The organism is Bradyrhizobium sp. NP1, from assembly GCF_030378205.1.
GTDB lineage: Bacteria > Pseudomonadota > Alphaproteobacteria > Rhizobiales > Xanthobacteraceae > Bradyrhizobium.
Window position 1 is genome coordinate 7,594,786 of the sequence record NZ_CP127385.1, and the last position, 56,636, is coordinate 7,651,421.

Annotated in this window: 50 protein-coding genes, 1 tRNA gene and 2 pseudogenes (2 of these 53 only partly in view); 19 read left to right on the plus strand and 34 right to left on the minus strand. The window is 64.8% G+C overall.

Annotation, left to right across the window (positions count from 1 at the left end):
• Positions 1 to 1,102, minus strand: the 5' portion of a protein-coding gene (gene pcaF, locus QOU61_RS36580) for a 3-oxoadipyl-CoA thiolase (protein ID WP_289656016.1). The gene continues 107 nt to the left of window position 1, outside the view; only the first 1,102 of its 1,209 coding nucleotides appear in the window; its start codon is at positions 1,100 to 1,102; the stop codon falls past the left edge of the window.
• 239 nt (positions 1,103 to 1,341) lie between these two features.
• On the opposite strand from pcaF, the gene mutS reads away from it, so the two are divergent.
• Positions 1,342 to 4,083, plus strand: coding sequence for a DNA mismatch repair protein MutS (gene mutS, locus QOU61_RS36585; protein WP_289656017.1), 2,742 nt, complete (start codon positions 1,342 to 1,344; stop codon positions 4,081 to 4,083).
• A gap of 137 nt (positions 4,084 to 4,220) precedes the next feature.
• On the opposite strand, the gene QOU61_RS36590 is transcribed toward mutS, so the two are convergent.
• The 5 genes from QOU61_RS36590 to QOU61_RS36610 all read right to left on the minus strand — a co-directional run bounded on the left by QOU61_RS36590 (position 4,221) and on the right by QOU61_RS36610 (position 8,359).
• On the minus strand, positions 4,221 to 5,015 hold the full coding sequence (locus tag QOU61_RS36590) for a hypothetical protein (protein WP_289656018.1): 795 nt from the start codon (positions 5,013 to 5,015) through the stop codon (positions 4,221 to 4,223).
• Between the two features lie 101 nt (positions 5,016 to 5,116).
• Positions 5,117 to 5,626 (minus strand): OsmC family protein, encoded by a 510-nt coding sequence (locus QOU61_RS36595; protein WP_289656019.1) that lies wholly within the window; start codon positions 5,624 to 5,626, stop codon positions 5,117 to 5,119.
• Positions 5,627 to 5,681: 55 nt separating this feature from the next.
• Entirely contained in the window at positions 5,682 to 6,467 is a 786-nt protein-coding gene (locus QOU61_RS36600) for an ABC transporter ATP-binding protein (RefSeq protein ID WP_289656020.1), read from the minus strand.
• Positions 6,468 to 7,316 (minus strand): ABC transporter permease, encoded by an 849-nt coding sequence (locus QOU61_RS36605; protein WP_289656021.1) that lies wholly within the window; start codon positions 7,314 to 7,316, stop codon positions 6,468 to 6,470.
• 71 nt (positions 7,317 to 7,387) lie between these two features.
• Complete coding sequence (locus QOU61_RS36610) at positions 7,388 to 8,359, minus strand: aliphatic sulfonate ABC transporter substrate-binding protein (protein WP_289656022.1); 972 nt, start codon at positions 8,357 to 8,359, stop codon at positions 7,388 to 7,390.
• Between the two features lie 200 nt (positions 8,360 to 8,559).
• On the opposite strand from QOU61_RS36610, the gene QOU61_RS36615 reads away from it, so the two are divergent.
• Positions 8,560 to 11,355, plus strand: a complete 2,796-nt coding sequence (locus tag QOU61_RS36615) for a [protein-PII] uridylyltransferase (protein WP_289656023.1) — start codon at positions 8,560 to 8,562, stop codon at positions 11,353 to 11,355.
• 241 nt (positions 11,356 to 11,596) lie between these two features.
• Here the strand turns inward: QOU61_RS36615 and QOU61_RS36620 are convergent, their stop codons facing one another.
• On the minus strand, positions 11,597 to 12,145 hold the full coding sequence (locus QOU61_RS36620; RefSeq protein WP_289656024.1) for a methylated-DNA--[protein]-cysteine S-methyltransferase: 549 nt from the start codon (positions 12,143 to 12,145) through the stop codon (positions 11,597 to 11,599).
• Between the two features lie 85 nt (positions 12,146 to 12,230).
• On the opposite strand from QOU61_RS36620, the gene QOU61_RS36625 reads away from it, so the two are divergent.
• Together QOU61_RS36625 and QOU61_RS36630 are read left to right on the plus strand one after the other, a co-directional pair.
• Positions 12,231 to 12,593, plus strand: coding sequence for a DUF1304 domain-containing protein (locus QOU61_RS36625; RefSeq protein ID WP_289662094.1), 363 nt, complete (start codon positions 12,231 to 12,233; stop codon positions 12,591 to 12,593).
• 139 nt (positions 12,594 to 12,732) lie between these two features.
• Entirely contained in the window at positions 12,733 to 13,959 is a 1,227-nt protein-coding gene (locus tag QOU61_RS36630) for an ABC transporter substrate-binding protein (RefSeq protein ID WP_289656025.1), read from the plus strand.
• A gap of 205 nt (positions 13,960 to 14,164) precedes the next feature.
• Here QOU61_RS36630 and QOU61_RS36635 read toward each other — a convergent pair whose 3' ends face one another.
• Positions 14,165 to 14,590: a DUF1330 domain-containing protein gene (locus QOU61_RS36635; RefSeq protein WP_289656026.1), complete on the minus strand. Its 426-nt coding sequence runs from the start codon at positions 14,588 to 14,590 to the stop codon at positions 14,165 to 14,167.
• A gap of 299 nt (positions 14,591 to 14,889) precedes the next feature.
• On the opposite strand from QOU61_RS36635, the gene QOU61_RS36640 reads away from it, so the two are divergent.
• The gene (locus QOU61_RS36640; protein WP_289656027.1) at positions 14,890 to 17,103 is read left to right on the plus strand and encodes a transglycosylase domain-containing protein; all 2,214 of its coding nucleotides are present in this window, start codon (positions 14,890 to 14,892) and stop codon (positions 17,101 to 17,103) included.
• Positions 17,104 to 17,149: 46 nt separating this feature from the next.
• Here the strand turns inward: QOU61_RS36640 and QOU61_RS36645 are convergent, their stop codons facing one another.
• The 4 genes from QOU61_RS36645 to QOU61_RS36660 all read right to left on the minus strand — a co-directional run bounded on the left by QOU61_RS36645 (position 17,150) and on the right by QOU61_RS36660 (position 21,292).
• Positions 17,150 to 17,989: a M48 family metallopeptidase gene (locus QOU61_RS36645; RefSeq protein ID WP_289656028.1), complete on the minus strand. Its 840-nt coding sequence runs from the start codon at positions 17,987 to 17,989 to the stop codon at positions 17,150 to 17,152.
• A gap of 237 nt (positions 17,990 to 18,226) precedes the next feature.
• Positions 18,227 to 19,555, minus strand: coding sequence for a polyhydroxyalkanoate depolymerase (locus QOU61_RS36650; protein WP_289656029.1), 1,329 nt, complete (start codon positions 19,553 to 19,555; stop codon positions 18,227 to 18,229).
• A 124-nt stretch (positions 19,556 to 19,679) separates the two neighbouring features.
• Positions 19,680 to 20,504, minus strand: a complete 825-nt coding sequence (locus QOU61_RS36655) for an ABC transporter permease (RefSeq protein WP_289656030.1) — start codon at positions 20,502 to 20,504, stop codon at positions 19,680 to 19,682.
• The gene (locus QOU61_RS36660; RefSeq protein ID WP_289656031.1) at positions 20,501 to 21,292 is read right to left on the minus strand and encodes an ABC transporter ATP-binding protein; all 792 of its coding nucleotides are present in this window, start codon (positions 21,290 to 21,292) and stop codon (positions 20,501 to 20,503) included. Before QOU61_RS36660 ends, QOU61_RS36655 begins: the two co-directional genes overlap by 4 nt.
• A gap of 112 nt (positions 21,293 to 21,404) precedes the next feature.
• Between QOU61_RS36660 and QOU61_RS36665 the strand changes: the two genes are divergently transcribed.
• The gene (locus QOU61_RS36665; RefSeq protein ID WP_289656032.1) at positions 21,405 to 22,724 is read left to right on the plus strand and encodes an ActS/PrrB/RegB family redox-sensitive histidine kinase; all 1,320 of its coding nucleotides are present in this window, start codon (positions 21,405 to 21,407) and stop codon (positions 22,722 to 22,724) included.
• Positions 22,725 to 22,840: 116 nt separating this feature from the next.
• Entirely contained in the window at positions 22,841 to 23,395 is a 555-nt protein-coding gene (locus QOU61_RS36670; protein WP_289656033.1) for an ActR/PrrA/RegA family redox response regulator transcription factor, read from the plus strand.
• A 47-nt stretch (positions 23,396 to 23,442) separates the two neighbouring features.
• On the opposite strand, the gene QOU61_RS36675 is transcribed toward QOU61_RS36670, so the two are convergent.
• Positions 23,443 to 23,928, minus strand: coding sequence for an MmcB family DNA repair protein (locus tag QOU61_RS36675; protein WP_289656034.1), 486 nt, complete (start codon positions 23,926 to 23,928; stop codon positions 23,443 to 23,445).
• A 116-nt stretch (positions 23,929 to 24,044) separates the two neighbouring features.
• On the opposite strand from QOU61_RS36675, the gene QOU61_RS36680 reads away from it, so the two are divergent.
• On the plus strand, positions 24,045 to 25,745 hold the full coding sequence (locus QOU61_RS36680) for an alpha-amylase family protein (RefSeq protein ID WP_289656035.1): 1,701 nt from the start codon (positions 24,045 to 24,047) through the stop codon (positions 25,743 to 25,745).
• On the opposite strand, the gene QOU61_RS36685 is transcribed toward QOU61_RS36680, so the two are convergent.
• Positions 25,733 to 27,346, minus strand: a complete 1,614-nt coding sequence (locus QOU61_RS36685; protein ID WP_289656036.1) for an alpha-amylase family glycosyl hydrolase — start codon at positions 27,344 to 27,346, stop codon at positions 25,733 to 25,735. The genes QOU61_RS36680 and QOU61_RS36685 overlap by 13 nt on opposite strands.
• 213 nt (positions 27,347 to 27,559) lie before the next feature.
• Between QOU61_RS36685 and lpxD the strand changes: the two genes are divergently transcribed.
• Together lpxD and QOU61_RS36695 are read left to right on the plus strand one after the other, a co-directional pair.
• The gene (gene lpxD, locus QOU61_RS36690; RefSeq protein ID WP_289656037.1) at positions 27,560 to 28,585 is read left to right on the plus strand and encodes a UDP-3-O-(3-hydroxymyristoyl)glucosamine N-acyltransferase; all 1,026 of its coding nucleotides are present in this window, start codon (positions 27,560 to 27,562) and stop codon (positions 28,583 to 28,585) included.
• 49 nt (positions 28,586 to 28,634) lie between these two features.
• Entirely contained in the window at positions 28,635 to 29,303 is a 669-nt protein-coding gene (locus QOU61_RS36695; protein ID WP_289656038.1) for an MBL fold metallo-hydrolase, read from the plus strand.
• A 14-nt stretch (positions 29,304 to 29,317) separates the two neighbouring features.
• Here the strand turns inward: QOU61_RS36695 and QOU61_RS36700 are convergent, their stop codons facing one another.
• From QOU61_RS36700 to QOU61_RS36710, 3 genes are all read right to left on the minus strand, one after another.
• Positions 29,318 to 30,640: an extracellular catalytic domain type 1 short-chain-length polyhydroxyalkanoate depolymerase gene (locus tag QOU61_RS36700; RefSeq protein ID WP_289656039.1), complete on the minus strand. Its 1,323-nt coding sequence runs from the start codon at positions 30,638 to 30,640 to the stop codon at positions 29,318 to 29,320.
• A gap of 111 nt (positions 30,641 to 30,751) precedes the next feature.
• A complete protein-coding gene (locus tag QOU61_RS36705) occupies positions 30,752 to 32,161 on the minus strand; it encodes an MFS transporter (RefSeq protein ID WP_289656040.1) in 1,410 nt (469 codons plus the stop codon).
• A gap of 124 nt (positions 32,162 to 32,285) precedes the next feature.
• Positions 32,286 to 33,749 (minus strand): bifunctional class I SAM-dependent methyltransferase/glycosyltransferase family 2 protein, encoded by a 1,464-nt coding sequence (locus QOU61_RS36710; protein WP_289656041.1) that lies wholly within the window; start codon positions 33,747 to 33,749, stop codon positions 32,286 to 32,288.
• Positions 33,750 to 34,032: 283 nt separating this feature from the next.
• Here QOU61_RS36710 and QOU61_RS36715 point away from each other — a divergent pair, with 283 nt between their 5' ends.
• Both QOU61_RS36715 and QOU61_RS36720 read left to right on the plus strand, forming a co-directional pair.
• On the plus strand, positions 34,033 to 35,274 hold the full coding sequence (locus QOU61_RS36715; RefSeq protein WP_289656042.1) for an LLM class flavin-dependent oxidoreductase: 1,242 nt from the start codon (positions 34,033 to 34,035) through the stop codon (positions 35,272 to 35,274).
• A gap of 186 nt (positions 35,275 to 35,460) precedes the next feature.
• On the plus strand, positions 35,461 to 36,834 hold the full coding sequence (locus QOU61_RS36720; protein ID WP_289656043.1) for a cytochrome P450: 1,374 nt from the start codon (positions 35,461 to 35,463) through the stop codon (positions 36,832 to 36,834).
• A gap of 111 nt (positions 36,835 to 36,945) precedes the next feature.
• On the opposite strand, the gene QOU61_RS36725 is transcribed toward QOU61_RS36720, so the two are convergent.
• Positions 36,946 to 37,437, minus strand: a complete 492-nt coding sequence (locus QOU61_RS36725) for a cupin domain-containing protein (protein WP_289656044.1) — start codon at positions 37,435 to 37,437, stop codon at positions 36,946 to 36,948.
• 17 nt (positions 37,438 to 37,454) lie between these two features.
• Positions 37,455 to 38,297, minus strand: coding sequence for an SDR family NAD(P)-dependent oxidoreductase (locus QOU61_RS36730; RefSeq protein WP_289656045.1), 843 nt, complete (start codon positions 38,295 to 38,297; stop codon positions 37,455 to 37,457).
• A 154-nt stretch (positions 38,298 to 38,451) separates the two neighbouring features.
• Between QOU61_RS36730 and QOU61_RS36735 the strand changes: the two genes are divergently transcribed.
• The 4 genes from QOU61_RS36735 to QOU61_RS36750 all read left to right on the plus strand — a co-directional run bounded on the left by QOU61_RS36735 (position 38,452) and on the right by QOU61_RS36750 (position 44,869).
• Positions 38,452 to 39,414, plus strand: coding sequence for a sensor histidine kinase (locus QOU61_RS36735; RefSeq protein WP_289656046.1), 963 nt, complete (start codon positions 38,452 to 38,454; stop codon positions 39,412 to 39,414).
• Positions 39,415 to 39,645: 231 nt separating this feature from the next.
• On the plus strand, positions 39,646 to 41,424 hold the full coding sequence (locus tag QOU61_RS36740) for a putative bifunctional diguanylate cyclase/phosphodiesterase (RefSeq protein ID WP_502876861.1): 1,779 nt from the start codon (positions 39,646 to 39,648) through the stop codon (positions 41,422 to 41,424).
• Between the two features lie 132 nt (positions 41,425 to 41,556).
• On the plus strand, positions 41,557 to 44,667 hold the full coding sequence (locus tag QOU61_RS36745) for a bifunctional diguanylate cyclase/phosphodiesterase (RefSeq protein WP_502876862.1): 3,111 nt from the start codon (positions 41,557 to 41,559) through the stop codon (positions 44,665 to 44,667).
• Between the two features lie 125 nt (positions 44,668 to 44,792).
• Positions 44,793 to 44,869: transfer RNA gene (locus QOU61_RS36750), tRNA-Arg, on the plus strand.
• 173 nt (positions 44,870 to 45,042) lie between these two features.
• Here QOU61_RS36750 and QOU61_RS36755 read toward each other — a convergent pair.
• The 4 genes and pseudogenes from QOU61_RS36755 to QOU61_RS36765 form a co-directional block, all read right to left on the minus strand.
• Positions 45,043 to 45,729 (minus strand): RCC1 domain-containing protein, encoded by a 687-nt coding sequence (locus QOU61_RS36755; RefSeq protein WP_289656047.1) that lies wholly within the window; start codon positions 45,727 to 45,729, stop codon positions 45,043 to 45,045.
• Between the two features lie 3 nt (positions 45,730 to 45,732).
• A pseudogene (locus tag QOU61_RS37315) lies at positions 45,733 to 45,930 on the minus strand (hypothetical protein); the annotation flags it as partial.
• A 230-nt stretch (positions 45,931 to 46,160) separates the two neighbouring features.
• Complete coding sequence (locus QOU61_RS36760; RefSeq protein ID WP_289656048.1) at positions 46,161 to 47,210, minus strand: fatty acid desaturase; 1,050 nt, start codon at positions 47,208 to 47,210, stop codon at positions 46,161 to 46,163.
• Positions 47,211 to 47,299: 89 nt separating this feature from the next.
• The gene (locus QOU61_RS36765; RefSeq protein WP_289656049.1) at positions 47,300 to 48,391 is read right to left on the minus strand and encodes a slipin family protein; all 1,092 of its coding nucleotides are present in this window, start codon (positions 48,389 to 48,391) and stop codon (positions 47,300 to 47,302) included.
• A 164-nt stretch (positions 48,392 to 48,555) separates the two neighbouring features.
• On the opposite strand from QOU61_RS36765, the gene QOU61_RS36770 reads away from it, so the two are divergent.
• The gene (locus QOU61_RS36770) at positions 48,556 to 48,756 is read left to right on the plus strand and encodes a hypothetical protein (RefSeq protein ID WP_289656050.1); all 201 of its coding nucleotides are present in this window, start codon (positions 48,556 to 48,558) and stop codon (positions 48,754 to 48,756) included.
• A gap of 836 nt (positions 48,757 to 49,592) precedes the next feature.
• Here QOU61_RS36770 and QOU61_RS36775 read toward each other — a convergent pair.
• Together QOU61_RS36775 and QOU61_RS36780 are read right to left on the minus strand one after the other, a co-directional pair.
• Entirely contained in the window at positions 49,593 to 49,763 is a 171-nt protein-coding gene (locus QOU61_RS36775) for a hypothetical protein (RefSeq protein WP_289656051.1), read from the minus strand.
• 100 nt (positions 49,764 to 49,863) lie between these two features.
• A complete protein-coding gene (locus QOU61_RS36780) occupies positions 49,864 to 50,163 on the minus strand; it encodes a GlsB/YeaQ/YmgE family stress response membrane protein (protein ID WP_289656052.1) in 300 nt (99 codons plus the stop codon).
• A gap of 339 nt (positions 50,164 to 50,502) precedes the next feature.
• Here QOU61_RS36780 and QOU61_RS36785 point away from each other — a divergent pair, with 339 nt between their 5' ends.
• Positions 50,503 to 51,180: a Crp/Fnr family transcriptional regulator gene (locus tag QOU61_RS36785; protein WP_289656053.1), complete on the plus strand. Its 678-nt coding sequence runs from the start codon at positions 50,503 to 50,505 to the stop codon at positions 51,178 to 51,180.
• A 57-nt stretch (positions 51,181 to 51,237) separates the two neighbouring features.
• Here QOU61_RS36785 and QOU61_RS36790 read toward each other — a convergent pair.
• From QOU61_RS36790 to QOU61_RS36810, 5 genes and pseudogenes are all read right to left on the minus strand, one after another.
• Positions 51,238 to 51,429, minus strand: a pseudogene (locus QOU61_RS36790) (recombinase family protein); the annotation flags it as partial.
• Positions 51,426 to 51,554 carry a hypothetical protein gene (locus tag QOU61_RS36795; RefSeq protein ID WP_289656054.1) on the minus strand — a complete coding sequence of 43 codons (129 nt, stop codon included), beginning with the start codon at positions 51,552 to 51,554 and terminating at the stop codon, positions 51,426 to 51,428. The gene QOU61_RS36795 and the pseudogene QOU61_RS36790, both read right to left, overlap by 4 nt.
• A gap of 100 nt (positions 51,555 to 51,654) precedes the next feature.
• Positions 51,655 to 52,290 (minus strand): dihydrofolate reductase family protein, encoded by a 636-nt coding sequence (locus tag QOU61_RS36800; RefSeq protein WP_289656055.1) that lies wholly within the window; start codon positions 52,288 to 52,290, stop codon positions 51,655 to 51,657.
• Complete coding sequence (locus tag QOU61_RS36805; RefSeq protein ID WP_289656056.1) at positions 52,290 to 52,766, minus strand: SRPBCC family protein; 477 nt, start codon at positions 52,764 to 52,766, stop codon at positions 52,290 to 52,292. The genes QOU61_RS36800 and QOU61_RS36805 overlap by 1 nt, the downstream gene beginning before the upstream one ends.
• Before the next feature lie 3 nt (positions 52,767 to 52,769).
• On the minus strand, positions 52,770 to 53,111 hold the full coding sequence (locus QOU61_RS36810; protein WP_289656057.1) for an ArsR/SmtB family transcription factor: 342 nt from the start codon (positions 53,109 to 53,111) through the stop codon (positions 52,770 to 52,772).
• Between the two features lie 532 nt (positions 53,112 to 53,643).
• Between QOU61_RS36810 and QOU61_RS36815 the strand changes: the two genes are divergently transcribed.
• Positions 53,644 to 54,384, plus strand: a complete 741-nt coding sequence (locus QOU61_RS36815) for a class I SAM-dependent DNA methyltransferase (RefSeq protein WP_289656058.1) — start codon at positions 53,644 to 53,646, stop codon at positions 54,382 to 54,384.
• A 47-nt stretch (positions 54,385 to 54,431) separates the two neighbouring features.
• Here QOU61_RS36815 and QOU61_RS36820 read toward each other — a convergent pair whose 3' ends face one another.
• The 4 genes from QOU61_RS36820 to QOU61_RS36835 form a co-directional block, all read right to left on the minus strand.
• The gene (locus QOU61_RS36820; protein ID WP_289656059.1) at positions 54,432 to 54,965 is read right to left on the minus strand and encodes a hypothetical protein; all 534 of its coding nucleotides are present in this window, start codon (positions 54,963 to 54,965) and stop codon (positions 54,432 to 54,434) included.
• Between the two features lie 451 nt (positions 54,966 to 55,416).
• Positions 55,417 to 55,656: a hypothetical protein gene (locus QOU61_RS36825; RefSeq protein WP_289656060.1), complete on the minus strand. Its 240-nt coding sequence runs from the start codon at positions 55,654 to 55,656 to the stop codon at positions 55,417 to 55,419.
• Between the two features lie 128 nt (positions 55,657 to 55,784).
• Positions 55,785 to 56,285, minus strand: a complete 501-nt coding sequence (locus tag QOU61_RS36830; protein WP_289656061.1) for a GlcG/HbpS family heme-binding protein — start codon at positions 56,283 to 56,285, stop codon at positions 55,785 to 55,787.
• 331 nt (positions 56,286 to 56,616) lie between these two features.
• Positions 56,617 to 56,636 carry the 3' end of a L,D-transpeptidase gene (locus tag QOU61_RS36835; RefSeq protein ID WP_502877002.1) on the minus strand. Its footprint extends 571 nt past the window's final position, so only the last 20 of its 591 coding nucleotides appear in the window; its start codon lies off the right edge, out of view; the stop codon is at positions 56,617 to 56,619.

Sequence of the window (56,636 nt, forward strand, 5' to 3'; positions counted from 1 at the left end):
GCGCGAGCCGCGCGCCGCTCATGCCAAGGGGATGGCCGAGCGCGATCGCCCCGCCATGCGGATTGACGAAATCGGCATCCTCCTTCACGCCGAGCTGGCGCAGGCACGCTATGCCCTGCGACGCGAAAGCCTCATTGAGCTCGATCAAATCGAAATCGCTGATCTTCAGCTTCAGCCGCTCCATCAGCTTGCGCGTCGCCGGCACCGGGCCGATGCCCATGATGCGCGGCGGCACCGCGGCCGAGGCAAGTCCGAGGATTTTCGCGCGCGGGGTCAGGCCGTGCTTCTTCACGGCGGCCTCCGAGGCGATGATCATGGCGGCGGCGCCGTCATTGACGCCGGACGCGTTGCCGGCCGTCACCGTGCCCGGATTGCGCACGATCGGCTTGAGCTTGGCGAGACCCTCCAGCGTCGTCTCGGGGCGCGGATGCTCGTCCTTTTCCACGGTGATGGGGCCGGCCTTGCCGCCGGGCACCGACAGCGGGGTGATTTCTTCGGCGAAATAGCCTGCGGCGATCGCAGCGCCGGCGCGCTGCTGCGAGCGGATCGCGAACGCATCCTGGTCGGCGCGCGAGACCTGGAATTCCTCGGCGACGTTCTCGCCGGTCTCGGGCATGGAATCGACGCCATATTGCGCCTTCATCAGCGGATTGATGAAGCGCCAGCCGATCGTGGTGTCGAAAATCTCGGAAGAGCGCGAGAAGGCTTCCGCCGCCTTGCCCATCACGAAGGGCGCCCGCGTCATCGATTCGACGCCGCCCGCGATCGCGAAATCGATCTCGCCGGCGCGGATCGCGCGGCCTGCGGCACCGACCGCGTCAAGCCCGGAGGCGCAGAGCCGGTTCAGCGTCTGCCCCGGCACCGATTCCGGCAGGCCAGCGAGCAGGAGCGCCATGCGCGCGACATTGCGGTTGTCCTCGCCCGCCTGGTTGGCGCAGCCGAAAAAGACTTCATCGACGGCCGACCAGTCCAGCTTGGGGTGTTTGGCGATCAAGGCCTTGATCGGGGCCGCCGCCAGATCGTCGGCGCGGACTTTTGCGAGCGAACCGCCGAAACGACCGATCGGGGTCCGAACGGCATCGCAAATGAACACATCACGCATGGACTACCTCCCTCAAATGCCAGCTCCGCAAACCTGTCGGCGGGAATTGTCGAATTGAACGCGAGTTTTAGGAGTGCCTTGGCAGCAGGTCAATTGACGGTTTCGCAGAACCATATTGAGCGCATGGCACCGTCCTTGTTCCGACGCGCTTGGGCCATGTCGTGGAGAGGGTGGAAAACCCGCAAGTGGCGGGCAAAGCGATAGGACGGGCCAGCGAAAGACGATAGGTTGCGCCTCCCATGACGGTCCAGCAGCCCCTTCCCGTTCCAGCCACCCCATCGGCCGAGCCGGCGCAGACGGCGGACACGCCGGCGCGCGTCACGCCGATGATGGAGCAATACCTCGAGATCAAGGCCGCCCATCCGGGCCTGCTCCTGTTCTATCGCATGGGGGATTTCTACGAGTTGTTCTTCGAGGACGCCGAGAGCGCCTCGAAAGCGCTCGGCATCATGCTGACCAAGCGCGGCAAGCATCAGGGCGCCGACATCCCGATGTGCGGCGTGCCGGTGGAACGCGCCGACGATTACCTGCACCGGCTGATCGAAAAGGGTTTTCGCGTCGCGGTCTGCGAGCAGATGGAGGATCCGGCCGCCGCGCGCGCCCGCGGCAACAAGAGCGTGGTGCGCCGCGACGTGGTGCGGCTGGTCACTCCGGGCACGCTCACCGAGGACACGCTGCTCGATGCGCGGACCAACAACTACCTGCTGGCGGTGGCGCGCGCCCGCGCCTCCGGCGGAGCCGACCGCTTCGGACTTGCCTGGATCGACATCTCGACCTCGGAATTCATGGTCACGGAATGCGCAAGCGGCGAGCTTGCCGCGACGCTGGCGCGCATCAACCCCAACGAGGTGATCGTCACCGACGCGCTCTATTCCGACTCCGAGCTCGGCCCGCTCTGGCGCGAACTCTCCGCCGTGACGCCGCTGACCCGCGACGTGTTCGACAGTTCCACCGCCGAACGGCGGCTGTGCGATTATTTCGCGATCGCGACCACGGACGGGCTTGCGGCGATGTCGCGGCTCGAGGCGACGGCCGCGGCCGCCGCCGTCACCTATATCGACCGCACCCAGGTCGGCAAGCGCCCGCCGCTGTCGCCGCCGTCGCGTGAGGCGGTCGGCACCACCATGGCGATCGATCCGGCGACCCGCGCCAATCTCGAGCTGACGCGCACGCTTGCAGGCGAGCGGCGCGGTTCGCTGCTCGATGCCATCGACTGCACGGTGACGCCGGCGGGCTCACGGCTTCTGGCGCAGCGCCTCGCCGCGCCCTTGACCGATGCCGCGCAGATCGCGCGACGGCTGGATGCGGTTGCGACCTTCGTTTCGGACTCGGCCGCGCGCGAGGACATCCGCTCCATCCTGCGCGGCGCGCCCGACATGTCGCGGGCGCTGGCGCGGCTGTCGGTCGGACGCGGCGGCCCACGCGACCTCGCCGGCATTCGCGACGGCATCCTTGCCGCGGACCAGGCGCTGGCGCGGCTGGCCGAGCTTGACCAGCCGCCGCAGGAAATCGCCGATGTGATCGAGGCGCTGGCGCGGCCATCGCGGGAGCTGGCGGCCGAATTCGCCTCTGCGCTCGCCGAACAACTGCCGCTGATCAAGCGCGACGGCGGCTTCGTGCGCGAAGGCTATGAGCCCGCGCTCGACGAGGCGCGCAATCTGCGCGACGCCTCGCGCCTCGTGGTGGCCGCAATGCAGGCGCGCTATGCCGACGACACCGGCATCAAGGGCCTGAAAATCCGTCACAACAACGTGCTCGGCTATTTCGTCGAGGTCACCGCCCAACACGGCGACAAGCTGATGACGCCGCCCTTGAATGCGACCTTCATCCATCGCCAGACGCTGGCGGGGCAGGTGCGCTTCACCACGTCAGAGCTCGGCGAGACCGAGGCCAAGATCGCCAATGCCGGCGAGCGCGCATTGAACCTGGAGCTTCAAATCTTCGATCGCCTCGCGGCCAAGGCGCTCGCGGCAAGCGACGATTTGCGCGACGCCGCGCATGCCTTCGCGCGGCTCGATGTCGCAACCGCGCTCGCAAAGCTTGCGATCGACGACAATTATGTGCGGCCCGAGGTCGACGCCTCCCTGGGCTTTGCGATCGAAGCCGGCCGCCATCCCGTGGTCGAGCAGGCCTTGAAGCGCGACGGGGCACCCTTCATCGCCAACACCTGCGACCTGTCGCCCGCGCCAGGCCAGCACTCGGGCCAGATCTGGCTCGTGACCGGGCCGAACATGGCGGGCAAATCGACCTTCCTGCGCCAGAACGCGCTGATCGCGCTGATGGCGCAGATCGGCTCCTTCGTGCCGGCGACGCGTGCCCGAATCGGCATCGTCGACCGGCTGTTCTCGCGGGTTGGCGCGGCCGATGATCTCGCCCGCGGCCGTTCCACCTTCATGGTCGAGATGGTCGAGACGGCGGCGATCCTCAATCAGGCGAGCGAGCGGTCGCTCGTGATCCTGGACGAAATCGGGCGCGGCACCGCGACCTTCGACGGGCTCTCGATCGCCTGGGCCGCGATCGAGCATCTGCACGAGACCAACCGCTGCCGCACCCTGTTCGCCACGCATTATCATGAGCTGACCGCGCTCTCGGCAAAGCTGCCGCGCCTATTCAACGCCACTGTGCGGGTGAAGGAATGGCAGGGCGACGTCGTGTTCCTGCACGAGGTGCTGCCCGGCTCGGCCGACCGCTCCTACGGCATTCAGGTCGCCAAGCTCGCGGGCCTGCCGCCGCCGGTGATCGCGCGCGCCAAGGCGGTGCTGGCAAAGCTCGAGGCGCAGGACCGCGGCCAGACGGCGCGCGCGCTTGCCGACGATCTGCCGCTGTTCGCGGTGCCTTCGCGCGCCGCGAGCGAACCCGCGCCGCCGAGCGAGGCCGAGCTCCTGATCGAGGCGGTCAAGGTGCTGCACCCGGACGAGATGTCGCCGCGCGAGGCGCTGGATGCGCTCTATGCGCTGCGGGCGAAGCTGCCGAAGAACTAAGTCTTCTTGTCCCCGAGCAATCGTAGGGTGGGCAGAGGCGCGCAAGCGCCGTGCCGATCAACCGGTGGGCTCGCTCCGCTTAGCCCACCCTACATCACTGGATTGCCTCGTCGCTCCGCTCCTCGCAATGACGGCAGCTATCGCACCGCCTTGCGCCGGCTGTTCCACCACAGGCCGAGATTCCAGGCGATGCATGTCAAAAGCGCGAGGCTCAGGCCGGCGGCCGAGCCAAACCGCAGCGCGGCGACATGCAGCACGGCGATCGCAAGCCCAAAACCCATCAGGCCCCAGGCGCCGTTGGCGATGACAGCCGCGGTCGGCGGTCCGCCGATGCGCGGATGCAGGATCAGCATCATCGAGGTGAAGACGATCGGAAACAGCGCGATGGTGCCGCTGATGACGGGGCCGACCCGGCCCGACAGCGTGACGACGACGGCGACAAGGGTCGCCACCAGCGATGCGCGCAGCGGCGCGTCGTACCAGCGCCGCGCGATCGGCGGCATCTTCACATGGCGGTAGCGCTGCATCACCGGCACGCAGATCGCAAAGGTGACGATGTTGGCGAGGATGCCGCCGGTGAGCGACCAGTCGAACTGGCGCAGGACGAAGGCGAGCGCCACCCAGACGAGAACGGCGGCCGAGCAGCTGACGAGCGCGCTGTGGCGCTGCGCCAGCAGCACGTAGGTGAGCCCCATATAGATCGTCACCGCATTGACCGGCAGGCCCGCGAGCGCGCCTTGCGCGATGAACGCCGAATCATGGTCGAGCGCGAGAAAGATGTAGGTGGGCCCCGCGGAAACCGGCAGCGTCGCCACCAGCGCGCCGATCACCGGCCCCGAGCGCTCGGTGATCATAGACGCCGACACCACGAAGGCGGCGGTGATCGCCATGCGGACGGCTAGCGCCAGGAGGAAGTGGAGTTCGGGGGACATTCTTGTTGTTTATTTTTGTCGTCGTCCCGGGCAAGCGACAGCGCGACCCGGGACGGATAACCACAGGCGTCGATTTTGCGGAAGGCGGAGACGACGCCGAGCTAGATTCGCCGCATGCTGACCGACACCTTCGGCCCGTTCTTGATGGTCTGATAGACCACGCAATAGCGCTCGGTGAGCTTCAGCAACAGATCGAGCTTGTCCTGCGGCGCGTCGGTCTCGACGTCGAAGCGCAGGCGGATTTCGGCGAAACCGACCGGAGTATCCTTGTCGACGCCGAGCGTGCCGCGGAAATCGAGATCGCCCTCGGCGAGGACGAGGCCCTGCCTCAAGGGCACGTCGATCGCGGTCGCAACCGATTTCAGGGTGACGCCGGCGCAGGCGACCAGCGCCTCCAACAGCATGTCGCCGGAGCAAAGTTCCAGCCCCGATCCGCCGGTCGCCGGATGCAATCCTGCAACCGCCAGCGCCCGGCCGGTCTCGACCTTGCAGGCGATGCCGTCGCTGTCGGTCGAGCCTCTGGCCTTCAGCGTGATGATGGCGGCCTTGGGATCGGTCTTGTAGCGCTCCTTGATCGGCGCCTGCATGGCGCGGAGTTCTGCGGCGTCCACGGCTTTCTCCCGTTGTTTTTGCGACGGGGGATGTAATCCGGAAAAGGCCTCGCTGTCACCACCACATCGCTTCGCCGGCCGTCGATTTGGCGTCACGATCGGGCACGTTGCGGTCGAGCGAGCGGTCGAGCGCGGTCAGCACCCGCCGCTTGAAATTCTCGAACAGCGGCGAATTGCGGTCGCGCGGCCGCGCCAGGCTGACGATGATCTCCTCGAACAGCCGGCCCGGCCGCGGCCGCATCACGAGCACGCGATCGGCGAGCACGACCGCTTCATCCACATCGTGGGTCACCAGAATGAGCGTCGGCCGCGTATCGGCCCAGAGGTCGAGCAGATGGTCCTGCAGGTCGCGCCGGGTGAAGGCATCGAGCGCGGAGAACGGCTCATCCAGCAGCAGCACTTCCGGCTGCGGCACCAGCGCACGCGCGATCGCGACCCGCTGGGCCTGCCCGCCGGAGAGCTCGCGCGGCCAGGCATCGGCCTTGTCGGCGAGACCGACCCGGTCGAGCGCGCGCGCCACCTTTTCGCGCCTGACCTCGGCCGGCAGCTCGGCAAGCCCGAAGCCGATATTGTCGGCGACCGAAAGCCAAGGCAAAAGCCGCGGCTCCTGGAAGATGATGCCGATCTTGGCATGCGGCGCCGTGATCGCCTCGCCATCCAGCGTCACCGCGCCCGAGGTGGCGCGGTCGAGCCCCGCGACGGCGCGCAGCAGCGTGGACTTGCCGCAGCCGGAGCCGCCGATGATGGCGATGATCTCCCCTAAGCGGATCTCGGCGGAAAAGCGCTGCAGCGCGTTGACGCCGTTCGGATAGGTCTTGCCGACCTGGTTGAGCGCCAGCATCTACTTGCCCCCGCTCTGTCCGCCGAAGGCGTCTTGCCAGCGCAGCAGCGGCGCGGTCGCAATCTCGATCAGCCAGTCGGTCGCCTTGCCGATGATGGCGAAGATCACGATGGCGGCGAGAATCTGCGCGGGCTTGCCGAGCTGCTGGCCGTCGAGCAGGAGATAGCCGAGCCCTTCGGACGCACCCATCAGCTCGGCGGCGACCACGAACATCCAGCCAAGGCCGAGGCCGACGCGCAGCGAGACGACATAGGCCGGCAGCACCGCCGGCAGCAAGATGCGCCGGATCATCGCGGGGCCCGAGAGACGGAAGACGCGGCCGACCTCGACCATCTTGCGGTCCACCGACAGGATCCCGCCCATGACGCCGAGATAGACAGGAAAGAACACGCCGATCGCGATCAGGGCGACTTTCGAGGTCTCGAAAATGCCGAGCCAGAGGATGAACAGCGGCACCCAGGCGAGCGAGGGGATCGCCCGCAATGCCTGGATCGTCGGATCAAGCAGTCGCCGCGCCAGCCCCCAATAGCCCGAAATCGCGCCAAGCACGGTGCCCGCGACGACGCCGAGGCCGAAGCCGGCGCCGACGCGCCATAGCGTGGCGGCGATGTGGCGCGTGAGCTCGCCGCTTTGCGCAAGCTCGAGGATGGTCGCAAAGACTTTTGAGGGCGGCGGCACCAGCCGTCCGCTGGACCAGCCGAGCCAGACGATCAGCTCCCACGCCGCCGCCAGCGTGACCGGCACCACCAGCCCGAGCGCGGGGCGCGCATAGCGGGCAAGCCGCGCCCGCGCGCGCGGCGGCGCCGCTTCGGTTTCCGCAAGTGCCGGCAGTTCGACGGTCATGGCCATAGCTGAAGCGCTTCTTGTCGGCGATTGCAAGGTGACCACCCTCCCCTTGAGGGGGAGGGTAAGAGAGATCATCAATTCGTCGGCAGCGGCACCTGGTCGTCGATCAGCGAGTCCAGCGCCGCCTTGACGTCGACCTTGGCGTCGATGACGCCGGCCTGCTGGAGCGCGATGCCCGCCGCGAGGATGGAATCGCGCTGCGGCGCGCCGATCCGGCTATGGGTCAATTCGGTGCGCTCCTTGAGCTGCTTGTCGACGACGTTGTCCGGCAGCTTGGTGACCGCGATGAAGGTCTTCTTCAGCTCGTCATAGTGGCCGAGCGAATATTTGCGCGCCTCCTCGTAAGTTGCGAGCACGCGGCGGACGATGTCGGGATGGTCCTTCAGGAACTGCTCGCGCACATTGAGGATGCCCCAGGTGTTGGCATCGGCCTTGCGGTAGAACAGCTTCGCGCCGTCCTCGATTTCGGCCTGCGCCATCATCGGATCAAGCCCGGCCCAGGCGTCGACATCGCCGCGGATCAGCGCGGTCTTGCCGTCGGCATGCTGCAGCAAGACCGGCGTGATGTCCTTTTCGGAGAGGCCGGCGGAGAGCAGCGCACGCACCAGGAAGATGTGCGGATCGGTGCCGCGGGTCACCGCGACGCGCTTGCCCTTGAGATCGGCCACGCTCGCGATCTTCGAGTCTTTGGTCGTGACCAGGGCGGTCCATTCGGGGCGGGAATAGACGTAGATGGATTTGATCGGATTGCCGTTGATCTTCGCGACCAGCGCCGCCGAGCCCGCGGTCGAACCGAAATCGATCGAGCCCGCGTTGAGGAACTCGAGCGCCTTGTTCGAGCCGGCCGACTGCACCCAGACAATGCTGATGCCGTCTTTCGCGAACTCCTTCTCGAGCAAGCCCTGCTGCTTCAACACCAGCGACACCGGGTTGTAAGTCGCCCAGTCCAGCCGGATTTCCTTCGGCGCATCGGCGGCGAACGCAGCCGACGGCATCAGGAACGCGGCGAGAAGCACGCCTATTGCGCGCCGCGAAAGTTTAGCCATATCCACCCTCCAGAGAAATTTTACGTTATTTCAATGAGTTATGAACTGAGGTCAACCAGAAAAAAGCTGCAACGATCATGACTTGCCGAGAACCGCTTTGCTCAAAAGACAGTGAATCCAGCATGGATTTACTGCTAGTCCCGCCGGTGCCGGCGATTGTCCCGTGACAGCGGAAGCGGCGTCCTTTATCGGGATGGATCATGGATAGCGTGGTGACAGAGGCACCCCCGGAAACGGACGAGCGTTTCGAAACCGCGCGGGTGGCCGCCGCGGTCGACGCGCTCGCCGAGAAGCATTCCGGGCGCGAAGACATGTTCCGCGCCGCCGTCGCCCAGTTCCTCAAGGCCGAGTTGCTTGCGGCGCGTGCCACCGCACAAAACCTGCTGCTGAAGGATCGCCACGGCCGCCGCTGCGCCGAGCGACTCTGCTTCGTGCAGGACGAGATCATCCGCATCCTGTTCTCTGCAGCGACCCAGCACCTCTACCGCTCGCCGATCCCCTCCGGCGCCGAGCGCATGGCGGTGGTTGCGACCGGCGGCTATGGCCGCGGGCTGATGGCGCCGGAGTCGGACATCGATCTGTTGTTCATCCTGCCCTATAAGCAGACCGCCTGGGGCGAGCAGGTCGCCGAAGCCATCCTGTATTGCCTGTGGGACATGGGGCTGAAGGTCGGGCACGCGACGCGCTCGATCGACGAGTCGATCCGGCAGGCGCGCGGCGACATGACGATCCGCACCGCGATCCTGGAGACGCGGTTTCTGACCGGCGACAAGCAGCTCTATGACGAGCTGGTGGAGCGCTTCGACAAGGAAGTGGTGCAGGGCACCGCGGCGGAATTCGTCACCGCGAAGCTCGCCGAGCGCGAGGAGCGGCACCGCCGCGCCGGCCAGTCGCGCTATCTGGTCGAGCCCAACGTCAAGGACGGCAAGGGCGGCCTGCGCGACCTGCACACGCTGTTCTGGATCGCGAAATATGTCTACCGCGTGCGCGACACCGAGGAGCTGCTGGAGCGCGGCGTGTTCGACGCCCAGGAATACCGCACCTTCCGCCGCTGCGCCGATTTCCTGTGGTCGGTGCGCTGCAACCTGCATTTCTTCGCCGGGCGCGCGGAGGAGCGGCTGTCGTTCGACATGCAGCGCGAGATCGCAGTCCGCCTCGGCTACACCAGCCATCCCGGCATGCAGGATGTCGAGCGCTTCATGAAGCATTACTTCCTGGTCGCCAAGGAAGTCGGCAACCTCACCGCGATCCTGTGCGCCAAGCTGGAGGACCAGCAGGCCAAGCCCGCGCCGGTGCTGAGCCGCTTCATGGCGCGGTTGCGGCCCGCCAGCCACCGGCGGCGGGTGCCCGAGAGCGACGACTTCATCGTCGACAACAACCGCATCAACCTCGCCGCGCCCGACGTGTTCAAGCAGGACCCGGTCAACCTGATCCGGATCTTCCGGCTCGCGCAGAAGAACAACCTCGCCTTCCATCCCGACGCGATGCGCACCGTGACGCGCTCGCTGAAGCTCGTGAACACGCAGCTCCGCGAGAATCCGGAAGCCAACCGCCTGTTCATGGAGATCCTGACCTCGAACGACGCCGAGACGGTGCTGCGGCGGATGAACGAGACCGGCGTGCTCGGTCATTTCATCCGCGCCTTCGGCAAGATCGTGTCGATGATGCAGTTCAACATGTACCACCACTACACGGTGGACGAGCACCTGATCCGCTGCGTCGGCTTCCTGCAGGAGATCGAGCGCGGCGGCAATGACGAATTCACCGTCGCCAGCGACCTGATGCGCAAGATCCGCCCGGAGCATCGCCCGGTGATCTACATCACGACGCTGTTGCACGACATCGCCAAGGGAAGGCCCGAGGACCATTCGATCGCCGGCGCCAAGGTGGCGCGACGGCTGTGCCCGCGGCTCGGCTTTTCCGCCGCCGACACCGAGCTCGTGGCCTGGCTGATCGAGGAACATCTGACGATGTCGACCGTGGCGCAGTCGCGCGATCTCTCCGACCGCCGCACCATCGAGAATTTCGCCGCCGTCGTGCAGTCGGTCGAGCAGATGAAGCTGCTCACGATCCTCACCACCGCCGACATCCGCGGCGTCGGACCGGGGGTGTGGAACGGCTGGAAGGCGCAGCTTCTGCGCACGCTCTACTACGAGACCGAGCCGGTGCTCACCGGCGGCTTCTCGGAGGTGAACCGCGCCCAGCGCATCGCCGTGGCGCAGGCGGAGTTCCGTGCCGCCTTCACCGAATGGCCGGAGGCCGAGCTCAACGCCTATATCGCGCGGCATTATCCGGCCTACTGGCTCAAGGTCGACCTGCAGCACAAGCTCCGCCACGCCCGCTTCATCCGCTCGGCCGAGCAGGCCGGCCACAAGCTCGCGATCAATGTCGGCTTCGACGAATCGCGCGCCGTCACCGAGCTGACGATTCTCGCGACCGACCACCCCTGGCTGCTGTCGATCATCGCGGGGGCCTGCGCATCCGCCGGCGCCAACATCGTCGACGCCCAGATCTACACCACGACCGACGGCCGCGCGCTCGACACCATCGCGATCTCGAGGGAATACGACCGCGACGAGGACGAGGGCCGCCGCGCCACCCGGATCGGCGAGATGATCGAGGACGTGCTCGAAGGCAAGCTGCGGCTGCCGGAAGTGGTGGCGCGACGCGCCGCCACCCGCGGCAAGGCGCGGCCCTTCGTGGTCGAGCCCGAAGTGATCATCAACAACCAGTGGTCGGATCGCTACACCGTGATCGAGGTGTCCGGCCTCGACCGCCCGGGCCTGCTCTACGAGCTGACCACCGCGATCTCGAAGCTCAACCTCAACATCGCCTCAGCCCATGTCGCGACCTTCGGCGAGCGCGCGCGCGACGTGTTCTACGTCACCGACCTGCTGGGCGCACAGATCACGGCGCCGACCCGGCAGGCCGCGATCAAGAGCGCGCTCTTGCACCTGCTCGCGAGCGACGGCGCGGTGGCCAAGCCCGCCGCTTGATCATCGACGGCGGCTGGCGGAGCCTGCCCTTCACCTCTCCCCGCAAGCGGGGAGAGGGAGAGGTGCCATACGTATCCTCCTCAAACCGCGCCCCCTTCATGCGCGAGCAGCCAGTGCTTACGGTGCAGATCGTAGGGTGGGCAAAGCGAAGCGTGCCCACCATTCGTGAAATCGAATCCAGTGCTAAATGGTGGGCACGGCGCTAACACGCCTTTGCCCACCCTACGCTTTTCGGATTCGGCTAAACCGCCACGCCCTCATGCGCGAGCAGCCAGCGCTTGCGATGCAATCCGCCGCCATATTTGACCAGCGAGCCGTCGGCGCCGATCAGGCGATGGCAGGGCACCACCACGCTGATCGGGTTTGAACCGTTGGCATGGCCGACCGCGCGCATCGCGCGGGGCACGCCGAGCTGAGCTGCGAGCGCGCCGTAGCTCATGGTTTGGCCGACCGGGATTTTGGGCAGCGCAGTCCAGACCTTGCGCTGGAACGGCGTGCCGGCGACGCGCCATTTGATGTCGGCAAGCCGACCGAGATCGCCCCTGAAATAGCCGGCGAGCGCATCCCGGACCTCGCGCGGCGCGCGGCGTTCCTTCAAATCGAAGCGGCCGTATTGCAGCCGCAGCAGTTCGCGCATCCGCGCCTCGTAGTCCTCCCAGTCGAGCGCGCGCAGTACGCCCTTCTCGTCGGTCACGATCAGCGCCATGCCGATCGGCGTTTCCAGCCGGTCGAGCGTGAACGATTCAGGCGGGTCCGCCCGGACGGTGTTGTCGGATTTCTTCGCGGCCATTGCGGTTACCCGGGGACAGCAGGGGGTGGCCGTACTTTTCACGCGCGCCATGCTAGCGTCCACCCGAAATCCGGGGGGAATGACCATGATGCTTGTCGCCAATGCGCTGGTCGCGGTGGTCGCCGCGCTGCATCTCTATTTCCTCGTGCTGGAGATGTTCCTCTGGACCAAGCCGCTGGGGCTGAGGACCTTCCGCCAGTCCCTCGAGAAGGCGACCGATTCCGCGGTGCTCGCCGCCAACCAGGGCCTTTATAACGGCTTCCTTGCCGCCGGCCTGATCTGGGGCCTGGTCCACGGTGTTCCGGCCTTTGCCTTCCAGATCAAGATATTCTTCCTGCTCTGCGTAATCGTCGCTGGCATCTACGGCGCGGCCACCGTCAGCCGCCGCATCCTTTATGTGCAGGCGCTGCCTGCCGTGCTCGCGCTGATCCTGCTCTGGCTGGCGTAGCGCCATTTACCTTTCGGCCGCCGGTCATCTTGCGTTGCGGCATGGCTTCCTCCACACTCCGCCCCAGCGATGGCGAAGAACCGGACAGGTCCGGCCGAGACCATCGGCACAATCCATAACCCGGGAGGAACGCTGCGACATGAGGAACGGAATCTTTCACCTGGTCACCGGCACGGCGCTGGCTCTGGCGCTCTCGGCGCCGTCGGCCTACGCGCAGAAGAAATACGACACCGGCGCGACCGACACCGAGATCAAGGTCGGCCAGACCGTGCCGTTCTCAGGCCCCGCATCGGCCTATGCCACGATCGGCAAGGCGCAGGCCGCCTACATCAACATGATCAACGATCAGGGCGGCATCAACGGCCGCAAGATCAAGCTGATCCAGTATGACGACGCCTACTCGCCGCCGAAGGCGGTCGAGCAGGTGCGCAAGCTGGTCGAGGACGACGAGGTGCTGCTGACCTTCCAGATCATCGGCACGCCGTCCAACGCGGCCGTGCAGAAATATCTCAACGGCAAGAAGGTGCCGCAGCTGTTCGCGGCAACCGGCGCCTCCAAGTTCACCGACCCCAAGAACTTCCCGTGGACGATGGGCTACAACCCGAACTACTTCGTGGAGGGCCGCATCTACGGCCAGTACATCCTCAAGCAATATCCGAACGCCAAGGTCGGCGTGCTCTATCAGAATGACGACCTCGGCAAGGACTATCTGAACGGCCTGAAGGCCGGGCTCGGCGACAAGGCATCGACCATGATCGTGGGCGAAGCCTCCTACGAGGTGTCCGATCCGACCATCGACTCGCAGATCCTGAAACTGAAGTCGACCGGCGCCGACCTGTTCTTCTCGGCCTCGACGCCGAAGCAGGCCGCGCAGGCCATCAAGAAGAACTACGAGATCGGCTGGAAGCCGGTGCACATCCTCGACATCAACGCCACCTCCGTCGGCGCGGTGATGCTGCCCGCCGGCGCCGAGGCCTCCAAGGGCGTGATCAGCGTCAACTACGGCAAGGATCCGCTGGATCCGACCTGGAAGGACGACGCCGGCATGAAGAAGTATCTGGACTTCATGACCAAGTATTACCCCGACGGCGACAAGAACTCGCTGTTCAACACCTACGGCTATTCCACCGCGCAACTTCTGGTCTACACGTTGAAGCAGTGCGGCGACGACCTGACGCGCGAGAACGTCATGAAGCAGGCGACCTCGCTCAAGAATGTCGAGCTCGACATGGCGCTGCCCGGCATCCGGGTCAACACCTCGCCGACCGACTACCGCGTCAACAAGCAGCTCCAGATGGAACGCTTCAACGGCGAACGCTGGGAGCTGTTCGGTCCGATCATCGAGGACACGGGGGCTGCGGGCTGAGCGGGGCTCTGTCCTACTCCCTCCCCCTGAAAGGGGGAGGGTTGGGGAGGGGGTCGCATCTTCCACGCTACCCGACCGCTCGATCCCCTCCCGCTTTGCTCCTGACGGAGCAAACCGACCTCCCCTTTTCAAGGGGAGGTGGAAATCGAATGCGGATCGATTCAATCAAGCTTCATCACGCGTCAGCGACCCACTTTACGCTCCTTTACGAGGGCACCTCCCCGAAATTCTTGCCGGTTGGCAGCACGCCGAGCCGGATCAGCCGGGAATCCTCGACAGCAGCCTGGCGATGCTTGACCGCCTCGCGATAGACGGGATCGCGGATCATCTCGACAAAGGCGGCAACGCTTGGATATTCGGCGATGAAGCAGTGGTCCCAGCGCTCCTCCGTAGGGCCGATCAGCATCAGCTCGAACCTGCCCTGCCAGACGATCCGCCCGCCGAGCCGCGTGAATACCGGTCCGCTGTCGCGGCCATAGGCCGCATAGGCCTCGGCGCCGCTCGCCTTGCGGCCATCGGGATAGGCGGCCTCCTTCTTGAGCCGCACCAGGTTGAGCATGTGGATCGGACCCGGCCGGTCATTGGCCCGGAACTGCGCGAACACTTCCTTGGTCGGATCGATATGGCCCATCACGTTTCTCCCTCCGCTCAGCCCTACCCTAGCACGCCCGCCCGCCGGCGCCGTCGATTTGAAGTTCCTGCAGTGCAAGCGGCGAATTCGATCGGGAACTTCAAATCGATAAACGGCACTGGATTTATAGCGTTGCTAGTGCCCATTGCTTTCCGACGTTCGTGCTGGAGGGTGCTGCAACAGATAACGAACGTCGGAAAACGGGCACTAGTCCTAATTGCGCGTTAACCTCCCGGTAACCGCGCCTTAAACTCCCAAGGCTAGCGTTCGCGCAGGAGCGGCGTGGGCGTTTTTCAAGTATGGCGTGGGGACGGAAAAAGACTGGCGGGCGCAAGGAGCCACGCTTTGGCCTCGCGGCGGCGCTGGCCGATCTGCGGCTGTCGCCGCAGGACCGTATCCCGGACGCCGACGAAAAGCCGAAGAAGTCCTCTGCCAGGCGGCCGGTCGACGACGATGACGACGACGAGCCGCCGCCGCGCGAGCGCAAGCCGAAGGCGAGCCGCGGCGGAGCCAGGCGGCGGTCGAAATCGCGCGCGCGCCCCGGCATCGGAAGGCTGATCTACTGGGGCGCAGTGCTGTCGCTGTGGGGCGTGATCGCAGCGGTCGGCGTCGTGGTCTGGGTCGGCGCGCATCTGCCGCCCATCCAGTCGCTGGAAATCCCCAAGCGGCCTCCGACCATCGAGATCACGGGGCTGGACGGCAGCGTGCTGGCCCAGCGCGGCGAGATGGCCGGCGCCAATGTCGCGCTGAAGGACCTGCCGCCCTACCTGCCAAAGGCCTTCATCGCGATCGAGGACCGCCGCTTCTATTCGCATTACGGCATCGATCCCGTCGGCATCTTGCGGGCGGCGGTGGCGAACGTCCTGCACCGCGGCGTCTCGCAGGGCGGCTCGACCCTGACCCAGCAGCTTGCGAAAAACCTGTTCCTGACCCAGGAGCGCACGCTTCAGCGGAAGTTGCAGGAGGCCGAGCTCGCGCTGTGGCTGGAGCGCAAGCATTCCAAGGCCGAGATTCTCGAGCTTTACCTGAACCGCGTCTATTTCGGCTCCGGCGCCTATGGCGTCGAGGCGGCCGCGCAGCGCTATTTCGGCAAGTCGGCGAAGAATGTGACGCTTGCGGAAGCCGCGATGCTCGCCGGCCTTGTCAAGTCGCCGTCGCGGCTGGCGCCGAACCGCAACCCCGAAGGCGCCGAGCAGCGCGCGCAGATCGTGCTGGCCGCCATGGCCGACGCCAAATTCATCACGGACGCGCAGGCCAAGACCTCGATCGGGCATTTTGCCGTCAACGTGAAGCCGGCCGGCGCAGGCACCGTCAACTATGTCGCGGACTGGATCGGCGAGGTGCTCGACGACCTGGTCGGGCAGGTCGAGCAGTCGATCGTGGTGGAGACCACGATCGATCCCAAGCTGCAAAGCGTGGCGGAAGCCGCCGTGATCGACGAGCTCGCGGCAAAGAGCGTCAAGTTCAATGTCAGCCAGGGCGCTTTGGTGGCGATGACGCCGGACGGCGCGGTGCGCGCGATGGTCGGCGGCCGCAACTATGCCGAAAGCCAGTACAACCGCGCGGTGACGGCCAAGCGGCAGCCGGGCTCGGCGTTCAAGCCGTTCGTCTACCTCACCGCGGTCGAGGCCGGGCTGACGCCGGACACCATCCGGCAGGACGCGCCGCTCGATATCAAGGGCTGGAAGCCCGAGAACTACGGCCATGAATATTTCGGCGCGGTGACGCTGACGCAGGCGCTCGCGATGTCGCTCAACACGGTCGCGGTGCGGCTCGGGCTCGAGGTGGGGCCGAAGAACGTGGTGCGCACCGCGCATCGGCTCGGCATCGCCTCGAAGCTCGAGCCCAACGCCTCGATCGCGCTCGGCACCTCGGAAGTCTCGGTGCTCGAGCTGGTCGGCGCCTATGCGCCCTTCGCCAATGGCGGGTTCGGCATCTCCCCGCATGTGGTGACGAAGATTCGCACGCTCGACGGCAAGGTGCTCTATGCGCGCCAGCCTGACCAGCTCGGCCAGGTCATCGACCCCCGCAGTGTCGCGATGATGAACACCATGATGCAGGAGACGCTGATCTCGGGCACCGCGCGCAAGGCCGAAATCCCCGGCTGGACCGCCGCCGGCAAGACCGGCACCAGCCAGGATTTCCGCGACGCCTGGTTCGTCGGCTACACCCCCTATCTCGTCACCGGCGTCTGGCTCGGCAATGACGACAATTCGCCCACCAGGAAGGCGACCGGCGGCGGCCTGCCGGTGGAAGTGTGGACACGCTTCATGCGCGCGGCGCATCAGGGTGTGCCGGTCGCGAGCCTGCCGCATGCGCAAGCGGGCTTCCTCGGCAACCTCGCGCAGGCCACCGCACCGAGCGCGCCGCCCGTGTCTTCCGGGCAGGTGCCGATGCCGCCCGCGCCCATGGGCAGCGCGGGCCGGCCGCAGCCGACGCGGACCTCGGCGCGGCCCGAGGCCGCGGCGGGCCTCGACGGCTGGCTGGTGGACCGGCTGTTTGGCGGCAGGTAAGGGCTTGCGCAGCAGGCCGTGACCGAACGATTGCTCGCGGCGGCGGCTAGTCCCTGATGCCGTAGCGATGCAGGTCGTTGCCGTGGGTGTCGAGCCATGCCTTGGCGCGCTCGACATAGGGGCAGATGCGCCCCACAACCTTCCAGAACCGCGGCGAGTGGTTCATCTCGACGAGATGCGCGACTTCGTGGGCGGCGAGGTAATCCAGCACGTAGGGCGGCGCCAGAATCAGCCGCCAGGAGAATGACAGCGATCCGGCCGACGTGCAGGAACCCCAGCGGCTCGACTGGTCGCGGATCGAGAGCCGCTTGACGCGCACGCCGAGCTCCTCGGCATAGCCCTGCGCCGCCTTATGCAGATCCTTGCGCGCCTCGCGCTTGAGATAATCGAGCACGCGCCGTTCGATATGCTCATGGCCGCCGGCCGCGCACAGCACGCGCTCGCCGCTGTCGCGCAGCTCCGTCCACACGGTGCCGCGCTCGCCGGCGCGATGCACGATCCGGTGCGCGAGCCCACGCAGCGGCACCACGGTGCCGGCCTGAAACGGCGCGGCCTTCGGCAACCTTCCGAGGCGCGCGGCGATCCAGCCGCCATGGATCTGCGCGAACTCCTTGGCTTCGATCAGCGTGCCGCGCGGCGGCATGGTCAGGATGGCTTCGCGGTCCGTGGGGTGGATGCGCAAGGTATAGCGCCGCGCGCGCCGGTGCCGGCGCAGCTTGATCGCGAAGAACTGCGAGCCGTGTCGGACCAAAACAGTCGAGGGTTCGGCGGGGCGCCGATAGAGGAGCGCGCGGGCGGCCATGTCCGTCAATCCGGGAGGGAGGAAATCGCCCGGATTCTGCCATATCCGCCGCCAGTGAAATCGCTCGGCGCAAAAACAAATCATTTGCCCAATATACAGGGGTTGCCCCTGCGCCAGCCTCTACGGGCTGGGGTCTCGTGCAAAAATTTCGGCGGGAACTGCGGCATCCAGTACCACCGAAGAAATGATGTCACACTCATTACTTCGGTGGACGCAAAATGCCCTGTTCCGCGTGGCGGATCAGGGGCTTATGGGCCACCCCGATTCGCCCGCGGACGGGACCAGCCCGCTTGTTCAGATGAACAGCGGCGTTATGCGCCGCTATTCGGCCGCGAGCGCCAGCAGCGACTTCGGATTCGCCGACGACATCATGAAATCGGAGATGCGCGGCACGATTTCCGACTTGAATCGCGAGCCGTTGAACACGCCGTAATGTCCGACGCCCTTCTGCACATAGTGCACACGGCGATGCGCGGGGATCGATTTGCACAGGCCGTGGGTCGCTTCGGTCTGGCCGAGGCCGGAAATGTCGTCGTTCTCGCCTTCGACCGTCATCAGCGCCACGCGCATGATCCGGGTTGGATCGACCGGAATGCCGCGGTGGGTCATCTCGCCCTTGGGCAGCGCGTGACGGACGAACACCGTCTCCACCGTCTGCAGGTAATATTCCGCGGTGAGGTCCATCACCGCGAGATATTCGTCGTAGAAGTCGCGGTGCTTGTCGACGAGATCGCCGTCGCCCTTCACGAGGTGCGCGAACAACTGCTTGTGCGCGTCCATGTGGCGGTCGAGGTTCATCGAAATGAAGCCATTAAGCTGCAGGAAGCCCGGATAGACGTCGCGCATCACGCCGGGATTCGGGAACGGCACCTTGGTGATGACGTTGCGGCGGAACCATTCGATGCCGCGCTCTTCCGCGACCTTGTTGACCGCGGTCGGGTTGCGGCGGGTATCGATCGGTCCGCCCATCAGCGTCATCGAGATCGGCACGAAGGGGTCGCGCCGCGCTTCCATGATGGAAACCGCCGCCACCACCGGCACCGACGGCTGGCACACCGCAATGACGTGCATGTTGCCGCCGAGCTCGTGCAGCATCTCGATGATATAATCGACATAGTCGTCGAGATCGAAACGGCCCGCCGCCAGCGGCACCATGCGGGCGTCCGCCCAATCGGTGATGTAGACCTCGTGGGTCGGCAGGAACGCTTCCACCGTGCCGCGCAAGAGCGTCGCATAGTGGCCGGACATCGGCGCCACGATCAGCACCCGCGGCTGCGGATGGCGCAACGGCCGGGTCAGCTTGCGGTCGAAGTAGAGCAGCCGGCAGAACGGCTTTTCCCAGACGGTGCGGATCTCGACTGCCGTACGGATGCCATTGACCTCAGTGTCGTGGATGCCCCATTCCGGCTTGCCGTAGCGGCGCGTGGTGCGCTCGAACAGTTCGCAGGCCGCCGCCACCGACTTGCCGAACTCGGTGTGCGACCATGGATTGAGCGGGTTCTGGAACAGGATCTTGGTCGCGTCCGTCACCGCCCGCGCCGGGTTGAGCGACGCATGCGCCATCTCGTACATCCAGTACATCGGCGTCGTCAGCGCCGGACTGCCTTGGCCCGCTAATGGCGGCGCATTACCAAATTCGCCTATCGGCATTATCGCTCAATCCCCTTTTGCATCGCAGCATAATGCCGAATGCGTAATATTGCGTCAATGTGAAGATGGGCTTGTCCCGCCACGGGCGCCACCGCAGAAGCCCGGAAATCCACGGGAAAGTGACCTATTCCCCACCCGCCAGCAGCGATCCGTGAATGCGGGCGCTCCGCAAAAGGGCAAGGAATGCCGCAAACGACGCCAGGAGCAGCGCGGCATTGATCGCCAGCGCATAGAGCATCAGGTCGATCCGGAAGACGCCCCCGATCAGGAGCGCCCGCATGCCCTCGAACACGTAGGTCGGCGGCAGCGCCCAGGCGATGACCTGCAGCCAGTGCGGCAGCACACTGACCGGATAATAGATGCAGGCGAGCGGCATCACCGCGAACATCAGCGTCCAGACGATGCTCTCGGCCCCCAGCCCGTTGCGCAGCACGAGCCCGGACACGAAGATTCCGACCGACCAGCTCGTGAAGATCAGGTTGCAGAAGAAGGCGATCAGCGGCAGGCCTAGCGCATAGAAATTGAAGTGAAACAGGAATAGCGCGAGCAGCGTCATCGGGATCACGCCGATCGCGAGCCGGATCAGGCTCATCGCCATCAGCGCCAGCAGGAACTCGACCGGCTTGAGCGGGCTCATCATCAGGTTGCCGAGATTGCGCGCCCACATCTCTTCCAGGAACGAGATCGAAAAGCCGAGCTGGCCGCGGAACAGGATGTCCCACAGGATGACCGCGCCGATCAGCGTGCCGCCGGCGCGGGCGAAGAAACCGGCATTGGCGGCGATATAGGTTTGCAGGAAACCCCAGGTGATCACCTGGAGCGCCGGCCAGTACAACAATTCGAGCAGCCGCGGCCACGACGACATCAGCAGGTACCAGTAGCGCAGGATCATCGCGCCGATGCGGTGCGGCGCGATGCCGCCATTCCGGCGGACCGCAAGCTCGCTCATGTCGCGGCCTCCCGCGTGCGGCCGCGCGCGACGTCGAGAAACACCTCCTCCAGCGTCGTCCGGTTGTAGCGCGCCATGATCGCCGGCGGGCTGTCGTCATCCTCGATGCGGCCGCGCTTCAGGATGATGACGCGGTCGCAGAGCCGCTCCACCTCGAGCATGTTGTGGGAGGCGAGCAGGATCGTCGCGCTATGGCGCTTGCGATAATCTTCCAGGTGCTGCCGCACCCAGTCGGCCGTATCGGGGTCGAGCGAGGCGGTCGGCTCGTCGAGCAGGAGCAATTCGGGCCGGTTGATCAGCGCCTTCGCCAGCGCCACGCGCGTCTTCTGTCCCGCCGACAGCTTGCCGTTGGCGCGATCGAGGAATTCGGTCAGATCGAGATCGGCGGCAAGCTCCGCGATCCGCTCGCGCAAGTCCGCGACCGCATAGAGGCGGCCGAACACGGTGAGGTTCTGCCGCACCGTAAGCCGCATCGGCATGTCGACATAGGGGCTCTCGAAGTTCATCCGCCCGAGCACCGCAGCGCTTTCCTCCGGCATGGCATGGCCGAGCACCCGGACGCGGCCGGAGGTCGGCAGCACCAGGCCCATGATCATCGCGATCGTCGTGGTCTTGCCGGCGCCGTTGCCGCCGAGCAGGCCGGTGATGCTGCCGCGCCTGATCGAGAAGGAGAGATCGTCGACGGCGCGCGTCGTCTTGTAGATCTTGATGAGGTGCGAAACCTCGATCGCCGGCCCGGAAGAGCCGGCGCGAGGCTGCGAAACGGCGAGTGCGTCAATTTGCGCCATCAGCGTCGTTCATTGGGCCATCACGGCGGGGAGCGCAAGGCTCCCAGCGACGTTTCGCATGCGGGTAGGCACGTTTGTGATCGCCGCAGGATCATGCTCTAAAGCTTGGCCCATGACCGACATCGCCGCCTCCGATTTCCGCCATCCGCGCCGCCATGTCCGGCTCGACACCATCCTGCGGCTGCGCTGGCTTGCCGCGCTCGGACAATTGGCGGCGATCTTCATCGTCGCACAGGGCCTCGAATTCGATGTCCCGATCGTGCCCTGCATCGCCGTCATCGGCGCCGCCGCCGCACTCAATCTCGCGCTGCAGATCGCCTTCAATCCGATGCAGCGGCTGGAACCGGTCTATGCCGCCGCACTGTTGGCGCTCAATATCGTCGAGCTCGGGGCGCTGCTCTATTTCACCGGCGGCCTGGAAAACCCGTTCTCGTTCCTGTTCCTGGTCCCGGTGCTGATTTCCGCGACCGCGCTGCCGGTGCGGCTCACGATCGCGCTCGGCCTGCTCGCCGTGGCCTGCGCCTCGGTGCTGGTGTTCTTCCACCTGCCGCTGCCCTGGGATTCCGACGAGCCGCTGATGCTGCCGCCGATCTATCTGTTGGGGGTCTGGCTCTCGATCGTGCTCGCGATCGGCGTCACCAGCCTCTACGCCTTCCAGGTGACGGAGGAGGCGCGCAAGCTGTCCGACGCGCTGGCCGCGACCGAGCTGGTGCTGACGCGCGAGCAGCATCTCACCCAGATCGACGGGCTTGCCGCCGCCGCCGCGCACGAGCTCGGCACCCCGCTCGCGACCATCTTCCTGATCGCCAAGGAGCTGGAGAAGACCGTCAAGGATGGCCAGATCGCCGGCGAACTGAAGATGCTGCGCGAGCAGGCGCAGCGCTGCCGCGACATCCTTGCCAAGATCACCGAGCTGTCCTCCAGCGGCGCGCCGTTCGACAACATGAAGCTGTCGACGCTGATCGAGGAGGCGGTGGCACCGCATCGCGATTTCGGCGTCGCCATCAAGGTGCGCATCGCGGTCGCACCGACCCGCGAGCCGGTCGGCGCGCGCAATCCTGCGATTCTCTACGGCGTCGGCAACATCCTGGAGAACGCCGTCGATTTTGCGCGCTCGGCCGTGGAGGTGAACGCCTGGTGGAATAACGACATCGTCGAGATCGAGATTTCCGACGACGGGCCGGGCATCGCACCCGACCTGCTGAACCGGATCGGCGAGCCGTATCTGTCACGGCGCCGCGGCGCCGATGACAACCAGGGCCATCAGGGGCTGGGACTGGGCGTGTTTATCGCCCGCACCTTGCTGGAGCGCACCGGCGCCAAGGTGTCGTTCGCCAACCGGACATTTCCCGATCACGGCGCGGTGGTGCAGATCATCTGGCCGCGCAGCCAGTTCGAGGAGTCCGAAAGCGCGCCAGACGCGACATCCTGACGCGCAACCTGGCCCCTGGTATTAAGGATGGCAGGGGCGTCCATCGACTTAAGGCGGCCTTGGCAGCGCCGCATTGGATCGCCATATGTTCATGATCCGACCCAGAGGAATCCATCTTGAACGCAACCGCCGAACTCGCCAATCACGCCGACCGCTCGCTCTTGATCGTCGAGGACGACAAGCCGTTCCTGGAGCGGCTGTCGCGTGCGATGGAAAGCCGCGGCTTTGCGGTCACCTCCTGCGACACCGTGTCCGATGGGCTGGCGCAGATCGGCAAGGCCGCGCCGGCGTTCGCCGTGGTCGACCTCAGGCTCGGCGACGGCAACGGCCTTGACGTTGTCTCGGCGCTGAAGCGCAAGCGCCCCGAGGCGCGCGCCATCGTCCTGACCGGCTATGGCAACATCGCCACCGCCGTGACGGCGGTGAAGATGGGCGCGGTCGACTACCTCGCGAAGCCTGCCGACGCCGACGACGTGGTTAACGCGCTGCTTGCGACCGGCACGGAAAAATCCGAGCTGCCGCAGAATCCGATGTCGGCGGACCGCGTGCGCTGGGAGCACATCCAGCGCATCTACGAGATGTGCAACCGCAACGTCTCAGAGACCGCGCGGCGGCTCAATATGCACCGCCGCACCCTGCAGCGGATCCTGGCCAAGCGCGCGCCGCGCTAACACCCTTTCCAGCCGTTGTTGCGTTACGAGGACGCGCGGCAGCCGCGTCAGAATTCCGCATGTCCCTGCGGGTCGACCAGGCGGTTGATCGCCCGCGCGGCGGCAAGCCCAAAACGGACCGTCATCAATTTGCGGGTCGGCGCGGCGAGGCGATGCTCCGGCGCGTCGCACAGCATGTGCGCGCCATAGGCATCCGCGACGATCAGGCCGGTGTCTTCAGGGAAGATCTCGCAGGGCAGGTCCTGGGTGAAGGCGAAGAACAGCCGGTCGCAATGCATCCGGTAGTCCTGCCATTTCTGGTCGGCGCGCAGATCCTCCACCGACGATTTGATCTCGACGATCCAGATGTCGCCGCGCTCGTTCAGCGCCACCAGGTCGGCACGCCGGCCCGACGGCAGCGGCAATTCGCTGACGCTGGCAAAGCCGAGCGAGCGCAGCAGCCGCGCGGTGCCGCGCGCGACCGCCAGCGCCGTTTCCGACTGGCGGCGGTCCGGCGGCGGCACGAGGTTGACCTGGCGGAGCGGTGATTCCATCCGATCAGCCTAGCCGGTTTTGCCGTGGCCTGACAGCCGCAAAGGCGCCTAAGGGCGGCTCGCGGAACCGCCGCCGCTCTCGTGGCTTATTCCGCTGGCCGCCGCGAGATCCACGCATGATCGACGACCTCTGGTACAAGAACGCAATCTTCTACTGCCTTTCCGTTGGCACCTATATGGACGCCAATGGCGACGGGGTCGGCGATTTCAAGGGCCTGCTGCGTCGCCTCGACTACCTGCATGGGCTCGGGATCACGGCGATCTGGCTGATGCCGTTCCAGCCCTCGCCCGGGCGCGACGACGGCTACGACATCTCCGACTACTACGGCGTCGATCCCCGCTACGGCACGCTCGGCGACTTCGTCGAATTCACCCACGGCTGCAAGCAGCGCGGCATCCGCGTGATCATTGATCTTGTGGTCAACCACACCTCCGACCAGCACGCCTGGTTCAAGAGCGCGCGCAGCGCGAAGAATTCGCCCCATCGCAACTGGTATGTCTGGGCCGACAAGCGCCCGGCGAACGCGGGCACCGGCATGGTGTTTCCCGGCGTGCAGAAATCGACCTGGAGCCACGACAAGGAGGCCGGCGCCTGGTACTTCCACCGCTTCTATGATTTCCAGCCGGACCTCAACACGTCCAATCCGCTGGTGCAGGCGGAGATCCTCAAGATCATGGGCTTCTGGCTCCAGCTCGGCGTCTCCGGCTTTCGCATGGATGCGGTGCCCTTCGTGATCGCGACCAAGGGACCGAAGGTCAAGAAGCCGATCGAGCAGTACGACATGCTGCGCGCCTTCCGCGAATTCCTGCAATGGCGCGAGGGCGACGCCATCGTGCTGGCCGAGGCCAATGTGCTGCCGAAGACCGACATGGAATATTTCGGCGATGACGGCGACCGCATGCACATGATGTTCAATTTCCAGGTCAACCAGCATTTGTTCTACGCGCTGGCTTCCGCCGACGGCCGGCCCCTGGCGAAGGCGCTCGCAGCCACCAAGCCGCGGCCCGCGACCGCGCAATGGGGCCAATTCCTGCGCAACCATGACGAGCTCGATCTCGGCCGCTTGACCAAGGCGCAGCGCGAGGTGGTGTTCAAGGCCTTCGGCCCCGACAAGTCCATGCAGCTCTATGGCCGCGGCATCCGCCGGCGCCTTGCGCCGATGCTGGGCGGCGACCGCCGCCGGATCGAGCTTGCCTACAGCCTGATGTGCACGCTGCCCGGAACGCCCGTGTTTCGCTATGGCGACGAGCTCGCGATGGGCGACAATCTCGATTTGCCCGAGCGCAACTGCGCGCGGACGCCGATGCAATGGTCCACCGAGCCGAATGCCGGCTTCAGCGAAAGCAACAAGCCCTGCACGCCGCTCATCGACAAGGGCCCCTACGGCTACGAGCATGTCAACGCCGCCAAGCAGCGCCGCGATCCCGACTCCATGCTGAACTGGACCGAGCGCATCGTCCGGATGCGCAAGGAAGTCCCCGAGATCGGCTGGGGTGATTTCCAGATCATCGAAACGAGCGATCCGGCCGTCTTCGTCATGCGCTACGACTGGCGCAACAATTCCGTGCTCTTCGTCCACAATCTCGACGAGAAGCCGCGCGAGATCGCGTTCGCAACCGGACTTCCGCGCGACGCCGGCAAGATGCTGGTCAACCTGCTCGCCGAAGACCACAGCCACGCGGACAAGCGCGGCCGCCACCGCATCGTGATCGAGCCCTATGGCTACCGATGGTACCGCGCCGGCGGCCTCGATTATCTCCTCAAACGCAGCGATATCGAGGTCGGCGGCGGTCGCAAGGGTTCTCATCCGGCCTGATCGGGCGCCATCATCATCATGACACCCTCGTTGCCGCGCAGGTCCAGCACGCCCTCCACGCGCTCGCCCGTCCGGTCAAGGAAGGTCGAGAGCAGGATCTCGTTGCCGAAGCCGATCGCGCTCGAGGTCACCGACGCCGGCTCCGCGCCGAGGTTGAGCGCGATGACGATCGGCTTTCCGCCGCCGCTCCGGCGGTAGAGCATAATGTCGCCCTGCGCCGCGACCGCCTCATAGGCGCCACCCACGAGTTGCGGCAGGCTCCTGCGCAACGCGATCAGCGCCTTGTAGAGGTTGAGGATCGAGCCCGAATCCGCCTCGAGATTGGCGACGTTGTCCTGCCGGAAATCGTCGGCGAGCGGCAGCCACGGCGCGGCCTGCGAAAAGCCGGCATGCGCGGTGGCATCCCACTGCATCGGCGTGCGACAACCGTCACGGCCGACGCCGATGCCCGGCACGTTCTTCTCGAAGGGATCGCGAACCTGTTCCGGCGCGATCGCGACCTGACGCATGCCGATCTCGTCACCATAGTAGAGCGTCGGCGTGCCGCGCAGCGTGAGCAGCAGCATGGCGGCGACGCGCGCCTGCGGCTGCCCGACGCGGCTTGCCACCCGCGGCCGGTCATGGTTGCCGAGGACCCAGTTCGGCCAGGCCCGCTCCGGCAGCGCCTTCTCGTAGTCGGCGATGATCCTCTCGATCGAACGCGCGCTCCACAGCGTCTGCAGCAGCGCGAAATTGAACGGCATCTGCGCGCCCGAAAGATCGTTGCCGTAATAGGCGACGAGGCGGTGCAGCGGCAGATAGATTTCCCCGATCAGGACGCGCGCGTCGAACGCGTCGGTGACGCGCCGCATCTCGACGATCACCTCGTGCACCTCGGGCTGGTCGGTGGAATATTGCGTCAGGATCTTTTCGTGCGGCGGCCGACCCTCGACATAGTGAGGATTGGGCGGGTTGTCGCGAAACTCCGCGTCCTTGATCAGATGCCAGATCACGTCGACGCGAAAGCCGTCGACGCCCTTGCCAAGCCAGAACCGCATCACCTCGTAGATCGCCTCGCGGACCTCGGGATTGCGCCAATTGAGGTCCGGCTGTTCCCTGAGAAAGGCGTGGTAGTAGTATTGGCCGCTCGCCTCGTCATAGGCCCAGGCACTGCCGCCGAATTCGGACAGCCAGTTGTTGGGCGGCACGCCATCGGCCTTGCCGTCGCGCCAGATGTACCAGTCGCGCTTCGGATTGTCGCGCGAAGAGCGGCTCTCGATGAACCAGGGGTGCTGATCGGAGGTGTGGTTGGGCACGAGATCGAGGATCAGCCGCAAGCCCAGGTCATGCGCGGCCTCGATCAGCGCGTCGAAATCCGCCATCGTGCCGAACACGGGGTCGATGCCGGTGTAGTCTGAGATGTCGTAGCCGAAATCGGCCATCGGCGAGGGAAAGATCGGGGACAGCCAGATCGCGTCGATGCCGAGCGCCTTCAGGTAAGGCAGCCGCTCGATGATGCCCCTGATGTCGCCGATGCCATCCGCGCTGGTGTCCTGAAACGAGCGGGGATAGATCTGGTAGAAGACCCCATGCCGCCACCATTCGCCGTCGCTGCGATCCATTCGAAAACAACCACCCCTTGCGCCGCTCGCCCGCGAAGCAACGCGGCACGACGGATAAGGTTCATGATCATCGGGTGACGACCTTTTCGGGGGCGGAGCCTGCATCCCCTCCCTTTTCGGCTTGGGAATGTCATCGGAACGGGCTAGCGTGGGTTTCCCTGGGGGCAAGCTGTGACCGAGTTCAGTTTTTTTTCGGGCCCCACAGGGCTGAGTGTGGCAGAGATCGTCTCGCTGACTGGCGCCGAACCGTGCGAGGGCGCAGATTTATCGCGCCACCTCACCAGCATCGCCCCGATCGACTGCGCGGATGGCAACGACCTCACCTTCGTTCAAGACGCCCGTTTCGCCCGCGCGCTCGGCGCCACCCGTGCCGGCGCCATCTTGACCAGCGATCGTTTCGCACGGCAGGCGCCGCAAGGCTTGACGGTACTGCGGGTGAAGAAGCCCTATGACGCCTTCGTCATGGTCGCGCGGCAATTCTACCGCGGCGCGTTGCGTCCGGCGTCCGTGTTCGGCACCAGCGGCGTTGCCGCCAACGCGGCGATCCATCCCACGGCGCGGCTCGCATCTGACGTCACCGTCGATCCGTTCGCGGTGATCGGCCCTTCGGTCGAGATCGGCCCCGGCAGCCTGATCGGCGCCCATGCCGTGATCGGTGCGAATGTGAGGATCGGCCGCGATTGCGCGATCGGCGCCAACTGCACGATCACCCACAGCCTTCTCGGCGACCGCGTCGTGATCCATCCCGGCTGCCATATCGGGCAGGACGGCTTCGGCTATGTTTCGGGCGGCGAAGGCCACGTCAAGGTGCCGCAGGTCGGCAGCGCCGTCCTTCACGACGACGTCGAGATCGGCTCGGGCACGCGGATCGATCGCGGCGGCATGCGCGACACCGTGATCGGCGAAGGCACCAAGATCGATAATCTCTGCCAGATCGGACATAATTGCGTGGTCGGCCGCCACTGCATCATCGTCGCGCAATCGGGCCTGAGCGGCAGCGTGACGATCGGGGATTTCGCCGTACTCGGTCCGCGCACCGGCATCATTCCCCACGTCACCGTCGGCAAGGGCGCGATGCTGGCGTCGCGGTCGACCGTCTATGAAGACGTGCCGGCCGGCGCCGTCTGGGGCGGCTTTCCGGCCAGACCCAAGCGGCAATGGATGCGGGAGGTGGTCGCGCTGCAGCGGCTGGCCGTACGCGGAACCAAAAAAGCCAGGGATCTTAAGGAAAAACCTTGATCCGGCGCACCCGCGCGCCACATTTCGCAGATCAACAGATTGGATCTCAATGACCCAGGAAGCCGAAACCCAGGCGAAAGCCGGCGCGATCATCGTTCCCGTGACGCCGTTCGAGCAGAACTGCACCATCATCTGGCACGAGCCCTCCAAGAAGGCTGTCGTGATCGACCCGGGCGGCGACGTGGCGAAGATCGAGGCGGCCATCAAGCAGACCGGCGTCACGGTGGAAAAGATCTGGCTGACCCACGGCCATATCGATCATGTCGGCGGCGCCGCGGACTTGCGCGACGCGCTGAAAGTGCCGATCGAGGGCCCGCATGTCGCCGACAAGTTCCTGCTCGACAATGTCGTCGAAAGCGGCGCGCGCTTCGGCATGTCGGGCGTGCGCAACTTCGCACCCGACCGCTGGCTCGAGGAAGGCGATCAGGTCTCGATCGGCGAATTGACCTTCGACATCCTGCATTGCCCCGGCCATTCGCCGGGCAGCGTCGTGTTCTTCAACAAGGAGCTGCGCTTCGCCCATGTCGGCGACGTCCTGTTCAACGGCTCGGTCGGCCGCACCGACCTGCCCGGCGGCAGCCATGCCACGCTGATCAAGTCGATCAAGGAAAAGCTGTTGCCGCTCGGCGACGATGTCGGCTTCATCTGCGGCCACGGCGCGGGCTCCAGCATCGGCCAGGAACGGCGCACCAACCCGTTCATCACCGGCGACCTATAACGTCCAGCCCGGGACTACTTGAGCAGGCCCGCCGCGCTGAGCGCGCGGGCGATCACCGCGCCGACGTCGATCTTGCGCCACTTGGCCGCTTGCGGCTTTGCCGATTCCGGTCCGGCCGAGTGCGCCTCGGCGGAATGTGAGTTGGCGGAATGTGAGTTGGCAGACTCCAGCCTGGTCGATTCCGGCTTCGCGGCCTTCGGCTTGGACGCCTCGGCTTTTGCGGGTTGCGGCTTCGGCCGTTGATCGGCCGGCGTCAGCGGCAACACCTTCGCCGGCTCGACCCTCGCCGCCGTGAGCGGCGAGACTGCCGGAATGAGCTTTGCGCTCGCGGACGCCGCCTTGGGCTGGCGCACCCGTTCGGTGAGGCCGAAGAATTTCGCGATGTGATAGGACGAGGAGATGCCGGCTTCGATCATGAACGCGCCGCTGATGCCGTATCGCTCGTCGCTCTCGGCGACCCCGAGCGGCGTGCCATGCGCCATGTCGGTGATGGTGTAGGACTCGACCAGGGTCTCGCCGTCGGAATTCCACCAGACCTGACGCGGATAGCCGTCCACCGTGCCTTCCGCCATCGGCGCAGGCGGCAGGTGGTGCAGATCGAGCCATTGCTTGACGATCTCGTCGGCATTGCCGGGGTGAACGGTGCGGTCGGCGCTGCCGTGCCAGACCGACAGCTTCGGCCACGGCCCGCGGTAACGCGAGACGTTGCGCACGAGATCGCCGAGTTCCGGCGCCGGGCGCGGCGAGGACTGCATCATGCCCTGCAGCGCTTCGCGCATGTTGCCGGCAATGCCAAACGGCAGGCCCGCGATGACGGCGCCGCCGGCGAACACTTCCGGATAGGTCGCGAGCATCGCCATGGTCATCGCGCCGCCGGCGGAAAGTCCGGTCACGTAGACGCGGCGGCGGCTGATGCCGTGATCGGCGACCATGCGCGCGATCATCTGCCGGATCGAGCAGGCCTCGCCTGCATCGCGCGCGACATCCTCCGGACTGAACCAGTTGAAGCAGGTGCCGGCATTGTTGATCACCTGCTGCTCCGGCAGGAGCAGCGCAAAGCCGTAGCGCTTCGCGAGCGTCGACCAGCCGGCGCCGAGATCGTAACCGGAAGCGGTCTGGCCGCAGCCATGCAGCACCACGACCAGCGCCGGCCGATGCGGCGCGGTGCTTGGCACGTAGGTGAACATCTTCAGCGCGCCGGGATTGGTGCCGAATCCGGTGACCTCGACCAGCGGGCTGCGCGGGCCGCGCTCACGCGCGCGCAGCGGGCCGGCGAAGCCGATCGGGCTCAGCTTCGGCAGGCGGCGCAAAAACTCGACATTCTTGGCGAGGGACAATACCCGCTCCTTGACGACGCAGTTCCAACCCCATCAAGAACAGATAGTTGTTGCAGCGCAAAATAAAAAGACCGTGCGCTGTCAATCCCCAGGAATGTCCGACAAGTGCGGTTATTTGGCATCACCGCGCCGCATCCACGACAGAAATGCGACGCTCGCAATAATCGACAATGCAAACAGGCCAGAGGCTGCAAACATTGCGTGCTGCGCTGACTGCGCGGCCTGGACTGCAAAAAATATAGCCCCTATCGCCGCAACGCCTGCTGCGTTGGCAATCTGTACCGTGGTGCCATAGAGACCGGAGCCCGCTCCTGCACTGGCCGGCTTCACTGTCGAAAGCACCGCGCTCGACAACGGCGCCATCACCAGCCCTTGCCCGTAACCGAAGATGGTGAGCACCGCGGCGAGCAGCCACGCGGGAGGCGTCGTCGTTGCCGCGATGGTGGCGACCAGCGCGGCCAAGCCCAGGATCTGCACGGCGCAGCCTTCGACCAGCACCAGCGTGCCGCGATGCCTCGCCCGCGCGCCGCTGTGCCGCGACGCCACGACAAAGGTCAACGCCAGCGGCACGAAGACAAGGCCGGCATCGAGCGGCGGGATTTTCAGCGCCCGCTGCATGAACAACGTCATGACGAGGTAGAACGACAGGTTGGCGAAGAAGAAGCAGAACGCAGCGATGAGCCCGCGCATGAAATGCCGGTCTGCCAGCAGCGCGAGATCGATCAGCGGCATGCCGCCGGCGCGCGCCACGCGCCGCTCCAGCCGCAGGAATCCGGCGATGACCGCTATCCCCATTGCGATCACCAGCCACAGCCAGGGCGCCCATTGCAGATCGTGACCGAACAGCAGCGGTCCGATCACGCCTGACAGGCCAATGAACAGGACCACCGCGCCGGCGAGATCGAGCCGGGTTCCCGGACGGCGGGCGACCTGCGGCATGATCCACCAGGCGGCGGCCGCGATCGCCAGGCCCGCAGGCACGTTGACGAAGAACACCGCGCGCCAGCCAAGGCCGAACAGATCGAGCGTCACCAGCACGCCGCCGAGCAGGAAGCCGGCGGCGCCGGCCAGCCCAAGAACTATGCCATAGATGCCGAAGGCGCGGCCCCGCGCCTCGTCGGCAAACAGGAGATGCAGCGTCGCGAGCACCTGCGGCACCATCAGCGCTGCCGTTGCGCCCTGCGCCAGCCGCGCCGCGATCAGCTCGGGCCCCGATCGCGCGAGGCCGCACCACAGCGAGGTCAGGGTGAAGCCGAGCACGCCGGCGATGAAGACGCGCCGCGTGCCGTGGATATCGCCGAGCCGGCCGCCGCTGACGATGAGGGTTGCATAGGCGACCAGGTAGACCGCGATCACCGCTTCGATCTGCGCGGAGCTCGCGTGCAGCTCGGCTGCGATGGTGGGGATCGCGACGTTGACGATGAAGGCATCGACGCCGAACATGAATTGCGCCGCGACCACGATCGCGAGCACCCACCACCGGCGCGAGGTGTCGACGCCGGCCGAAACCATCTGATGCATGGGAAAACGGGCCCGATCTTTTGCGCTGCCTCCGATATGGCAGCCGGCCGTCACCGGCGCGATTACCTCGGAGGTAAGCGCCGCGTGTTCGCGGAACGGCCAGCGCCGCAGCAATCCGCCGCGGTCAGATCGCCTTCAGCTTGCGATAGGCGAACCAGACCATCTTCAAGAGCAGCCAGCCGTCGCGGAAGCGCGAGATCTGGGTCTCGCCGAAGGTTCGCGCCTTGTAGTGGATCGGCGTCTCGATGATCTTCAGGTTCTGCTTGGCCGCGCCGAAGATCAGGTCGAAGTCGCCGAACGGATCGAAATTGCCGAAATAGGTGCGCTCGCGCGCCAGCACCTCGTAATCGTTGCGCAGCAGCACTTTTGTGCCGCACAGCGTGTCGGTAAGGCGGGTGTTGACGAGATAGGTGAAGAGATAGGCGAAGAAGCGGTTGGCGACGAAGTTCAGCGGCCGCATCGCCTCGCTTTCCATCGGATAGACCAGCCGCGTGCCGTTGACGAACTCCGCCTTGCCGCTCTCGATAATGGCGTGGAATTTCGGCAGCGCCTCCGGCGGCATGGTGAGGTCGGCGTCGAGGATCATCAGCACGTCGCCGCTCGCCTCGGCAAAGCCCTTGCGGACCGCATCGCCCTTGCCCTTGCCCTCCTGCTTGAAGACCTTGATGTCCCATTCGCCCTTGTAGGCGTCGCGCACGCGCTCGCATTCGGCGAAGGTGCCGTCGCTGGAATTGCCCTCGACGAACAGGATTTCCTGCTGGCTGCCGAAGCGCGGCATACGCCGGATCGCGTTCTCGACATTGCCGCGCTCGTTGCGGCAGGGGATCACGATGCTCGCCGAGAACTGGCGCTCGGTGAACTGCCGCACGGGACGGCCGACCAGGTAGGTGCGCAGGCATAGCTTGCGGATGCCGGGCAAGGGTGCGATGAAGCGGTTGATCAGCGGACCGAGGCCGAGCCAGCGCTGCGGCAGCAATTGCCGCTGCTCCCGGCTGATCATCTCGAAATCGGCGAGGTCCATCAAATTGAGGAAATCGGTGGTGGCGATGTAGTTGATGGTCGGCTGCTTGCGCCGCAGGCCGATCGCCTCCGCGAGCCTCAGCACCGGCTCCCACAGATGCGAGTAGTAGGAGATGATGATCCGGGTCGACGGCGCGCACAGATGGTGGACCAGGCGAAGCGTGCCGTCGATGTCGTCGAGCATGCCTATGGTGTCGGCGATCACGATGTAGTCGAACGGACCTTCGAGCGACGCGAGCGTCACAGGGTCCTCGACGTCGCCGAGCACGAAGCTGAGGCCCGGATGACGTGCCTTGGCCAGCGCAAGGCTTTTCGCGCTGAAGTCGACGCCGACGCCGACCGCAGGCTCGAGCGCGGCCAGCAGCTCGCCGGTGCCGCAGCCGAGCTCCAGCACCCGCTTGCCCGGCGGGATCAGGAAGCGCATGAACTTGAAATCGTCCTCATGATAGGCGGCGTTGAACTTGCGCCAGCTCTCCTGCTCGTCGAGGCCGGCCTCGATCTCCTCGACCAATTGCCGTTTCCGGGCATTGGAGAATTGCAGGGGAACAACTGACGGCGACTGGTTCATCACGGCCTCTGGACGACTTCGGTGCTGCCTTGGCAGGCGATCGGCGGTGCCGTTTCCCGGCGGCCTGGTGATCGCGGACCGCCTTTTAGACTGAACGGCGGCCAAACAACACCGGATTTCCATGACTTTTGGCGGCTCGAACCGGCCGGCCCAGGGTCCCCACCCGACGGTCCATCGGACTGCATGGCGGCCCTTAGCGCCTGCCGATTGCGTGAGCCGCCGTCTGCCCGTAGCCTCGCAGCGCGAGCTTTCAAAAAAGCAGAATTCCGTCCGGAGGAAACAGATGGCGCGCCTGAAATTCGGAGCCTTCCTCGCCCCGCATCACCCGATCGGCGAGCATCCGACGCTGCAATTCCGCCGCGACCTCGATTTCGTGCAACAGCTCGACGATCTCGGCTATGACGAGTTCTGGTGCGGCGAGCACCATTCGAGCGGCTGGGAGATGATCGCCTCGCCGGAAATGTTTCTCGCGGCGGCCGGCGAGCGCACCAAGCGCATCCGGCTCGGCACCGGCGTGATCTCGCTGCCCTATCACCATCCCTTCAACGTCGCCCAGCGCATGGTACAGCTCGATCACATGACCGGCGGGCGGGCCATCTTCGGCTCGGGTCCGGGCGCGCTCGCCTCCGACGCGCACACGCTCGGCATCGATCCGATGACGCAGCGCGACCGCCAGGACGAGGCGATCGCGATCATCCGCCGCCTGTTCAAGGGCGAGCGCGTCACCGCGAAGAGCGACTGGTTCGTGATGAACGACGCCGCGCTGCAGATCCTGCCGCTGCAGGAGGACATGCCGTTCGTGGTGGCCTCACAGATCTCGCCCTCCGGCATGACGCTCGCCGGCAAATACGGCATCGGCATCATCTCGCTCGGCTCGATGTCGACGCAGGGGTTGATGGCGCTGCCGCAGCAATGGGAATTCGCCGAGGACGCCGCGAAGAAGCACGGCACCACGGTCAGCCGCGCCGACTGGCGCGTGCTGCTGTCCTGGCACATCGCCGAGACGCGCGAGCAGGCCTATCGCGAGGCGGGCGCCGGCCTGATGCGCTGGCACAACGAATATAATGTCGGCACCTTGATGCGGCCCGGGCTCGAGCCGTTCAAGTCGCCGGAGGACGCGATCGAGAAGACCGCCGGCGGGCCTGCCGCCGCTTCCACGATCGGCACGCCCGACGACCTCGTCAAGACCATCAAGAACCTGATGCAGGTTTCCGGCGGCGTCGGCGCCATCATCGGCTTTGTCCACGACTGGGCCAACCCCGAGAACACGCGCCGGAGCTGGGACATGGTCGCGCGCTACGTCATCCCCGAAATCAACGGCTTCATCGAGCCCTTGCGCAAGTCGCAGAAGTTCGTGATCGAGAACCGCGCGATCTTCGAGCGCGCAGGACAGGCGGTGATGTCCAAGATCCTGGAGAACGAGAAGGCGGCCGCGGCGCTGGCCCATACCGGCCCCGGCCGCGTCGCCATTCCCGCCGTCAACGCGCCGGATTTGCAGAAGGAAGCCGCGAAGCGAAAGGCATAAGGCATCCCGCGACGGCCGGCCTTGTCGCCGGCGCACGGAATCATTGCATTGGGCCGACCTTTGCGGATCACCGGCAAGGGGTTATTTAGGGATAGACCCTAGACAGGAAGATCGGCCGCGGGCCCGCCAGCCCCAGGAAAGTCGCGGTTCGACGCAATTATTCGGTAACCAGCCGGAGCCCTTGTCATGTCGACGCAAACGATAGCCTCGCCAGCGATCAGCTTCACGCCGCCCAAGCGCAACTCGCTGACCCATATTCCCGGCGACGAGGGCTGGCCCGTGATCGGCCAGACGCTGTCGGTGCTCGCCGACCCCAAGGGACATATCGAGCGGCATGCGGCGAAATATGGCCTGGTCTATCGCAGCCATCTGTTCGGCGAGACCAGCCTGGTGCTGCTCGGGCCCGACGCCAACGAGCTCGTGCTGTTCGACCAGGCAAAGCAGTTCTCCTCGACCCATGGCTGGGGCCGTATCCTCGGGCTCCTGTTCCCGCGCGGGCTGATGCTGCTCGATTTCGAGGAGCACCGCCTGCACCGCCGCGCGCTCTCGGTCGCGTTCAAGTCGGGACCGATGAAGTCCTATCTGGCCGAGCTCGACAAGGGCATTGCGGCGCGCGTGGCGCAGTGGAAGGCTTCACCCGGACCGATGCTGTTCTATCCCGCGATGAAGCAGCTCACCCTCGATCTCGCCGCGACCTCGTTCCTCGGCGCCGACATCGGCCCGGAGGTGGACGAGATCACGCGCGCCTTCGTCGACATGGTCGCGGCGTCCGTGGCGGTGGTGCGCAGGCCGCTGCCCGGCACCCAGATGGCGCGCGGCGTCAAGGGCCGCCAGCGCATTGTCGCCTATTTCTCCGAGCAGATTCCGATCCGCCGCGCCAAGGGCGGCGACGACCTGTTCTCGCAACTCTGCCGCGCCACCCATGAGGATGGCGCGCTGCTGTCGACCCAGGACATCGTCGATCACATGAGCTTTTTGATGATGGCGGCGCATGACACGCTGACCTCATCGCTGACCTCGTTCGTCGCGGCGCTGGCCGCCCACCCGGCGTGGCAGGACAAGCTGCGTGACGAGGTCGGCGCGCTCGGTATCGCGCCGGACCAGCCGACGACGCTCGATCACCTCGAGGCCATGCCGGTCTCCGAAATGGCCTTCAAGGAGGCGATGCGGATGAAGCCGCCGGTGCCCTCGATCCCGCGCCGGGCGATCCGCGATTTCACCTTCAAGGGTTTTGCGGTGCCGGCCGGCACCATGGTCGGCGTCAACCCGCTGTTCACCCACCACATGCCGGAGATCTGGTCCGATCCCGAGACCTTCGACCCGACCCGCTTCACCGAGGAAGCACAGCGCAACCGCCATCGCTTCGCCTATGTGCCGTTCGGCGGCGGCGCGCATATGTGCCTGGGGCTGCACTTCGCCTACATGCAGGCGAAGTGCTTTGCCCGGCACTTCCTGCAGAATCTGCGCGTCACGATGGAGCCCGGCTACAAGCCGGAATGGCAGATGTGGCCGATCCCGAAGCCGCGCGACGGCCTGCGCGTGACGCTGCAACCGGTGTGACGGCCGCGCACTTCGTCATTGCGGGGCTCGACCCGGCAATCCAATGGATGCGCGGGTCAAGCCCGCGCATGACAAGTCGCAACAGCGGCGGCGCTCTACTCGAGACGACTTCTAGTCGATGAATGTCGTGAGCTGCGCGCCCTCGTCGGCGACGAACACCGCGATCAGCTCCGCCGGTTCGGTGTTGCTGGCATTGGCCGAGACCAGATGCGTCGATCCCGGTGGCTCGAAGAACGCCTGCCCGACCGTGAACGTTTCCAGCGGGCCGCCGCCGAGCTGCGAGCGGATCTCACCTTTGGTGATGGTGGCGGTCACCGAGCCGGCATGCCGATGTGCGCGGGTGAAGCCGCCCGGACCATAAAACACGCGCACGATGGTGACGCGCTTGCCGGGAACGTTGGGCAGCGAATAGGAGGCGATCGGCTCGACCTTGTCGAGCGGCGAGCCTTCGGCGCTCGCGCATAGCGGCGCCACGACCGTGGCGATCGCGTCCATCGTGACGGGGATGGTGCTCCCGATCGCGAAGGCGCAGGCCAGACCGGCCAGCGCCGCAAGACAGATCGGCAGGCCGCCCGCGGCTGGCCGTAGTGACGCTGCATGCATAAGCGTGTCTCCCCGCACTATCCCGCCTTGTCATTGAACATCTTGCGCAGCGCGACATAGCCCTGCTGCTGCTGGGTCCAGTTGCGACCGCCGGTGATGGCGCCGTCGACGACGAGGTCATGACCGTTGATGAAGGTCGACTCGTCGCTGGCGAGGAACACGGCGGCATACGCGATGTCGTCGGGCACGCCGGCACGCGGAATCGGCTGCGCGGTCTTGTAGACCTCGCGCATCACGTCTGGCGTCTTTTCCGCCGCGTCGACCGAGAGGCCGAGCGCCTTGCCGAAGATGCCGGTCGCGATCGCACCGGGCGAGATCGAATTGACGCGCACACCGGATTCGCCGAGCTCCATCGCCACGCAGCGGGTGAGATGGATGACGGCGGCCTTGGCCGCGCCGTAGACGACCGACGAGGAGAAACCGGCGAGCCGGCCGGCGATGCTGCCATTGTTGATGATGCTGCCGGAGCCCTGCTTCTTCATGTGCGGCGCCGCATGCTTCATGCCGAGCATGACGCTCTTGACCAGCGTCGCCATGGCCGCATCGAAGCGCGCGGCATCGAGCCCCTCGATGCCGCCGGTCTGCGCCGGGCCGCCGGCGTTGTTGAACAGGCAGTCGATGCGGCCGAACCGTTCCACGGCAACGCCGATCAACGCCTGCATCTGCTCCTCCACCGTGACGTCGGTCTGGCGGAACAGGCATGCGGCGCCGAGCCGTTTCGCGAGCGCCTCGCCTTCCGCAGCGCGGCGGCCGGCGACCACGATCCGGGCGCCCTCCGCCACGAACACTTCCGCCGTACGCAACCCGATGCCGCTGGTGGCACCCGTGATCACTGCGACCTTGCCGTCGAGCCGTCCCATGTCGGTTTCCTCTCTCAGCGCTGACGATAGCCGGTTCCCTTGGCCGAGTATCGCCGCCGCGGATCGCAACGCAAGCTATGCTTGCGCATCCGAATTGCCTATTTTCTCCCAAGGCACCCGTTGGATTCGCCGATCACGCCGAGTGACAGTACCGATGAAAAAATTGATCGACGAATTCTGGCGCGGCTGGCAGGGCACGGCACAGCCATCCCTGCTGTTCAGCGTCGTATTCGGGGCGGGCTGCCTTGCGCTCGCGACGCTGGCGCGCTTCGGCCTCGCGCAGATCCGGCCGGACGTGTTCTTCACGCCGTATTTGCCGGCGGTGTTCTTCGCCACCGCGGTCGCGGGTATGCGCATCGGTATCCTGACGGCGCTCGCCAGCGGCCTGCTCGGGGTCTTCGTCAATTTCAGCGACTCCACGCCCGATCCGGCCCGCTTCGCGCTGCTTGCGATCTACTGGGTGGTCAGCGGCCTCACCATCTGGGGGGTGAATCACTACCGGTCCATGGTCACCCAGCAGCGCGAGGTATCGCGGCGCCTGATCCAGGAGGAAGGCTACCGCAAGCTCCTGGTCGACGAGCTCCAGCACCGGCTGAAGAACAAGATGTCCTCGGTTCATGCGGTACTGCATCAGGTGCTGTCAGACCAGCCGCAGGCCTGGTCCGCGATTGATCACCGGCTGCGGGCATTGTCGGCCACCGACGACCTGATTGCGCGCGTCGACGGGCGTGGCTGCGACATCCGCGATCTCCTGCTTTCCGAGCTCGGCCCCTATGGTCATGTCCGCTTCACATTGAACGGCAATCCGCTGTTCCTGCCCGACAAGCTCGCGGTCAGCCTGGCGCTCGTGTTCCACGAGCTTGCCACCAACGCCGGGAAATACGGCGCGTTCTCCTCCGCGCGCGGGCTGTTGCAGGTATCATGGACGGTGTCGGATGACCGCCTCGTGGTCACCTGGGACGAAACCGAGGGACCTCCGGTCGAGGCGGTCGGCGCCGCCGGCTTCGGCACCAAGCTGTTGCGCGCCGCGCTGCTCGCCTTCGACGGCAAGACCGAGGTCTCGTTCCTGAGGAGCGGCGTCCACTGCACCATGCAGTGCCGGCTTCCCGCGAGCTGAGGCGCGCGCCAAAGCGCGATGGCTTTGAGCATGATCTCCGCGCAAACGCGTTTTTGCGTTGGTCGCGAGGGAAAACCGGTATCCACTTTTCCGGATCATGCCGTAGCGTTGACGTTCTGTTAGTGACGTCTCGCAACCACCCTGGCGGCGCTGGAATAATGTCGCGGCCGCGGCCGGTTTCTCAGGTCCGCTTAACCAAAACTAAGAAGGAACTCATCACATTCGGCGGCCATGCAAAGCCGCCCTCCCCATGACCTTGAGATCGCCGTAACCGACGACGAGCGCGAGCGCGCGGCGGAAACCGAGCTCGATATGCTGCGGGACGTCCTCAGGATGTTGCCCGCCGGCGTCACGGTCCAGGACGAGGACGGCAATTTCCTGCTGGTGAACGACGCCGCCGCGACTCAGCTCGGGATCGGCGGCAGCGGACCGGCGGCGCCGCTTGCCGAACAGCTCGGGCCGCGCCGCGAGAACGGCGTCCAGCTGCTGCGCGCGGGCCGCGACGCGGTCGCCGAGGAATGCGTCGGCGCCGGCGCCGCCAGGCAGGTGCTGCTCACCGCGCACCGGCCGGTGCGCATTGGCGAGCGCAGCCTGCTGCTTTCGGCGTCCACCGACATCAGCGAGCAGAAGGCCTTCGAGGACCAGCTGTTTCGCTCGGCCTATTACGACGAGCTGACCGACCTGCCGACCCGGCGCGTGATCGAGCATCGCGTCAACGGCCTGCTTCACAGCGGCGGCGAGCGGTTCGCGCTGGCCTTTCTCGACATCGACAGCTTCAAGCACATCAACGACTATTACGGCCATGGCATCGGCGATGCGCTGCTGGTCCAGGTCGCACGGCGCCTCGACCGTGATCTGCGCGAGACCGACATGCTGTCGCGCATCTCCGGCGACGAATTCCTGCTGCTGTTGAGCCCGGTGCAGAGCGAGCATGAAGTGGCCGACTTCATCCGTACGACGCTGGAGCGGCTGAAAGTGCCGTTCTTCATCGACGGCTCGGAGATTTTCGCATCCGCCTCGATCGGCATCAGCCTCTATCCCGATCACGGCACGAGCTACGCCGCGCTATGCCAGAACGCCGACATCGCGATGTACCGCGTCAAGAGCGAAGGCAAGAGCGCGGTCGCCTTCTTCAATACCGGCATGGAGCGCGAAGCCCAGGCCCGGATGAAGGTCGAGCAGTCGCTGCGGCACGCCATTCTGGACAAGCGATTCTGCTGCGCTTTCCAGCCCAAGGTCGATATCCGCACCAAGGCGGTCCGGGGCATCGAGGCCTTGGTGCGCCTGCGCGACGACCAGGGCGTCATTCAGGCGCCCGGCACCTTCGTCAACCTTGCAGTCGAACTCGGCCTGATCGACGAGCTGACCTTCCTTGTGCTTGCCGAGATCGTCAAGTCGATCGACCGCATCAACGAGGCGTTCGGTCACGACGTCACCATCAGCATCAACGTCGCCGCCAAGCAGGCGGTCAACGCCGCGTTCATGCATCGCTTCGCTCGCGCGCTGGAAGCCACCGGCTTTCCGAGGCGCTTCATGGTCGAGGTGACGGAAGATGCCTTCGTCACCACGTCGCATTTCCGGGCCGACATCCTGCCGCTGTTCCGCAAGCTCGGCGTCGGCATCTCGATCGACGATTTCGGCATCGGCTATTCCTCGCTCTCTGCGCTCGCCGACATCACCGCGGACGAGATCAAGATCGACCGCTCCTTCATTACCGACATTCACAAGCGCCCGCGCAGCCAGGGCATCCTGCGCGCAATCGAGTCCCTGAGCGAGGCGCTCGGCATGACCGTGATCGCGGAGGGGCTGGAAAGCTTCGAGGAGCTTGCCTATCTGCAGGCCGCGACCAGGATCCGCTATGCCCAGGGCTACTATTTCTCGCGCCCGATCTTCCTCGATGAATTGCGCACCGCCGCGCCTGCGACGAGCGAGCAACGTGCCGGGATGACGAGCCGGCCACGCGAGCAGAGCCGCAACTTCAATACGCGCGCCGAGCGCTATCGGCGCTGAACGCGGCACGGCCGGCCCTGGCCGCGGCAAATCGCTTCAAAAAACCAACGCGCCGTTAAGATTCAAGTAACCGGTTTTCCTAACCGCGCTGCCATCTATGCATCGTATGCATGTCCCTCCGGAGCTTGGGGAATGCATAGGCTGATTTCCTTCCTGTGGGGCAGAATGTCCCAGACCACCGCGATCGGGCCGCGGCAGATTGCCGGCTCGATCCGGCGCGATCCCGTGCTTTGGCTCACGATCTGCGGCACCATCCTGATCGCTGCGATCGTCGTCGGCACCGCCGTGATCGTCGACCAGTTTCGCGAGCGCGCGCTCAACAATGCCACGCGCGAACTGGAAAACACCGTGCGGCTGTTGAGCCGGCACTTCGATCAGCAGTTCGAGGATTCGGAAGTCATCGCCTCCGACCTGATCGCGCAGATGCAGATTTCAAACCTGCCCTCGGCCGAAGCCTTCAGGCACAAGATGTCGAGCCTGCCGGCCCACGAGATGCTGCGCTCCAAGATCAGCGTGCTGTCCTATGTGGGCGATGTCGCGATCTTCGATGCCGACGGCAAGCTGATCAACTGGTCGGGCCCGCTGCCGTTGCCGACCGTGGATATTTCCGATCGCGACTACTACAAGCGCTTCAAGTCGGACGCGCACGCGCCATCGGTGGCGGCGGAAGCGGTGCGCAGCTATCTCACCGACAACTGGACGACTGTGATCGCCAACCGCCTCAGCGGCGCCGGCGGGACGTTTCTCGGCGTGATGACGCGCCGCATCGACACCGCGAGCTACGAGAAATTCTTCGCCTCCGTCACGCTTGGCGAGGGCGCCGCCGTCTCGCTGTTCCATCTCGACGGCACCCTGCTCGCGCGCTACCCGCGCGCCGATGCGCTGATCGGCAAGAGGTTCAGGACTGCGCCCTTGCTGCAGCGCGTGCGCGAACACGGCGGCCAGCAGACCATGCGGATGGAAAGCCCGGTCGACCACAAGAGCCGGCTCGGCTCGGCGGCGCCGCTGTCCCGCTTCCCGCTGACGGTGATCGCGACCAACACGACCTCGGCCGCGCTGGCGGACTGGCGTGAGCAGACCCGGCTCCTGATCCTCGTCGCAGCCCTCGCGGCCCTCGTGATTGCGCTGACGCTGTTGCAGATCGTCCGCGAGATCAAGGGCCAGAGCCGCGAGGCGCAGCGGCGGCTGGAGGACGAAAAGCAGCGGCTCGACACCGCGCTTAACAACATGACACAGGGGCTCGTGCTGTACGATGCCTCCGCCCGGATCGTGACCTGCAACCAGCGCTATATCGACATGTACGGGCTTTCGACCGACGTGGTGAAGCCCGGCTGCCATTTCTACGACCTGATCCAGCACCGCAAGGACACCGGCTCCTACGACGGCGACGTCCACCAGTTCTGCTCCAACATCATGCGCAATGTCGCGCAGGGCAAGATCTCCTCGACGATCCAGACCTGCAACGGCGACCGCTCCTACCTGATCGTCAACAAGCCGCTGGCCCAGGGCGGCTGGGTTGCGACCATCGAGGACGTCACCGAACGGCAGAACCTCGAGCAGGAGCGCGACCGCAACTATACGTTCCTGCGCGAAATCATCGACCATATTCCCTCGCAGATCACGGTGAAGGACGCCCGCGACCGCCGCTACCTTCTGGTCAACCGCGTCGCCGAGGCGCAGTTCGGCCAGTCGCGCGATGCCATCATCGGCAGGACCGCGGACGACCTGTTTCCCAAGCCGCTGGCCGACAAGGTCGCCGAGGACGACGAAGCGACGCTGCAGTCGGCAAGCGGCCTGTTCCTCGAAGAGCATCCCTGGGAGAGCATGACCGCGGGCCGCCGCTACGTCACCTCGCGGCGGATCGGGATCCGCGACCAGGCCGGCGAACCGCGCTACATCATCAACGTGGTCGAGGACGTCACCGAGCGGCGGCGCGCCGACGAGAAGATCGCGCACCTCGCGCACTACGACGCGCTCACCGACCTGCCGAACCGGGTGCTGTTCCGCGAGCAGATCGAGCATGAGCTGCGGAAGACGGGCAGTGGCGCGCGGTTCGCGCTGCTCTATGTCGACATCGACGAATTCAAGGGCATCAATGATTCGCTCGGCCATCACGTCGGCGACGAGCTGCTGAAGACGGTGGCGGGCCGGATCCGCGAATGTCTCAAGGAGGGCGACCTGATCGCGCGGCTCGGCGGCGACGAGTTCGCCGTGATCCAGACCGGGGTCGGCGGCAGCGGCGACGTCGTCGACTTCGTGACGCAGATCCACGAGGCGATCCGCCAGCCCTATCAATGCCTCGGCCACCAGCTCTCGACCGACGCCAGCATCGGCATCGCGCTGGCGCCGCAGGACGGCACCGACCTCGACCAGCTCATCAAGAACGCCGACCTTGCGATGTACGCCGCCAAGGCCGGCGGCCGGCGCACCCACCGCTTCTTCGAGCCCGCGATGCACGCCAGCGCCAAGGCTCGGCTGACGATGGAGCAGGACCTCAGGCAGGCGCTGGCCGACGGCGGCTTCGAGATCCACTACCAGCCGCTGGTCGACTTCGCGACCAATGAAGTGTCGGGCTGCGAGGCGCTGCTGCGCTGGCGCCATCCCGAGCGCGGCATGATCTCGCCGGCGGAATTCATCCCGGTCGCGGAAGATACCGGCCTGATCAACGAGCTCGGCGACTGGGTGCTGCGTTCGGCCTGCCACGAGGCCGCCAGCTGGCCGGCGCATATTCGTCTCGCCGTCAACGTCTCGCCGGTCCAGTTCCGCTGCCCGACGCTGGCACTGAAGATCACCGGGGCGCTCGCCGCCTCCGGCCTGCCAGCAACGCGGCTGGAGCTCGAAATCACCGAAGCCGTCCTGATCAGCGACGACGAGATCGCGCTTGCGATCCTGCACCAGCTGCGCGCCATCGGGGTACGGATTGCGCTCGACGATTTCGGCACCGGCTACTCGTCGCTGAGCTACCTGAAGCGCTTCCCGTTCGACAAGATCAAGATCGACCGCAGCTTCGTCACCGACATCACCGAGCCCAAGGGCTCCTCGGCGATCGTCCGCGCGGTGGTGAACATCGCGGCCACGCGCGCGATGACGACGGTGGCGGAAGGCGTCGAGACCGAGCCGCAGCGCGAGATGCTGCGCATGCTCGGCTGCACCGAGATGCAGGGCTACCTGTTCAGCGCGCCGAAGCCTGCCGCACAGGTGCGGCTGCTATTGGAACGGCGGGCCTCCGCGGCGGTCGCCTGACCCGCCCTCTGCGGCTGCGCGGCCGGTCATGATGGCGCAGCGCAAGGCCGGTCCGCCAGGCCCGGAACGGATCATGCCAGGACCGTTGCCGACCCCTCACCAATCGGCTAAAGGTGGCCCTCGAAGCACCCGTAGCTCAGCTGGATAGAGCGTTGCCCTCCGAAGGCAAAGGTCACACGTTCGAATCGTGTCGGGTGCGCCATCTCCCCTAGGTACGACTGTTAAGGGTCGTGACCTAGCTTAACGTTTTGTGCGCCTGACCTCAGATACCCGCTTTCGCGCGAGAAAGTCGGCGCGATGCGTAGAATCGCCGAAATCGCCACGCACCTCGCCCATTGCGTATGTAGGGACGACGTCGCTACCGATGGTCTTAGGTCACGACAAGCGAAGCGCGTTTTTCAAACTCGAACGGTTAAGCCGAGTGCAGGGCAATTTGACGCTGTGCCACCCTCGGACGTCGCATTGGCGATAGCTGTTATCGCCCGCGGCTCTTGCGGTGCCATCCATACGTATTCCGATGCTGTGAGCACAGCCCGCAGCGATAGCCGCGATGTCGGACCAGCCTTGAACATCGCATTGTCCGAAATCATTCCAGCCTGTGGCTAACACGGTGCCATCAGATCTCAGACCAAGTGTATGACTGCTGCCTACCGCTATCGCGATAATATCGTGCCAATCGTCCACATCACATTGCCCTTCGTCCCTTGTGCCCGTCGCCAACACTTTTCCATCCGCAGTTAATCCGACCGTGTGCAGGTAGCCCGCCGCCGCGCCAACGATGCCACGCCAATCCGCGACCCTGCATTGGCCATATTGATTGTTGCCAGTTGCGACGACCATGCCATTCGACTTGACGCCGACGGTGTGCCAATCGCCCGCGGTGATCGCCACAATATCCCGCCAGGCGGTTACATCGCATGCGCCTTCATGCTTTCTTCCGATGGCAACGACTGTGCCGTCGGCTCGAAGTCCAACGGTGCGGCGCCATCCACCTGCGATAGCCACAATGTTGCGCCAACCTCCAACATCGCATTGTCCGTGTAGATTCCAGCCGGTCGCCACTACCCTACCATCCGACTGCAGTCCGACCGTATGGGCATTGCCGGTATTCGTCGCCCTGTGAACGTTTCCAGCCGCGACTGCTGAAATATTGCGCCAAGCAGTCACATTACACTGACCGTGCCCATTATCGCCCACGGCCGAGACCGTTCCGCCAGAGCTGACAGCGACGGTATGTCTACGACCTGCACCTATAGTATTCATGAGCACCACCACGTTTCTTCTTCCGTTCTATAGATTGTTGCCGCTGCTCGCCTCGCCGAGGGGGTCACCGCATTCAAAAGGAATCAGAGTGCGCCAGTTTTCCTCATTTCCCATGGTCGCCGTCCGCAGAATGTCCGCGTAATCGGTTTTCGCGGCGTTTTTGCCTGTTCCTGGGCAGCACGAGTGGAACGAGCTGCGCCGGCGCCTGGAAGCATTTTCCCGCTCTCAATTCAGCACAATCCAGGTAGGCCGGTCCTTGCCCTATTTGACCGACGGGCGCTCACGGCCGCCTCCCTAAACGAAATGAGTCGCCGCTCGTCCTCATCCCACAAAACCAGCCGTACGCCCCGCAAGCTTTGGAGCAAGGTGATTCGTCCGACGGTGGCGAGCTGAGGATGGTCCCGCAATACAGCGGGCAACCGATAGCAAGGAATTCGACTGCACAGGTGATGGATGTGGTGGATGCCGATGTTCGCGGTGAACCAACGCAAGACACCCGGCAAGTGGTAGTGGGAGCTGCCGTGCAGTGCCGCTTCATGAAAACTCCAGGTCTCGTCATGGGACCAGAAGGTGTCCTCGAACTGGTGTTGGACATAGAACAGCCAGACGCCGATCGACGCCGCCAGAACCATGATCGGCAGGTGCACAAGCAGGAATGGCCCAAGGCCCACCAGCCGGATCATCGCAGCGACGAAAATCGCGATGGCGGCGTTCGTTCCCATTGTGCTTAGCCAAGGCCTCCAGCCGTCAACCATCATCCCTATTGGCAATCGATGGCGCAGGATGAACAGATACGTGGGACCTACGCCAAACATCACCATGGGATGCCGATAGAGACGATAAAGCATCTGAAGCCATCGAGGCTGCGCAAGAAATTCCCGCACGGTCAACGTGTCAATGTCGCCCAAGCCCCTGTGATCGAGATTACCTGAACTAGCATGATGGCATGCATGGTTGCGTCGCCAGTAATAGTATGGCGTCAAGGTCATGACACCGATGACTCGGCCGGTCCAATCGTTCGCAAGACGGCCGCGGAAAAACGAGCCGTGGCCGCAGTCGTGCTGGATCATGAAAAGGCGGACAAGCAAGCCTGCCGCGGGCGCCACCAGCAACAGGCCAGCCCAATAACCATTGTCAAGAGCAGCCCAGATCAGGATCCAGAGGACAAGAAAGGGCACCGCCGTGATCACCAGCTCGAAAACGCCGCGCGCGGTGTTCGGCTCGCGATATTGGGCGAGCAGGTGCGCCAAGGCGCGGGCTTCCGGGGGGCTTTGAACCACGTCTAGACCGCTCTCGAACCTATGTGTTCAAAATCGCGCGCCCAACAACTGGCCCGCGAGCAACAACTCCAGGCCGCACGGACCGTGTGTCAAGTTGGCTGGAGCGCAGGTGGGCGCTCGTCGGCTTTGGAGGCGCCTTTCTGTTGCGTGGAACGGCTGCTCGGCGGCGGAGGCCCGTTCGCATTGGCTGGCGCGGTCTTGTCCTGCCCTGCCAAAGCCAAGGCGACGACGGGATTCATGCTGTCGACCATCGATGTCGGCATCAGGATCGTGGTGCCGCGTTCCTTGGTCGTCTCATAGATGATGTTCATGGCGCGAAGCTGAAGGGCCGCAGGCTGGCCCGCATAGATCGTAGCCGCTTCGACGAACTTGCCGGCGATCGCGGCTTCCGCCGATCCAAGGATGACGCGGGCCTGCTTTTCCCGCTCGGCCTGGGCCTGCCGCGACATCGCATCCTGCAAGGCCACCGGGATCGCGACGTCGCGGATCTCGACCGATTTCACCGAGATGCCCCAGTCCGCCGTTTTGCGTCCGATCTCGCTGCGCAACAGCTCGTCTGCGGCAGTCCGCTCCGACAGGAGCGCTGACAGCATGGACGCGCCGATCATCTCGCGCAGCGAGGTCTGGGCGACACGATCGATGGCCTGGCGATAGTCGGTAATATTCAAGGCCGCCTTCTGGGCATCATGGACAAACCAGAAGATGATGGCGTCCACATTCACCGGAACCGTGTCTTTCGTCAGGGCCTCCTCGGCGCTGAAAGCGGTAGTCTGAATACGCTCGTCAATGACGGCTACAACGTTGTCGATGACCGGAATGATGAGGAAGAGGCCGGGCCCCTTCACGCCGCGCAATTTGCCGGCGCGCAGGATAACGAATTTCTGCCAGGTGTTCGCCATCTTCAGAGCGGAGGCGACGACGATCGCGAAGACCACGAAGATGGCGCCTGGAACGAGGTAGCCTGTCGTAACGAGGGCGGCGCCGACGGCGAGGCAGACGATCGTAAGGAATACGGTGATCGGATTCATTTTTGATTCCTGCACAAGAAGTCGTCTTGCATACTGATCCGTATCTGGATGTTTTGCTGAGCAATATTGCTCAGTCCAAATCCCGCGTTTCACCGCCGAATACGCCGGAGCTGCACGAGAGAATGCGACCGACAAAGGAAGCCAAGGCTGCAATCCTTGCGCCTCGGATGCGCCGGATCGCGCCTTAAATTTCGGGAAATGTGAGCAATATTGAACAGTAGCGCGCTGCGCAGCGCGACATGTTCATTTCATCGCAACCGCGGTAGCGGCTGCCATGGGGGCGCGGCATGCTCCCGCCACATATGCAGGAGCATTATATGCCTGAAGCTTATGCTCGCCCCGAACCATCGCTCATTCCGATCTTGCGGCCACGCTGCCCGCTGTGTCAGGGCCGCATGATGCTGATCCGCATCGAACCTCGTCAAAACGGTGCTGATCTGCGGACCTTCGAATGCTCCACGTGCGAGCACATCTACAACGTGCTGGCTGAGGATCCAACGAAATCCACCGAGGCGTAGTGGCCGAACAGCAAGCCCACAATCCTCCAGGGAAGGCGCATCATGAAGGGTCCAAATTGCCCGGAGTGCAAATGTACGATGGTGCCCACTGCGAATCCGCTCCACCGAATATTCGGGGATGTGCGCGCGTTCGAATGTACGCCATGCACCTACACGATGCTCGAATATTGCCTTGAGCCGGTGGCGTCCGAGCAAATATCGCAGCCCCACGCTGCGGACTGAGGCCGTTGGCCGATGATTACCGAAAGTGAGCAATTTTGAACAGACACCGCGGTGCATGTATGCACTTTGCCAGTCACCGGGGGATTGCACTGTCCGGACCTAATCCAACGCCACCAAGCATTATTGAGCTTGGTGGCGTTGCGCTTTCCCCGGTGTCCTCATTCGTTAACTTTTCGAAAGTGAGCAAAATGGGACAGCGCCGAGATAGCGGCGGTTCCAGGGTGTTTCCACCACCGCCCCTTCGCTGGCATCTGCGGTGAGTGAGAGTGTTACGCTCTCGCCCAAATAGAGGTCACCTCATGCCGTCACTGGCAGTCCGAGACGGCGCGCGACCTCGCGAGCCTGCCTGACGCGCCTCACGCTCCCGAACGGCGTTCGCGGCAGGCGATGCGAGCCGGCCACGAACTTAAGCAGACGTTCTGCAAGGAGGCTCAAATGCAAGAGATGGCGTATTTCAAATTACGCGACTGGCTAGTGCCGCCGATCGTGGTCCCCGCGTTTCTACTTCTTCTTGTCGTGATCGTTTCGTTGTACCGGTCGTGATTCTTGAGTGCGACATACCGATTTGGCGAGGCGGCGTCTTGGTAGTTTTGCTGAGCAGTTTTTCTCAAGCTTCAAACGGCTTTCACCGCATGACGAGCAATTGAAGCGGAGGTGCCTTCGCGACCACTCTTCGTCACGATCAGCGCGTTAAGCTGGCGGGCAAGAGCTGCGACGATGCCTGTACCGAGTCCGCCTTCCGCGACAATCGCGTGCTTCTGCTTGCCATCGCCATTGTCGGACACCGACAGCGTCCATTCCGTTGCGACGGTGTCGCACGTCACCACAATGAGGCCGCATGTCGTTACATTACCGAATGCGTGCGTCAGCGAATTGATCGCAAGTTCAACGACGCCACACTCCGCCCCAGCTTCCTCCCCATCGGCTCCGTGGGCGGACGAGCCTGATGATCAAGAGCAGCAATATCGCGCCGATCGCGGCTTCAACGATCTCCGATACGATGCCCGAACCGAAATGGATCCCAAGTTGCGGAAATATCCAGCTCGCAATGAACGCCCCCGCTATTCCCACGACGAGATCGCCGACCAGGCCCAAGCCCGTTCCCTGGACGATCTGGGCCGCCAGCCAGCCGGCCGCGATGCCGACGGCCAATATGACGAGAAGGCTTTCACCCGAAATGTTCATTTTCGTGTCCTCACCATCGAACCGCCGGGCGGCGGTACCATTACAGGATAGACTCGAGCGAGGCCGGGCGCTGTGCAAAATTGCTCAGATGTCGGTCGTTTGAGTGGCGGGTTTTGTTAATGGACCGCTTTCGGACTGTGCAGCGAGCCGGATCGGCAAGATACCGGCGATGCCGGTTTCGTCCAGGAGATATCACCTTAATCATCAGGACGACGCGGACCACCGCTGCGAATTGTTGGTCCCGATTTCAGATACGTCCACGACAGAAGCAAAATTTGCCCAACACACCGGTTGCCGGACCTGCTAAACTGAGGGCCCCCATCAGACTTTGACGGTTTCATGCCAAAAATGGCGAAAAGCTCATTTGATCCAAAACTCTTTCTCGCCAAGGTCGGCGAAGGCAAAACCATATTGAAATTTGACAAGAACCAGGTCGTGTTTTCGCAAGGGGACGCCGCCGATACGGTTTTCTATATTCAAAAAGGAAGGATCAAGGTTCTCGTTGTCTCCGAGCAGGGCAAGGAAGCGGTGGTCGGAATCCTGGAACGCGGACAATTCTTCGGCGAAGGATGCCTCAACGGCCATCCCATGCGGATTTCGACAACAATGGCGATGGAAGATTGCCTGATCACGTCGATCGCGAAAGGCGCGATGCTGACGGCGCTTAAAAGCGAGCCAAAGTTCTCGGAGTTGTTCATGACATATCTCCTGAGCCGCAACAGCCGGATCGAGGAAGACCTGATCGATCAGCTATTCAATTCGAGCGAGAAGCGGCTCGCGCGCCTTCTCCTGCTTCTGGCAAATTTCGGAAAGGAAGGTACCCCGCAGCCGATTGTGGCCAATGTCAGCCAGGAGACCCTGGCGGAAATGATCGGCACCACACGCTCCCGGGTCAGCTTTTTCATGAACAAGTTTCGCAAGCTCGGGTTCATTACCTATAACGGCAAGATCGAGGTTCACAATTCGCTCTTGAACGCGGTCCTTTATGACAAGCCTGAGATCAAGAGGGACGACTGAGGTCGCCGGGTCGATCATCGCCTGAAACGCTGGCCGACGATCGTCGGTGGCGGTGTTGCCCGGCTCAACGAACTCGGCCGCGACGTCCCAGCCTTTGGCAACGCAATAGGCGGTGATCTGTCGCTGCTGATCGGGAATCGGCAGATCGCTCTCCGCCTGGCGTCCCGGAGAGACGCGCAGATAGAGCGCGGCCTTGGCGACTACATTTGCGACCGTCGCATCCGGCGGTGCAGGTGCTGCGTCGGTCATGGTTCCACCAATCGCTGGATTGCATGCATCGGCAACACCAGCCGGAGCGAATCCGGCAGCCGCACGAAGCCGTTTCCTTCATAGAAGGCGGCAGCGCGCTCACTGATGGCATCCACCACCAGCATCGAGGAACCGACCGTGGCGGCGCTCGCCCTTCCTGACGCTCAGAGCGTCGAGGATCTCACCGCGCTGCTGACCTCGGCGGGGGAGCGCTGGTCGAGACAGTTACCGCTCCCGGACTGCGTAGGTCAGGTGGGTCACCCGCTGCGTCGGCTCCGCGCGGACCGGCTCCAGGGCCACGCGGCCCGCATCCACGCCCTCGAACAGGCGAATTCCGGAGCCGAACAGCACGGGCGAGAGCGCGATCGAGAACTCGTCGATCAGGCCGGCGTTCACGTACTCCAGGATCGTTGCGCCGCCGCCCGCGATGCGGACGTCCCGGTCGCCGGCGGCCCCGCGGGCCTGGTCGAGCGCAGTCTCGATGCCGTCGTTGACGAAGTGGAAGGTGGTCCCGCCCGGCCGCGCCCAGGGGTCACGCGTCTCGTGCGTCACGACGAAGACCGGCGTGTGGAACGGCGCCTCCTCCGGCCACGCCTGCTCGCCGAGGTCGAACATGCGCTTGCCCATGACGCTCGCGCCGGTGCGCTCGAACGTCTCCTGCACGATGTCGTTGTCGCGTCCCTCCTCGCCGCCCTCGCCGAGCTTCAGCCTCTCCCGGAAGAACCGCTGCGGGAAGATCCACTGCTGCAGTTCCATCCACTGCGCCATCCAGCGCTGCACGTCCGGTTCGTCCCTACGCTCCTCGGGAGCGATGAACCCGTCCAGCGACATCGTCACGCTGAAGAACACCTTTCCGGCCATCAGCCTTCAACTCCCTTCCGAACGATCTCGGTGACGTAGGCAGCCAGCTTGCTCAGGGTCTGCTGGCCACCCTCGATCGCGTGGTACTTCTCGACCACCTCGTCGCGCATCTCTCTGGTAGGGAACACTGTGCGCATCTCGATCCTGGTCGTCGCGCCGTCGGGCGCGAACGTGAGGACCGACTCGAAGGCGTTCGGGTCGCCGCGCCGCTCACCGTGCAGCAGCGCGATCCGCTCCGGCGAGGCGATCTCGGTCCAGGAGATCCACTCCTGGTAGTCCGTCCCGTCCGGTCCATGCATCACGAAGTCCCACTCCCCGCCGACGCGGAACTCGAACGCCCGCGTGGTGGTTGTGAACCCCTCCGGTCCCCACCATCGCGACAGGTGCCGGACTTCGGTGAACGCCTCGAACACCAGCTCCCGTGGGGCACTAATGACCCGGGAGATAACGATCTCGCGGTCGGCCGTCGCTGCCATCGATCACTCCTTCTTCCTTGCCTGCTTGAGCTCCTGCACGTACGCGTCCAGCCGGTCGAAGCTCTCATTCCAGAACCGCTCGAAACCGCCGGTCCACTCGTGAACCGGTCGCAGCCCGCGGGCGTCAAGGCCGTACAGGCGCTGCTTGCCTGCCTTGCGGTCCCGCACGAGCCCGACATCCCGGAGCACCCGCAGGTGTTTCGACGCCCCCGGCTGAGTCATCCCCAACTCCTGGGCCAACTCGGTCACCGGCCGCTCACCCGCCCGCAGCAGTGTCAGGATCTCCCGTCGCTGCGGCTCGGCGATCGCGTTGAAGACGTCCGACGTCGTCGCTGCTCGTGCCATGGGCGCCATCATATGCCGATATGGGAATATGTCAACGTGGAGAAATCAGGCGGGTCTTGTTGCCGGTCCAGCCGCAGTTGGAAATCGATCCAGGCACTGATCGACCAGGGCGAACGGCGCTCGTAACGCGCGGCCTTCAAGTCGATGGGATGTTCAGGAGTTGCGCCAGGCAATGTCTGCGCGTGGCAGCAGCAAGGAGCGCGCGTAGCGCTGAACGATCCATCGTAGTGGCTATGACGGCCGAGGATACTTCCGGCGGCTGTCTCGCGCAGCGGACCGGAACATCATAGTACTCCAGCGGAAACGTAATTATCAGTTTCATCCACGCTGGGGCGCCAGCAGCAGTAGATGCGCGAGAACCTGCCGCACCGACGAGCAGCCAAATCGCCAAACCCTCTCACTCAAACACACCGTTGGCACGCCGCGGCCAAAGAGATGGTTTGTCAGCACGCCGTAAGCGGCTACCCCTACCATTTCATCGTTACATTGATGCACTTGTTAACCTCGCGTTCGGCTGTCTACAAACTCCTGCATGAGCCAGGACGATATTTGGAACGTAGAGACCGCGGCCCGTTACGACACGCCGGGCTCGGGAATGTTCTCGGACGAGGTCCTCAAGCCAGCCGTGGCGCGTCTCGCCGAGCTTGCCGGGCATGGCTGGGCTCTTGAATTTGCGATTGGGACCGGGCGCGTCGCCGTGCCGCTAAGGGATGCTGGCGTGCCCGTTGTCGGTATCGAACTGTCGACGGCGATGGTCGATCAACTGCGCACCAAGGCTGATGAGGCACGGATCCCGGTAATCCTCGGAGACATGGCCACCGCCTCGGCACCAGGGGAATTCGCCCTCGTCTTCCTTGTCTACAACACAGTATCAAACCTGCTGACCCAGACGGAACAGGTGGCGTGCTTTCGCAACGCGGCGCGCCATCTTGTCCCGGGCGGCCACTTCGTCATCGAGCTTTGGGTGCCTGAACTGCGCCGCTTACCGCCAACGCAGGACGCAGTCGTCTGGCAGACCCAACCCGGCTATGTCGGTCTGGATACCTATGATGTGGTCAACCAGCACGTCATATCGCACCATTTCCGCTTCAACACGGATGGGCAGGCGACTTTGGTGCGCTCTCGGCATCGCTATATCTGGCCCTCAGAGCTCGACCTCATGGCGCAGATGGCGGGCTTTGAGCTGGAGAGCAGGCATGCCGACTGGATCGGCAACGAATTCACGGCCGAGTCGCGCTCGCATGTGTCCGTCTATCGGCTCGCGCGCGAGTGATAGTAGGGATCGCGCTGACGGGTCGTCGGCTTGAAACAACGATTGGCTTACCGGCACTCGCGCCGCTGTCCGCCGTAGGTCCTGTAGGTGTGGGACGCGGCATCATAGGTGCGAAAATGCGTGCAGCCGGGCGGACCCCCGCTGCGCACGCGCGGCTCGAGCCCGGCGCGCCTCGGCAAGGGCGATGGAGCCGGCTGAGCCGGCTCGACCGCCGGTTTGCTGTTGGCTTCCGGTTGCCTCGCGACGACCTCTTCCACCGCCGCAGGCTTGTCGGAGACAGCCGCGCTTTTTTCCTCCGGAGGCGCGGGCTTGTCGGTGGCCGGGCCCTTCTCCTCTGCGGGCGCGGGCCTGTTTTCCGCTATGGCGCCGGTCTCGTCGGCAGGCGGCTGCTTGTCCGCCGCTGCCGCGCTCTTCTCGTCGACGGGAGCGGCTTTCTGTTCGCCTGCAGGCCTGGCTTCGACGGCGGCCGGCTTTGCTTCGACGACAGGCGGTGTCGTGTTCGCCGCCTTCTGCCGCTCGATAAAGTCCTTGCATTGGAAGGGAAAGACGATTTCCCCGGAAACGGTCACGCCGATCGGCATGCAGCTTCCGGGCGGCGGCTCGTCAGCCGTGGGAGCACCGGGCTGGGAGGGCGACGATTTCGCCGCGACACCTGGCGCCACCGTGCCGGTGGTTTGACCCAAGGCCGCGGTGATCGAGAACACGCTTGACACAAGAAGCGGTGCGCAAATCAGCGCGCGCGAACGGCCGTTGTGGCGAGGCAATGAACGCATAACACAACCAATTATTAACTACGGCCCGGACGCCATCACGCCTTCTGGGCGCTCTCGTGGCACGAACAGGACTACGCGATGGTCCGGGCGCGGCCGGGGAATGGCTGTCGAATTTCCTTCACATTCGGAAAATGCCGATCGCGAAGATCGTGAGGCCTTATAAAGCAAAACAGACGGCTCATTGCGAGCCGTCTATTCAAAATGGGATGGAATACCAGGAGCCAGCCGAGGAAGCGCAACCGGGCCGGCCGAGCAATATTTACGCAGCGATAGCCATTTCCGGCTGTCGCCCAACCGGCGAAGCCAGCGTCCAGTCGGAAGCGAGGCCGTTGCGCAGGCCAAAGTAGCTTTCGAGCTCGCTGACGGCGCGACGCTCCCATTCCTCGGCCTGGTCGAGCAGCGACCATTTCTGCAGCGGACGGAAGGCGGCCGTCTGACGATACAGCGAAGCGATGGCGCGATAGCGGCGCACGTTTTCCAGGACAGCGTTCCCACTCATTGTTACCCCCGTTACTTGCGTCAGCGGGACTTTGCGCGGGACCGGTTTTCGATTTGATTAGCCGGCTTGGTAAAAAATATGCATGGTTTGTGAACGGTTGAGTTTCGGGCGCCATGACCTGCCGAGGGTCAACCGCTCGGCTTCACCACTGAACGAAAGACAGCCGCCGCTTCCTTCGCAATCTGCGCGTCGCTCTCCTTGCTCCTGCCGGCGATCCCGACGGCACCCACCACCTCGCCATTGACGAGGATCGGTGAGCCGCCGCGCAATGACATGATGCCGGCGGTCACGAAAGCTGTTCGGCCCTGATTGATGCTGTCCTCGATCTCCTCGGTCGGGCGCTGCAGCCGCGCTGCCGTTCGAGCCTTCTCGATGGCGAGTTCCGCGCTCGCGGCGCGCACGCCATTCATCCGCTCGAAAGCGAGCAGGTCGCCGGCGGGATCGACGATCGCAATCGCCGAAGGCGCATTGCGCTTCAGCGCGTTCTCCTTCGCGGCCGAAAGCACGCTTTCGGCTCCGGCCTGATCCAGGATCCTGACCTGGATGGTCTGGGCGCTCGCTGGCGATGCCAGAACGACCGCCAAAAGTCCGATGCAGGCAACAAGTTTTGGCATAGCGATTTCTGTCATGGCGACTTTTGCCGTAGCGACTTTTGCCATAGCGATCTGGCATGCGTTTGAAGCGTCACAGCGCGCGTCGCTGCTCGGCTCGCTCGAGCCCGGCGCCTCACTCCTCATGTAGGGGGAAACAAGCGCCAGACGAGCGAAATGCGCATCACAAAAAGGTGGAGAGCGCGCTCACTGAAGTGAGGCGGGCGCAAGCCGGCTCACTACCGGGACCCGGTCAGGTCTTCAGGTCTAGAGCATTTCCGGTTCTGACTGAATCAGAACCGATGCTCGAGATTCTTGTTTTGACGCGTTTTCTTCACGCGAACCGGTACCCACTTCGCTCGAAAACGCTCTAGAGACCCAGGACGCGCC

Excerpts from the sequence above, each read along its gene's own strand:
- QOU61_RS36665 (WP_289656032.1), top strand. The coding sequence starts at position 21,405 with ATGACCGACATCGCCGCCTCCGATTTCCGCCATCCGCGCCGCCATGTC.
- QOU61_RS36685 (WP_289656036.1), bottom strand. The coding sequence starts at position 27,346 with ATGGATCGCAGCGACGGCGAATGGTGGCGGCATGGGGTCTTCTACCAG.
- QOU61_RS36605 (WP_289656021.1), bottom strand. The coding sequence starts at position 7,316 with ATGGCCATGACCGTCGAACTGCCGGCACTTGCGGAAACCGAAGCGGCG.
- QOU61_RS36710 (WP_289656041.1), bottom strand. The coding sequence starts at position 33,749 with ATGAACCAGTCGCCGTCAGTTGTTCCCCTGCAATTCTCCAATGCCCGG.
- QOU61_RS36695 (WP_289656038.1), top strand. The coding sequence starts at position 28,635 with ATGACCCAGGAAGCCGAAACCCAGGCGAAAGCCGGCGCGATCATCGTT.
- QOU61_RS36770 (WP_289656050.1), top strand. The coding sequence starts at position 48,556 with ATGCCTGAAGCTTATGCTCGCCCCGAACCATCGCTCATTCCGATCTTG.
- QOU61_RS36625 (WP_289662094.1), top strand. The coding sequence starts at position 12,231 with ATGATGCTTGTCGCCAATGCGCTGGTCGCGGTGGTCGCCGCGCTGCAT.
- mutS (WP_289656017.1), top strand. The coding sequence starts at position 1,342 with ATGACGGTCCAGCAGCCCCTTCCCGTTCCAGCCACCCCATCGGCCGAG.
- QOU61_RS36620 (WP_289656024.1), bottom strand. The coding sequence starts at position 12,145 with ATGGCCGCGAAGAAATCCGACAACACCGTCCGGGCGGACCCGCCTGAA.
- QOU61_RS36805 (WP_289656056.1), bottom strand. The coding sequence starts at position 52,766 with ATGGCAGCGACGGCCGACCGCGAGATCGTTATCTCCCGGGTCATTAGT.
- QOU61_RS36815 (WP_289656058.1), top strand. The coding sequence starts at position 53,644 with ATGAGCCAGGACGATATTTGGAACGTAGAGACCGCGGCCCGTTACGAC.
- QOU61_RS36795 (WP_289656054.1), bottom strand. The coding sequence starts at position 51,554 with ATGCTGGTGGTGGATGCCATCAGTGAGCGCGCTGCCGCCTTCTATGAA.
- QOU61_RS36730 (WP_289656045.1), bottom strand. The coding sequence starts at position 38,297 with ATGGGACGGCTCGACGGCAAGGTCGCAGTGATCACGGGTGCCACCAGC.
- QOU61_RS36590 (WP_289656018.1), bottom strand. The coding sequence starts at position 5,015 with ATGTCCCCCGAACTCCACTTCCTCCTGGCGCTAGCCGTCCGCATGGCG.
- QOU61_RS36825 (WP_289656060.1), bottom strand. The coding sequence starts at position 55,656 with ATGAGTGGGAACGCTGTCCTGGAAAACGTGCGCCGCTATCGCGCCATC.
- QOU61_RS36810 (WP_289656057.1), bottom strand. The coding sequence starts at position 53,111 with ATGGCACGAGCAGCGACGACGTCGGACGTCTTCAACGCGATCGCCGAG.
- QOU61_RS36705 (WP_289656040.1), bottom strand. The coding sequence starts at position 32,161 with ATGCATCAGATGGTTTCGGCCGGCGTCGACACCTCGCGCCGGTGGTGG.
- QOU61_RS36725 (WP_289656044.1), bottom strand. The coding sequence starts at position 37,437 with ATGCATGCAGCGTCACTACGGCCAGCCGCGGGCGGCCTGCCGATCTGT.
- QOU61_RS36645 (WP_289656028.1), bottom strand. The coding sequence starts at position 17,989 with ATGATTTGTTTTTGCGCCGAGCGATTTCACTGGCGGCGGATATGGCAG.
- QOU61_RS36780 (WP_289656052.1), bottom strand. The coding sequence starts at position 50,163 with ATGAACATTTCGGGTGAAAGCCTTCTCGTCATATTGGCCGTCGGCATC.
- QOU61_RS36655 (WP_289656030.1), bottom strand. The coding sequence starts at position 20,504 with ATGAGCGAGCTTGCGGTCCGCCGGAATGGCGGCATCGCGCCGCACCGC.
- QOU61_RS36785 (WP_289656053.1), top strand. The coding sequence starts at position 50,503 with ATGCCAAAAATGGCGAAAAGCTCATTTGATCCAAAACTCTTTCTCGCC.
- QOU61_RS36650 (WP_289656029.1), bottom strand. The coding sequence starts at position 19,555 with ATGCCGATAGGCGAATTTGGTAATGCGCCGCCATTAGCGGGCCAAGGC.
- QOU61_RS36820 (WP_289656059.1), bottom strand. The coding sequence starts at position 54,965 with ATGCCGATCGGCGTGACCGTTTCCGGGGAAATCGTCTTTCCCTTCCAA.
- QOU61_RS36745 (WP_502876862.1), top strand. The coding sequence starts at position 41,557 with ATGCATAGGCTGATTTCCTTCCTGTGGGGCAGAATGTCCCAGACCACC.
- QOU61_RS36830 (WP_289656061.1), bottom strand. The coding sequence starts at position 56,285 with ATGACAGAAATCGCTATGCCAAAACTTGTTGCCTGCATCGGACTTTTG.
- QOU61_RS36600 (WP_289656020.1), bottom strand. The coding sequence starts at position 6,467 with ATGCTGGCGCTCAACCAGGTCGGCAAGACCTATCCGAACGGCGTCAAC.
- QOU61_RS36635 (WP_289656026.1), bottom strand. The coding sequence starts at position 14,590 with ATGGGCCATATCGATCCGACCAAGGAAGTGTTCGCGCAGTTCCGGGCC.
- QOU61_RS36610 (WP_289656022.1), bottom strand. The coding sequence starts at position 8,359 with ATGGCTAAACTTTCGCGGCGCGCAATAGGCGTGCTTCTCGCCGCGTTC.
- QOU61_RS36630 (WP_289656025.1), top strand. The coding sequence starts at position 12,733 with ATGAGGAACGGAATCTTTCACCTGGTCACCGGCACGGCGCTGGCTCTG.
- QOU61_RS36660 (WP_289656031.1), bottom strand. The coding sequence starts at position 21,292 with ATGGCGCAAATTGACGCACTCGCCGTTTCGCAGCCTCGCGCCGGCTCT.
- QOU61_RS36640 (WP_289656027.1), top strand. The coding sequence starts at position 14,890 with ATGGCGTGGGGACGGAAAAAGACTGGCGGGCGCAAGGAGCCACGCTTT.
- QOU61_RS36740 (WP_502876861.1), top strand. The coding sequence starts at position 39,646 with ATGCAAAGCCGCCCTCCCCATGACCTTGAGATCGCCGTAACCGACGAC.
- QOU61_RS36720 (WP_289656043.1), top strand. The coding sequence starts at position 35,461 with ATGTCGACGCAAACGATAGCCTCGCCAGCGATCAGCTTCACGCCGCCC.
- QOU61_RS36800 (WP_289656055.1), bottom strand. The coding sequence starts at position 52,290 with ATGGCCGGAAAGGTGTTCTTCAGCGTGACGATGTCGCTGGACGGGTTC.
- QOU61_RS36615 (WP_289656023.1), top strand. The coding sequence starts at position 8,560 with ATGGATAGCGTGGTGACAGAGGCACCCCCGGAAACGGACGAGCGTTTC.
- QOU61_RS36675 (WP_289656034.1), bottom strand. The coding sequence starts at position 23,928 with ATGGAATCACCGCTCCGCCAGGTCAACCTCGTGCCGCCGCCGGACCGC.
- QOU61_RS36735 (WP_289656046.1), top strand. The coding sequence starts at position 38,452 with ATGAAAAAATTGATCGACGAATTCTGGCGCGGCTGGCAGGGCACGGCA.
- QOU61_RS36715 (WP_289656042.1), top strand. The coding sequence starts at position 34,033 with ATGGCGCGCCTGAAATTCGGAGCCTTCCTCGCCCCGCATCACCCGATC.
- QOU61_RS36680 (WP_289656035.1), top strand. The coding sequence starts at position 24,045 with ATGATCGACGACCTCTGGTACAAGAACGCAATCTTCTACTGCCTTTCC.